At 37.0% G+C, this 57,671-nt stretch carries 37 protein-coding genes (2 of these 37 running past the window's edge); 15 read left to right on the top strand and 22 right to left on the bottom strand.

Annotation, left to right across the window (positions count from 1 at the left end):
- The 5 genes from EV142_RS24575 to EV142_RS04005 form a co-directional block, all read left to right on the top strand.
- Positions 1-41, top strand: the final stretch of a protein-coding gene (locus EV142_RS24575) for a hypothetical protein (RefSeq protein WP_306462583.1). Its footprint begins 88 nt before the window's first position; 41 of the gene's 129 nt are visible here — the last part of the coding sequence; its start codon lies beyond the left edge, outside the window; its stop codon occupies positions 39-41.
- Between the two features lie 170 nt (positions 42-211).
- Positions 212-877 (top strand): SCO family protein, encoded by a 666-nt coding sequence (locus EV142_RS04020; RefSeq protein WP_132032925.1) that lies wholly within the window; start codon positions 212-214, stop codon positions 875-877.
- Positions 878-980: 103 nt separating this feature from the next.
- Positions 981-1,220: a FeoA family protein gene (locus EV142_RS04015; RefSeq protein WP_132032923.1), complete on the top strand. Its 240-nt coding sequence runs from the start codon at positions 981-983 to the stop codon at positions 1,218-1,220.
- A complete protein-coding gene (feoB, locus tag EV142_RS04010) occupies positions 1,220-3,319 on the top strand; it encodes a ferrous iron transport protein B (protein ID WP_132032921.1) in 2,100 nt (699 codons plus the stop codon). The genes EV142_RS04015 and feoB overlap by 1 nt, the downstream gene beginning before the upstream one ends.
- Before the next feature lie 5 nt (positions 3,320-3,324).
- Positions 3,325-3,450 (top strand): FeoB-associated Cys-rich membrane protein, encoded by a 126-nt coding sequence (locus EV142_RS04005; RefSeq protein ID WP_370528474.1) that lies wholly within the window; start codon positions 3,325-3,327, stop codon positions 3,448-3,450.
- 152 nt (positions 3,451-3,602) lie between these two features.
- On the opposite strand, the gene EV142_RS04000 is transcribed toward EV142_RS04005, so the two are convergent.
- The 3 genes from EV142_RS04000 to EV142_RS03990 form a co-directional block, all read right to left on the bottom strand.
- Positions 3,603-4,256, bottom strand: a complete 654-nt coding sequence (locus tag EV142_RS04000) for an HD domain-containing protein (RefSeq protein ID WP_132032919.1) — start codon at positions 4,254-4,256, stop codon at positions 3,603-3,605.
- A gap of 201 nt (positions 4,257-4,457) precedes the next feature.
- A complete protein-coding gene (locus EV142_RS03995; RefSeq protein WP_132032917.1) occupies positions 4,458-5,450 on the bottom strand; it encodes an acyl-ACP desaturase in 993 nt (330 codons plus the stop codon).
- 50 nt (positions 5,451-5,500) lie between these two features.
- Complete coding sequence (locus EV142_RS03990; protein ID WP_132032915.1) at positions 5,501-6,241, bottom strand: lysophospholipid acyltransferase family protein; 741 nt, start codon at positions 6,239-6,241, stop codon at positions 5,501-5,503.
- Between the two features lie 127 nt (positions 6,242-6,368).
- On the opposite strand from EV142_RS03990, the gene rnpA reads away from it, so the two are divergent.
- The 4 genes from rnpA (at position 6,369) to EV142_RS03970 (ending at position 10,110) form a co-directional block, all read left to right on the top strand.
- Positions 6,369-6,773 carry a ribonuclease P protein component gene (rnpA, locus tag EV142_RS03985; protein WP_132032913.1) on the top strand — a complete coding sequence of 135 codons (405 nt, stop codon included), beginning with the start codon at positions 6,369-6,371 and terminating at the stop codon, positions 6,771-6,773.
- A gap of 80 nt (positions 6,774-6,853) precedes the next feature.
- Positions 6,854-7,663, top strand: a complete 810-nt coding sequence (locus tag EV142_RS03980; protein ID WP_132032911.1) for a DUF4349 domain-containing protein — start codon at positions 6,854-6,856, stop codon at positions 7,661-7,663.
- Between the two features lie 3 nt (positions 7,664-7,666).
- Positions 7,667-9,304: a S41 family peptidase gene (locus tag EV142_RS03975; RefSeq protein WP_132032909.1), complete on the top strand. Its 1,638-nt coding sequence runs from the start codon at positions 7,667-7,669 to the stop codon at positions 9,302-9,304.
- 2 nt (positions 9,305-9,306) lie between these two features.
- Positions 9,307-10,110, top strand: coding sequence for an OmpA family protein (locus EV142_RS03970; RefSeq protein WP_132032907.1), 804 nt, complete (start codon positions 9,307-9,309; stop codon positions 10,108-10,110).
- Position 10,111: 1 nt separating this feature from the next.
- Here EV142_RS03970 and EV142_RS03965 read toward each other — a convergent pair whose 3' ends face one another.
- The 13 genes from EV142_RS03965 to EV142_RS03905 form a co-directional block, all read right to left on the bottom strand.
- Positions 10,112-10,558, bottom strand: coding sequence for a GNAT family N-acetyltransferase (locus EV142_RS03965; RefSeq protein WP_132032905.1), 447 nt, complete (start codon positions 10,556-10,558; stop codon positions 10,112-10,114).
- Positions 10,559-10,694: 136 nt separating this feature from the next.
- Positions 10,695-11,300: a DUF6915 family protein gene (locus EV142_RS03960; RefSeq protein ID WP_132032903.1), complete on the bottom strand. Its 606-nt coding sequence runs from the start codon at positions 11,298-11,300 to the stop codon at positions 10,695-10,697.
- Between the two features lie 2 nt (positions 11,301-11,302).
- On the bottom strand, positions 11,303-11,731 hold the full coding sequence (locus EV142_RS03955; protein ID WP_132032902.1) for a hypothetical protein: 429 nt from the start codon (positions 11,729-11,731) through the stop codon (positions 11,303-11,305).
- Positions 11,732-11,956: 225 nt separating this feature from the next.
- Positions 11,957-12,928: a DUF4837 family protein gene (locus tag EV142_RS03950; protein ID WP_132032900.1), complete on the bottom strand. Its 972-nt coding sequence runs from the start codon at positions 12,926-12,928 to the stop codon at positions 11,957-11,959.
- 48 nt (positions 12,929-12,976) lie between these two features.
- Positions 12,977-14,803, bottom strand: a complete 1,827-nt coding sequence (locus tag EV142_RS03945) for a LysM peptidoglycan-binding domain-containing protein (protein ID WP_132032898.1) — start codon at positions 14,801-14,803, stop codon at positions 12,977-12,979.
- Between the two features lie 109 nt (positions 14,804-14,912).
- Positions 14,913-16,100, bottom strand: coding sequence for a phosphoglycerate kinase (locus tag EV142_RS03940; RefSeq protein ID WP_132032896.1), 1,188 nt, complete (start codon positions 16,098-16,100; stop codon positions 14,913-14,915).
- 221 nt (positions 16,101-16,321) lie between these two features.
- On the bottom strand, positions 16,322-17,299 hold the full coding sequence (locus EV142_RS03935) for a PorP/SprF family type IX secretion system membrane protein (protein WP_238698777.1): 978 nt from the start codon (positions 17,297-17,299) through the stop codon (positions 16,322-16,324).
- Positions 17,300-17,342: 43 nt separating this feature from the next.
- Positions 17,343-35,687 (bottom strand): T9SS type B sorting domain-containing protein, encoded by an 18,345-nt coding sequence (locus EV142_RS03930; protein ID WP_158286290.1) that lies wholly within the window; start codon positions 35,685-35,687, stop codon positions 17,343-17,345.
- Between the two features lie 133 nt (positions 35,688-35,820).
- A complete protein-coding gene (locus EV142_RS03925; RefSeq protein WP_132032892.1) occupies positions 35,821-40,386 on the bottom strand; it encodes a PorP/SprF family type IX secretion system membrane protein in 4,566 nt (1,521 codons plus the stop codon).
- Between the two features lies 1 nt (position 40,387).
- Entirely contained in the window at positions 40,388-41,848 is a 1,461-nt protein-coding gene (gene sprC, locus EV142_RS03920) for a gliding motility protein SprC (protein WP_132032890.1), read from the bottom strand.
- Positions 41,845-42,258 (bottom strand): hypothetical protein, encoded by a 414-nt coding sequence (locus EV142_RS03915; protein ID WP_132032888.1) that lies wholly within the window; start codon positions 42,256-42,258, stop codon positions 41,845-41,847. Before EV142_RS03915 ends, sprC begins: the two co-directional genes overlap by 4 nt.
- 102 nt (positions 42,259-42,360) lie before the next feature.
- A complete protein-coding gene (locus tag EV142_RS03910) occupies positions 42,361-43,653 on the bottom strand; it encodes a hypothetical protein (RefSeq protein WP_132032886.1) in 1,293 nt (430 codons plus the stop codon).
- A gap of 181 nt (positions 43,654-43,834) precedes the next feature.
- Positions 43,835-44,287 (bottom strand): hypothetical protein, encoded by a 453-nt coding sequence (locus tag EV142_RS03905; RefSeq protein WP_127338039.1) that lies wholly within the window; start codon positions 44,285-44,287, stop codon positions 43,835-43,837.
- Between the two features lie 435 nt (positions 44,288-44,722).
- Here EV142_RS03905 and EV142_RS03900 point away from each other — a divergent pair, with 435 nt between their 5' ends.
- The 4 genes from EV142_RS03900 (at position 44,723) to recA (ending at position 48,058) form a co-directional block, all read left to right on the top strand.
- Entirely contained in the window at positions 44,723-45,871 is a 1,149-nt protein-coding gene (locus tag EV142_RS03900; RefSeq protein WP_132032885.1) for a DNA polymerase III subunit, read from the top strand.
- A 6-nt stretch (positions 45,872-45,877) separates the two neighbouring features.
- On the top strand, positions 45,878-46,261 hold the full coding sequence (locus tag EV142_RS03895) for a DoxX family protein (RefSeq protein ID WP_127338041.1): 384 nt from the start codon (positions 45,878-45,880) through the stop codon (positions 46,259-46,261).
- Between the two features lie 101 nt (positions 46,262-46,362).
- Positions 46,363-46,872 carry an acyl-CoA thioesterase gene (locus EV142_RS03890; RefSeq protein WP_127338285.1) on the top strand — a complete coding sequence of 170 codons (510 nt, stop codon included), beginning with the start codon at positions 46,363-46,365 and terminating at the stop codon, positions 46,870-46,872.
- A gap of 178 nt (positions 46,873-47,050) precedes the next feature.
- Entirely contained in the window at positions 47,051-48,058 is a 1,008-nt protein-coding gene (gene recA / locus EV142_RS03885) for a recombinase RecA (protein WP_132033195.1), read from the top strand.
- Between the two features lie 392 nt (positions 48,059-48,450).
- Here the strand turns inward: recA and EV142_RS03880 are convergent, their stop codons facing one another.
- Complete coding sequence (locus EV142_RS03880; protein ID WP_132032883.1) at positions 48,451-49,203, bottom strand: lysophospholipid acyltransferase family protein; 753 nt, start codon at positions 49,201-49,203, stop codon at positions 48,451-48,453.
- A gap of 203 nt (positions 49,204-49,406) precedes the next feature.
- Between EV142_RS03880 and trpS the strand changes: the two genes are divergently transcribed.
- Positions 49,407-50,381, top strand: coding sequence for a tryptophan--tRNA ligase (trpS, locus tag EV142_RS03875; protein ID WP_132032881.1), 975 nt, complete (start codon positions 49,407-49,409; stop codon positions 50,379-50,381).
- A gap of 50 nt (positions 50,382-50,431) precedes the next feature.
- Here the strand turns inward: trpS and dprA are convergent, their stop codons facing one another.
- Positions 50,432-51,532: a DNA-processing protein DprA gene (gene dprA, locus EV142_RS03870; RefSeq protein WP_132032879.1), complete on the bottom strand. Its 1,101-nt coding sequence runs from the start codon at positions 51,530-51,532 to the stop codon at positions 50,432-50,434.
- A 238-nt stretch (positions 51,533-51,770) separates the two neighbouring features.
- Between dprA and EV142_RS03865 the strand changes: the two genes are divergently transcribed.
- Positions 51,771-52,739: an HU domain-containing protein gene (locus EV142_RS03865; protein ID WP_132032877.1), complete on the top strand. Its 969-nt coding sequence runs from the start codon at positions 51,771-51,773 to the stop codon at positions 52,737-52,739.
- A gap of 297 nt (positions 52,740-53,036) precedes the next feature.
- Here the strand turns inward: EV142_RS03865 and EV142_RS03860 are convergent, their stop codons facing one another.
- From EV142_RS03860 to EV142_RS03845, 4 genes are all read right to left on the bottom strand, one after another.
- Positions 53,037-53,798, bottom strand: coding sequence for a hypothetical protein (locus tag EV142_RS03860; RefSeq protein ID WP_132032875.1), 762 nt, complete (start codon positions 53,796-53,798; stop codon positions 53,037-53,039).
- A gap of 57 nt (positions 53,799-53,855) precedes the next feature.
- Positions 53,856-56,135 (bottom strand): helix-turn-helix domain-containing protein, encoded by a 2,280-nt coding sequence (locus EV142_RS03855; RefSeq protein WP_132032873.1) that lies wholly within the window; start codon positions 56,133-56,135, stop codon positions 53,856-53,858.
- Positions 56,136-56,236: 101 nt separating this feature from the next.
- Positions 56,237-56,818, bottom strand: a complete 582-nt coding sequence (locus tag EV142_RS03850; protein ID WP_132032871.1) for an OmpH family outer membrane protein — start codon at positions 56,816-56,818, stop codon at positions 56,237-56,239.
- A 245-nt stretch (positions 56,819-57,063) separates the two neighbouring features.
- Positions 57,064-57,671, bottom strand: the 3' portion of a protein-coding gene (locus EV142_RS03845; RefSeq protein ID WP_132032869.1) for a class I SAM-dependent methyltransferase. 241 nt of this gene lie beyond the right edge of the window; 608 of the gene's 849 nt are visible here — the last part of the coding sequence; the start codon falls outside the window, past its right edge; the stop codon is at positions 57,064-57,066.

The raw sequence follows: 57,671 nt of genomic DNA, 5'->3' as shown, positions 1-57,671 counted from the left end.
ATCTGGTCAACAAATCCATTCGGAAAGCTAAAATTAAATAGTATCCCTAAAAGCGACTTCTTTCAATTTTGGAATTAAAATCTGACAAGCACTGAAAAACCAAATTTAAGGCATTCCTTTCACCGAAAATTACACAAACTTTCGAAGTTAAAAAAGTTACGAACTACAGATTTAAAAAGTGCTTTTTGTATTTTTGCGCCAAATTACCTTTATGAAATCACTGCTATACAGATACCGCAAATTCTTTATTGTTTTAATTATATTTTCGGTTGTTACAATATCCTTATTTTATTCGGCTTTAAAGCCACAAAAAACATTACCCATTTACAATCCTGCCGATGTAAATCCTGAATTGGTTGACAGTACCATTCAGTACAAAAGCAAGTATCATACCATTGCCGATTTTTCTTTTGTCAATCAGAACGGAGATACCATTACGCAAAAAAACTACGAAGGCAAAATTTATGTGGCCGATTTTTTCTTTACCACCTGTGGTTCCATCTGTCCTAAAATGACCACCAATTTAGCGGATGTCCAGAAAGCCGTTTTAAATAATCCGAAAGTATTGCTGCTGTCCCATACGGTTTTCCCTGAAGTCGACAGTATTCCGGTATTAAAGGCATATGCCATAAAACATGGCGTGGTTGACAGTAAATGGAATCTGGTTACGGGCGACAAAAAAGAAATCTATACCATGGCCAGAAAATCATACCTGGCCGTAAAACTTGGAAGACCGGATCAGTTGTACGATATGGTTCATACTGAAAATTTTGTACTGGTAGACCAAAAACGCCGTGTCCGTGGTTTCTATGACGGAACGAATAAAGAAGACATCAAACGTCTTCTGGCAGACATCGATTTTTTGTGTCAGGAATAAAACACTTTATTTTAGAAAGATTTAGCATTTGAATGAGCATTAAATACTTAGATATATAGAATAAATGCCTATTTTTGCAATCTAAATTCAATCTAAATAAGCTTTGCGAAATACGATCCATTCCCTAAAAAAAGGCGAGAAAGCCATTATCAAAGATTTTGATATCGAACTTATTCCTCTTAAATTATTAGAAATGGGTTGCCTTCCGGGCAGTATGGTTGAATTACTTCAAATTGCTCCTTTTGGAGACCCTTTGTATTTGGACATTAATGGTTCTCATGTTGCCATTCGTATAGAAACTGCTCGTGAAATTGAAGTTGAACTTATCAAAACCAATTTGTAATGAGTGTTGAAAATATTAATGTTGCGCTTATCGGGAATCCAAATACAGGAAAAACTTCCGTATTCAATCAGCTTACCGGACTTAACCAGCAAGTAGGGAATTATCCCGGAATAACCGTTGAGAAGAAAATAGGTTTCTGTAAACTGCCTCATGGTATAAAAGCCAATATTTTAGATTTACCGGGAACGTACAGCCTGAACGCCAGTTCCATGGATGAAAGCGTGGTAATTGAACTGCTGCTGAACAAAAATGACAAATTATATCCCGACGTCGCAGTCGTTGTGACGGATGTAGAAAATCTGAAAAGAAACTTACTCATTTACACACAAATAAAAGACCTTGAAATTCCGACGATTTTAGTCATTAATATGGCGGATCGCATGGAAACAAAAGGAATTACTTTAGATATTCCGCTTTTGGAAGAAAAACTAAAAACCAAAATTGCCCTGATCAGTTCAAGAAAAGGGACCGGAATTGAAGACCTGAAAAACCTGATCGTTTCGTATAAAACCCTTCAGCATGAATCCTGCCTGAATGCTTTAGAAATTGATCCTGAATATTTTAGCGGTTTACAAAAATTGTTTCCAAACCAATTGCTGTACAAATTATGGCTGGTTATCACGCAGGATGTCAATTTTTCTAATTTAGACCGAAATGAAATTCGAAATGCCTTTACCAAGTCACATCCGGAATTAAAACGTTTACAGCAAAAAGAAACCATAAAACGGTACCAGTTCATCAACAATGTTTTAAAAGACGGATTGAAAATAGATGCCACAATGGCAAAAGATTTCAGGGCAAAACTGGACCGCGTTTTAACACACAAAGTCTGGGGATATGTCATTTTCACAGGAATTCTGTTTCTTATTTTCCAGTCAATTTTTAGCTGGTCTACCATCCCGATGGATTTTATTGACAGCACTTTTGCCTCTTTAAGCAGCTGGGTTGCTCAGGAATTGCCCAGTGGTATTTTAACCGATTTACTTTCTCAGGGAATTATTCCGGGGATTGGCGGGGTTATAATTTTCATTCCGCAAATTGCCTTTTTATTTCTGTTTATTTCTATTCTCGAAGAAAGCGGTTATATGAGCCGTGTGGTTTTCCTTATGGATAAAATCATGCGCAAATTCGGGCTTTCCGGAAAAAGTGTCGTGCCTTTGATTTCAGGAACAGCCTGTGCGATTCCGGCGATTATGGCCACCCGAAATATCGAAAACTGGAAAGAACGCCTCATCACCATTTTGGTAACTCCGTTTACCACCTGCTCTGCACGATTACCTGTTTATGCGATTATTATTTCACTGGTGATTCCGAGCAGACGTGTTCTGGGAATTTTAAATCTTCAGGGACTCACGCTAATGTTCTTGTATATTTTAGGATTCGGAACAGCTATTTTATCTGCTTATATTTTAAATAAAGTTCTAAAATTAGACAGCAAAACCTATTTCGTAGTTGAAATGCCAAGTTATAAATTACCTCTTTTCAAGAATGTTGGAATCAATGTTATCGAAAAAACCAAAGCCTTTATCGTTGGTGCGGGTAAAATCATTTTAGCCATATCTGTTATTTTGTGGTTTTTGGCTTCGTACGGTCCCGGAAAGGATTTTAATGAAGCGGAAGCCATTGTGAAAGAAAGAACAGCAGAAAAACACTTAAATAAGCTTCAGTTTGAAAATGAAGTCGCTTCTCAGAAATTGGAGAATTCCTACATCGGAATTATGGGCAGGGCAATCGAACCTGCAATTGCCCCTTTGGGTTACGACTGGAAAATCGGAATTGCACTGATAAGCTCTTTTGCTGCCCGCGAGGTTTTTGTGGGAACGCTGGCAACCATTTACAGTGTAGGAGACAGTGATAATGAAGCCACCATAAAAAGCAAAATGCAACAGGAAGTAGATCCGGCAACGGGTTCAAAGATTTTTAATTTTGCTACGGGGATTTCATTACTCCTGTTTTACGCTTTCGCCATGCAATGTGCCAGTACGCTTGCCATTACCAAAAAAGAAACAAACTCCTGGAAGTGGCCAGCCATGCAATTGGTTTTCATGAGTGGCCTTGCTTATTTTGTAGCTTTAATAGCGTATCAAATTCTAAAATAAAAATCATGATACAGGAAATCATCGCCTTTGCCATATTAGCTTTCGCCGTTGCCTTTTTGATTAAGAAATTCTTTTGGAAATCTAAAAAGAAAAAGGACTGTGGTGATGGGGGAAGTTGCGGATGTAGCTAATTTTTGAGGTTCAAAGAGGCAAAGGTTCAGAGGGGCAAAGGTTTTTTTTGGAAGTGCTAAGATGCTGAGGTGCTAAGGTTCTGAGAATTTTAGGGCTGTCGCTCCTGGAAAACTATAACTCAATACTGTAACTGAACACTGAGACTAAAAAACTACTTCACTCCCTCCCATTCCGCGTAGAACTGTGAAAGAAAAAGCTCCATAAAACGATGTCTTTCGGCTGCGATTTCTTTTCCGGTTTCGGTATTCATTTTATCTTTTAAGAGTAGGAGCTTTTCGTAAAAATGATTTATGGTTGGTGCATTATTCTTTTTGTACTCTTCCTTCGTCATATTTGTGACAGGCTCAATTTCCGGATTGTACAATGCTCTGTTTTTAAAGCCTCCGTAGTTGAAAGCTCTCGCCACTCCAATAGCTCCGATCGCATCTAAACGATCTGCATCCTGAACAATATCCAATTCAATTGAGGAAAATTTCTTTTCAAAATTACCGCCTTTATAAGAGATGTTTTCTATGATGTATACCACGTGAGCAATCACATCTTCTGAAACATTTTCACCTTCGAGAAATAAACGTGCGGTTTTTGGACCGATCGTTTCATCTCCGTTATGAAATTTGCTGTCGGCAATATCATGAAGCAAAGCACCTAATTCAACCACTGTTAAATCACAGTCCGTATTTTTGGCGATCAACAGCGCATTTTTATGCACACGTTCAATGTGAAACCAATCGTGTCCGCCCTCTGCATCTTCTAATTTTTCTTTTACAAATTGAATTGTTCTCTTTATTAAGTCTGTAGTATTCATAAATTTTTAGATGCTTTTAAAGTCATTCCTTTTACGGATTTTTAAATGAACATTGTTGCATTAATCAACATTCCCAAATCCATTTTATTAAAAAATGTTGATTATCAAAGTTTTATAAACTCCGATAATCAACATCAATTTTATTATTTATCTAATGCAATAAAGTTGCTTTAAATTGAATTTTCAATTAAAAAGCTGAAATCACAATCTCGCCGGTTCAACCCATTTGAAAATATGAGATTCCTGTGGGATCACTAATCGTTCAGAAATTCTGGCCATACGTCCCGGTAATTTCATTAAGTAGTCACGAGCTTTTTCTGCTTCATCCGTTAAATTGGTGATTTTATCAACCTCCCATTTATCGATTAACTTCTGCATGATATCAACATAATCGTTTGCTGTATAAACACCAATACGTTGTGCTGAATCTGAAAACTGCTCAAAAGCAGAACTGATCTTCTGACCTGATTCTCTTAAGAAATGTGCGGGCATAACGATTTTTTGTTTCATCATGTATTGAAAGGCCAACATCATTTCGCTAGGATCAACCGCGAAAATACACGTTACAAATTCACTGTACGCATGATGATGACGCATTTCGTCTCCTGCAATCATTTTACACATTTTAGACAATTTATTATCACCAAATTTCTTCGCCATCTGGGCTACTCTGTTATGTGATACATATGTTGCTAATTCCTGAAAACTGGTATATACAAAGTTTTTGTACGGATCAGATCCGGTTCCGATGTCAAAACCGTCGTTGATTAAATGCTGTGTAGTCATTTCGATTTCACGCATGTTAACGCGACCTGACAAATACAAATACTTGTTTAATAAATCACCGTGACGGTTTTCTTCACCGGTCCATTGACGGATCCATTTCGACCAGCCATTTCCGCCATTTTCGATCTGATTTATTCCTTCTACATCCATTAACCAGGATTCATAGGTAGGCAAAGCTTCTTCGGTGATCGTGTCACCTACAAGCGTTACCCAGAAATCATACGGCAATTCTTTAGCAATTTCACGTAATTCTCTAACCTCTTCAAAGAAATTATCTCCTTCAGAATTAGGCAGAAAATCAGACGGCTGCCAAATTTTTTCCACTGGAATTAAATACTGTTCAACGAAGCTATCTACGTTTTTTTCCAAAAACTGCATTACTTCTAATCTAATGTTTTTTATAGACATTACTTATTTTAGATTTGGGATTTAAGTTTTTGCTTTCACAAAACGAAAATCTATTTATATTCATTTACTCCTTCTACAACTGCCTTTTCTGTAATTGCCATTAACTCGGCAAAATCATAATCTTTTACGGCTAAAGCTTTATGAACGGTAAAGGTAAGGCGATTTCCTAAACCAACAGGGAACATTCCGTATCGTACCATTTTCCATGAATTGTTGATGCTTACCGGAACAACATAGGCTGATGGTGCATATTTACACAAGATTTTCAAACCGCTCTGCGCAAATTCTTTTGGCTTTCCGGTTTTGCTGCGGGTACCTTCCGGAAAAATAACAGCCGATCTTGTATTTTTTTCGATATACTCAGACAGGCCTTTGATTACGGGAATGGCTTGTTTTGGATCTTTTCGGTTAATCAGCACTGAACCTCCATGTCGTAAATTGAATGACACACTCGGAATTCCGCTTCCTAACTCTTTCTTACTTACAAATTTACAATGAAAACGTCTAAAGTACCAAATCATTGCTACGATATCGTACATACTTTGATGATTGGATACGAAAATCAAGGGAACTCCGACAGGAATAGTCTCTCTGTTTTCAATTTTATATGTCGTCCCTACTAAATTGGTACATCTCAAAAGAAAAAAATTCAAATAGTCAACGCTCTTTTTATGCGCCTGATAACCAAAAACTTTTATGCAGATCCATTGTATTGGATGAAAAACCAATAAACATAAACTAAAACATAAATAGTAAATTACGGATATGGGATACGAAATTATCTTTTGCATGCTTAAAAAAATTAAAGGCCAAAAGTAATAAATATATTTTTTAGCGGTATTAAAATTAAAAACAATAACCGTTTTTATGGTTTAATTGTACCTTTGTCCTTTAAAATTGCAACTTTTTTCTGAATTAATGAACTTTACCTACCCAAAAAACGAACGCCTTAAAAGCAAAACAACAATTGGTCTACTCTTTTCCGAGGGGAAATCAGTTTCTAAGTATCCGCTGCGTTTGGTTTACCATGCCGGAGAAGCGGGATCTGAGGAAAAAATTAAGGTCGGGGTTTCGGTTTCAAAAAAATACTTCAAAAAAGCAGTTGATCGCAATTACTTCAAACGGGTCTTAAGAGAAACGTATCGTCTCAATAAACATTTGCTTTGGGATACTCTTGAAGGTCCTTATTCTTTTATGCTTTTTTATCAAAGTAAAGACCGGTTGTCTTACGATGAAATCAACAGCAAAACCATTCAGTTGTTTGAGAAATTTCTCCTACAGGTAAACAAAACGACCGATTCTGAGCATAAAACTGAATTATAAGCTATAAAATACAACTTTATTTATCAGATTAGATAAAAAATTATAAAAAAATTGTAGTTTTAGCTCTAAATTGAAATTTTATGCGACATATTTTATATTTATTCCTTTTTGCATTGCTTTTTTCAGGCTGCAATAAACAGGCAGAAAGTGAGAGCGCTGTTTATAAAAGTGAAGTTGCAGCGATAACAATGTCGGCGCCACCTCCACCTGGAGCAGCGGATGATGAAAAAGCAATTCCACAAAAAATAATTAAATATGCCAGCCTGAGATTTGAAACGAATGATATTGAAGAGACCTTCCACAAAATTCAAACTGCTGTTAAAGAAAGCCATGCGACTATACAGTCTGACTCTGAAGGAAAAAATGACAATTCGCTTTTTAGAAATATAACCGTTCGCGTTCCAAGTCAGAATTTTGATGTTTTTTTACAATCGATTTCAAAAGGCGTTTCTTATTTCGACCAGAAAGACATTTCAACTGAAGATGTTACGGAACAATATATTGATCTGGATTCGAGATTAAAAACAAAACAGAAGCTCGAAGAACGTTACATTGAAATTTTAAAAAAAGCAACCAAAATAAGTGAAATACTAGAAATCGAAAAGCAGATTTCTGCGATTCGTGAAGAAATTGAATCCAAACAAGGTCAATTGAAATACCTGGAAAGCCGCGTTTCTGAAAGCAGGATTTCCATCGAATTTTACAAACCTATTGCGGAAAAGCAAAGCATTAAAATTTCCTACGGTTCCAAAATACTGACCGCCATACAATCCGGATTTTTTGAATTGTCCGGTTTATTCATCTGGATTATTAGTGTCTGGCCGTTCCTTATACTATTCGGCGTAATTGCCTTTTACATTAGAAGAAGATTTAAAAGAAAAAAAATATAACCCATGTATCCTTATTTCAAAAAGAAATTCATCATTCCTGCTGTTGCGGCCGGATTTTTATTTATCGGAACCAGTTTCAAAGACGACTTTTTTGAAATAGCCAAGCAGATTGAAATTTTCACCACTTTATTCAAAGCCGTAAATACCAATTATGTAGACGAAACGAATCCCGGGGATTTGATGGATAAGGCCATAAAAAGTATGTTGGGAAGTTTAGATCCGTACACGGTTTACTTTAACGAACAGGATGTCGTAAACTTCAAAATCAATAATACGGGAGAATATACCGGAATCGGTGCCATGATTGCCCGAAAAAAAGACCGTTTGATTGTTCGTGAACCGTATAAAAATTATCCTGCTGATAAAGCCGGACTGAAAGCGGGTGACGAAATTATCCAGATTGGAGATGTTTTGATTGCCGATTTTAAAGATGATGCCTCGCAATTATTAAAGGGAACAAAAAATACTAAAATCACGATCAAATACCTGCGTCAGGGAAAACCTTACACTACTGAACTTGTTTTGGACGAGGTGGATATTAAGTCTGTTCCTTTCTTTGGAAAAATAGATGACAAAACCGGTTATATCGTTTTGGCGCATTTTAGCAGAAAAGCTTCCGCGGAAGTAAAAAGCGCCCTGGAGAAACTAAAAGCAGACGGTGCCAAACAGATTGTTCTTGATTTACGAGGAAATCCGGGAGGTTTGCTAAACGAAGCCATTGATATTTGTAATTTGTTTGTTCCCAAAAACGAAGTTATCGTGACAACAAAATCAAGGATTGAAAAACACAACAACACCTACAAAACCCAAAACGAACCTATTGATACTGAGATTCCTTTAGCGATATTGGTCAACGGAAGAAGTGCTTCTGCATCCGAAATTGTTTCAGGAGCTTTACAGGATTTAGATCGTGCTGTCATTCTCGGAAGCCGCAGTTTTGGAAAAGGTCTGGTACAACGTTCTGTCGATCTTACTTACGGAACGCAGTTAAAAGTGACCATTTCCCGTTATTATACACCATCAGGGCGTTGTATTCAGGCTTTGGATTATGCGCACAAAGATAAAAATGGTGTAGCTCAAAAAACAGATGCTAAAAACTTCAATGCTTTTAAAACCAGAAAAGGAAGAACCGTTTATGATGGCGGCGGTGTTTTACCGGACATTGAACTGGAAGAAACCAAAATGAGTCCGATCACGAATGCATTGTTAAAAAACGACGGGATTTTTGATTATGCCTCCTCTTACTATTACAAAAACCCGAATTTGGGAGATAAAATCCCTGTACTTACCGAGGCAGATTATACCGCTTTTAAACAATATCTGAAAACCAACAAAATCAGTTTTGATACTGAAACTGAAGTAGCACTGAAAAATACGCTTGCTGCTGCCAAAAGTGAAAAAATAGACGAAACGATCGCACCGGAATACCAGCAATTACTAAACGCCCTTGAAAAAAGTGAAACTACATTACTGGATAAAAACCAAAAGGAAATTAAAAACCTGATTCAGGAGGAACTTATCAAAAGGTACCAATATCAGGAAGGTTTGTATCAATTTTATATTAAAAACAATTCAGAAATTAAAAAAGCGGTAACCGTTTTGAATAATCAGGCTGAGTATAAAACGATTTTAAAAATGTAAAAATGAAAATTTATAAAGTTCTGTTTCTTTTCTTTATTATCAACTTGTCAGCACAACAGAAACCCGTTGAAACGATTTATTTTGATTTCGACAAGTTCAGTCTTAGGGACGAGCAAGCAAATATTATAAGCAACTTTATAAAAAAAATTGATACCTCAAAAGTAGAATCCATACAAATTTACGGCTATTGTGATGATCGCGGCACTGACGAATACAATTTCAGGCTGTCGAAAAACCGCGTGAATACTATTCAGGAATTATTGCTGTTGCATGGTTTTAACCAGAGCAAAATAGTCATTCTGGAAGGAAAAGGCCGTGTAATTATAAAACCCGATACCATAGAAAACCTGCACGAAACCCGCTCCCAAAACCGGCGGGTAGACTTAATCGTAGTCAAGCGGAACAGTTTTGGGAAAGGAATCCACAACTCCTTTAAAAACAAACTAAAAGTCGGCGATAAAATTTATCTGGACAATATTTTATTTGACATTGGAAGTTCCAAACTCACTCATAATTCCAAAAAAGAATTAGACAAAATTGCCAAAATCCTTCAGGATAAAAATACGCTGGAGTTTGAAATCCGCGGCCATGTGTGCTGCACCCCTGAAATTTACAGTGATGCAATTGACAAAGCGACCAACGAAAGAAGACTTTCGTGGAATCGCGCCAAAGCCGTTTTTATGTATTTAATGGATAGAAAAATATCCAAAAGCAGAATGACTTTTCAGGGTTGCGGCAATAAATACCCACTGGGACAAGGCGATAAGTTAGACAGACGTGTCGAGTTTTTTATCACCCAAATTTAAATTAACCGCGCTGCATCTCAATATGCGGAATATCATCTTCCAGGTACATTTCACTGGTCTGGACAAAACCGTGGCTTTCGTAGAATTTCTTCAAATATAACTGGGCACCAATCGTGATTTTGTCTTTACCAAAATTAGATTTTATCCCGGCGATAGCTTCCCGCATCAGATCGTGTCCCCACTTTTTATCGCGATAATTAGCATCTACTACCACTCTCCCGATGGAAGCATGATCGAAACTGATTCCAGCATCAAACAAACGCGAATACGCAACAATCTTCCCGTCGTATTCACCGATCAGGTGCAAAGCAAGTTTGTCTTTGCCATCAAGATCCAGATAAACGCAATTTTGCTCTACTACAAAGATCTCACTTCTTAGTTTGAGCAAATCATATAACTCATGTACGGTTAAGGCCTCAAAAGGCTTTATTTTCCATTTTAATTCCATTTAAGTTTTGTTTGTTGTTTTGGGTTTATTGTTTGTTGTCTTAATTTACTTAAAGCAAAATTACACTAAATATTATCAAATAGAAATCCCGATTACGAGTTGTAATCGGGATTTATTATGAAGCTTAAAAAAAATTTTATCCTACCACTCTTCCTAAAGTAAATTTACAACTTTCAGGATATACACTTCCATTATCCATCCAGAGCTTAAATTGCATATTGTTGAATAAATCAGCTGGCGTAATTGTAAAATCTTTGATTTCAATTTCTCGATTTAAAACTTTCGGAACGATCTCATTAATAAACCAAGAGTTATGAGTTATCAAAAGCGATTTTTCTAAACCAGTGACAGCCAGTGGTGACAAAAGTAATTCCATAAGCTCTTTATCATTTTGATAGTTTTCAGCAAATTCCTTAAAATTATATTGAGATGCTCCCGAATTGTCGATACAACTTACAAAGTCTGACAATGTTGGAATAAACCTATTGAGATAATCAGGTAAAATATGATCTTGCTCGCAAAGGTCTTTTACATTTACCACCTTATTATCACTGTTGATTATTGGATGGCCAAAAATGGGGATAATTACTCTTTTAATTCCCCACATAGTGTGCAGAATTCTATGTCTGTTATCACTGCACAGTTCTTTAGTGTTATCCATTAAGTCATGGATTTTAAGATAATCTTCGATCACACCACCGCGTTTCCGAACTGATATTTGAGAATGTATAACTGAATTCATCTTTAAAATTCTCCTAAATCTGATTCTTCCAAATTAAAATCATCCGGATTCAATATGACATCATTTTCATATTCTACGATATCATGAAATGTTATATTTAAAATTTCGTGAATCTTTTTGGCTTGTTCGGCTGAAATAACATCAGGAAAATCAAAATAATACTTGTCTTCGATCTTTATATCGAATTCTGAACTAAAAAAATCTTCAAACTGTTGATACACTTCATCATAATTGTCCTTATAAAAAAAGAAATCTACCACGTTCATTCCTCCAAAATTTTGAATTGAAAGAAGATCCTGTTTTACTTTTTCATTTTTTGCTTCTTCCAAATTATTAAAAGAACCTACTATACTTCCTATTTTCCCTTCTGCTGATTCAAAAGCTTCATCAGTGTAAAAAAACCCTTTTTTATGAATTACAAATTTTGCCATCTCGATTGAACATTTAATATATTATTTTATGTATTTTCTTTATCTGCATTACACCATAAGGTTTTCTTTTTGAAATACAAAAATAGTAAAAAAGCTACAAATATTAAAAAAAGTAAGAAATTTAGAAAAAATATCGATCTCAAGTTGCAACCGGGATTTTTATCAGATCTTAAAAATTATCTTATTTTTTCTTCATGACAATTTCCATGCTTTTATATGGTAATCCTATCTTTTCTCCACTTTAACCGATTTGATTATGGCTTCAAGCTCTAACATCAAATCCCTCTCCTGATAAGATGGCGAATAACAGAATCCTTCAATAACCAAAATTCGGTTGTATGCTTCATCAATAATGGCATAATTAATAAACGGGCCTGTCATAAAATCATTTCTTAATTCCCACGTTCCTTTGGTCTCGAAGGTTTTTTTTCCGTCCAGTTCTGTGATTGAAAAATAAGGAGCATAGGCTTCGCCGGTAATCATTTGTGTATTGGGTTCGCGGCCTTTTATATAGCGACCCACGGAATCCCTCATGCGAACGATGCTTTCAACTACATTTGGTCCTTGTTTCAGTTTTTGCAGTGGCATCTGATAAATCAGTAAGCTTGTATTGCCACTTATAATTTCCTTTTTGAGCCAGATAAAGTTCTTTTTATGAAGCATATATTCATAACCCGACGGAATCTGTAAATTGATATGGAATTTGTTTTTAATAACTGCAGGGTTCAGCAGTGATTTACTGTTGTCCTGCTGGATTTTCTGAATTTCAGTATCGCGAATCACCTTAATGATCTGAGCGGAATTAAATTCGATACTGCAGATAATATCATCAACCGATTTGGCATAAATCCGAAAAGTGTTGTGAGGCAGTGATTTAGAATTGTGTTTGATTTCAAATTTGTCCACTGTTGCCTTCTTGACCACAATGATGCTGCGACTATCGGTCACAAAACCTTCCAGAAGTTTGGCCGGATACTGGTTTATGGTAAACAACGGTTCTTCCTGCGTAAGTCCGAGAACCGGAGAGGCAAATTTATTTCGAATACTGTCACCTACTTCTCCATACCACAACTGATCGTCTATGATAACCGAAATGGTGTTTGTTTTACCGGATACGGGCTGAGCCTGCTTTTCGTTTTTAAAACAAGAAACAAATAAGCAGGAAAGTAGAAGGCATAAAAAATGGGTTTTATTCATTTTTTTAATTTATGAAATAAAACCCAAATTTAGTTAAGATTTTTTTTATTATCCGTTTATTTTAAGTTTCATTCCCGGTTTTAAATCATCATCTTTAATTCCATTCCATTTTTTGATATCTGAAATCGTAACTCCAGGATATTTTTTAGAAATGCTGTATAATGAATCTCCTTTTTTAACGTAATAATCTTCGCCCAGGTTTTTAGCTGACACTCCTTTTTTCTTAAATGCTTCTATTGAAGTCGAAGCAATGGCAGTAGTTTCAGTGGTTGTTTCTTCAACAGCAGAACTGGTTTTAGCCACTAATAAAGTTTTTCCTGAACCAATAGTATTTGAGGTAAGATTATTTAACTCTTTTAATTCAGCAATAGTCATACCGAACTTTTTAGCAATGCTGCCCAGATTATCTCCGGCTGCAACACTGTATTCCTGAGATGGTGCAGCAGTTTTTTCTTTATTGTCTGCAGCTGCAATCGCTTCTTCAGGAGCTTTTTTATCAATTAATGGTGCTTTTAGCTCTTTTGGATTTTTAATAATCAAATCAGACTTAATTTTTATTGTTTTACCAAGAGCAAGTGAATTGGTTTTCAGATTGTTCCATCTCTTCAGATCAAGGATGGAGACATCATATTTATCTGCGATAGTACCTAAGTTATCTCCTTTACGAACTTTATAAAACTGAATATCTTCGGCACTTTTTTCAAGTTTCGCTTTTGCCTTAGGTGAAACCTTCAAAGCAAGCTGCCTAGGAAGCCCTTTATATTCAGACTGATGTTTTACGTAAGCGTAAATTTTATCTTCATTGGAAACAAAAGCAGCGATCTTATCTTTTGGTAAACGCAAGTAGTGCGCTTCGCTTTGATAAAAAGGAACAACGTTTAATTTATAAGAAGGATTTAAAAGTTGTATTTGTGATTGTGGCATGTCTAACAAATCAGCAATTTGTTTGAATGACATTTGGGATTTAACCTGAACGGTGTCTGTTTCGAAATTCTTAACGACTGCTCTTTCCGGATTGATTCCGTGTTCTTTATGGTATTCAAAAAGATACATTGTTGCTAAAAAAGCAGGAACGTAACCCTGAGTTTCTTTTGGAAGATGGTTTCGAATGTCCCAGTATTTTGTTTTTCCACCTGAGCGGCGAATGGCTTTGGTTACATTTCCCGGACCTGAATTATAGGACGCTAAAACAAGTTCCCAGTCTCCAAAAATGCTAAACATTTTGGTCATGTATTGTGAACAGGCTGCTGTAGCTTTCAGAGGATCACTTCGTTCGTCTATGTACGAATCGATTTTAAGAGCGTATTGTTTTCCGGTTCCGTACATAAATTGCCAGAGACCGGTGGCGCCCATTTTAGAAACTGCTTTAGGATTTAAAGCAGATTCTACAACGGCTAAATATTTAATTTCAAGAGGAACGTTTTGTTTTGCAAAGGCGTCCTCAAAAATTGGAAAATAATATTCTGATAAAGACATTAATCGGGAGAACGATTTTTTTCGATTCTTAAGAAACGACTTTATAATGTTCTCAAGGCCTTGATTGTATTCAATTTCAAAGGGTGATTTCTCATTCATCGCCTGGAGACGCTGTTTCAGCAACTCGGTTGGCAGTTCTTCATCTACAGAAACATCTGAATTGATGGTTTGAATGTCTTTCGTTAAATCATCGTAGATGTCTAAGCTTACTAATTCATTCATCCAGAGACTGTCTACACGCGTAGCCATATTGTCCTTTTTAAAAGAATTCTTTACTGAATCCAGGTACGAAATTTTTACTTCGGGTTTAATCTGAACATCTGAATTTGCAACGTCTTGTGCAAAAGCAGCGATCGAGAAAAAAGCCGAAACCACTAAGGAAATTTTTCTTACAATCATATAACATTTTATTAAAATCCTATAATTCAAACAATTAGAAGGATTGTATTTTTACAAACTTAAGGCCTTTGTAGAAGAAAAATATCAAAAAAAATGTTAATTGTGATATTTAGTCTAAAATCGCAGCGATTCCAGGCAGTACTTTTCCTTCTAACATTTCAAGCATAGCACCTCCACCAGTGGAGACATAACTCATTTTATCTTCGAAGCCAAATTGCTTCACTGCAGCAACAGAATCACCTCCTCCAACTAATGAAAAAGCGCCGTTTTCTGTGGCTTCAGCAATATAATCACCAAGAGCAATTGTTCCTTTAGCGAATGATTCCATTTCGAAAACTCCTAATGGACCATTCCATAAAATGGTTTTAGAATCGAGGATTACTTTCTTGAAATTTTCCAAAGATTTTGGACCTGCATCAAGACCTTGCCATCCGTCAGGAATTTCTCTCACATCCAAAATTTTGGTATTGGCTGTGTTCGAAAAAGCATCAGCTGCAACAACATCAACAGGAATATGAACCTGTACTCCTTTTTCTTTGGCTAATCTTAAAATCTCAAGTGCCAGTTCCTGCTTATCATCTTCACAAATCGATTCTCCAATTTTACCACCCTGAGCTTTAATGAATGTAAAAGTCATACCGCCTCCGATGATCATGTGATCTACTTTGTCAAGAATATTTTCGATAACTGTAATTTTAGAAGATACTTTAGATCCTCCTAAAATTGCCGTTACCGGTTTTTCACTATTTTTAAGTACTTTATTTAAACTTTCTATTTCTTTTGCCAATAATGTTCCGAAACATTTTTCAGTTGAGAAAAATTGTGCAATAATAGTGGTAGAAGCATGTGCTCTGTGCGCCGTTCCGAAAGCGTCGTTTACGTAGATGTCTCCAAGTGAAGCCAATTCTTTTGCAAAAGCAACATCTCCTGCTTCTTCTTCAGCATGAAAACGTAAATTTTCCAATAATAAAACTTCTCCGGGTTTAAGATCTTTCGCTGCAGTCTGAGCTGGTTCTCCAACAGAATCTGTAGCAAATTTAACTTCTACTCCTAATATTTCCGAAGCTGTTTTTAAAATATGTTTTAATGAATATTTCTCTTCAACTCCTTTTGGTCTTCCTAAATGCGACATTAAAATAACACTTCCTCCTTGTGCCAGAATAGCATCAATTGTTGGTTTAGCGGCTTCGATACGAGTAGCATCTGTTACCTTAAAATTTTCATCCAGTGGCACATTAAAGTCAACACGGATAATTGCTTTTTTATTTTTAAAATCGAAATCGTTTAAAGTTTTCATTTGATAAGTTTTTAATTTTTTTGAAAGAATAACAAATATAGAACTTTTAGAGTAGTATTAAATTTGAAAAAAGCAAAAATAACCGACCAATAACAACGAAAACGTTGTAAATTATGAAAAAAAACAAATTAATGGCAAAAACATGAAAAGGTTTTATTCTCTTTTAAGAACAAAAGCTTACCGTATCAATCAACGGTAAGCTTTTATTATAAAGATATGTATTAATCGTGAACCGGGCTTTGTGTACAAGGACAGTTACTGATTGACCCTAAGAAATCGAATCCGATTGTTATAGAGTGCGTACCTGTATTATAGCTGCCAAGATCGTTGAACATTATCTGATAGGAATAGGCGAAGTAAAATTTAGACTTCATAAATCCCGCCATTGGTCCTACAGATAATGGTTTTGGAAACTGGTCATTTAGGAAACGGTAGGAAACACCCACCCAGTAGTAATCTTCGTAACGGTTAAAACGTCTGTATTTAAAGTTAAAATCTGTTGTTGAACGCTGATCACTTGCAAAGTACTGGTAGAAAACAGATGGCTCATATTCGATACGGCTGTTTTCACCGTCTTTAAAAACATATCCGGTATATACCTGATAATTAGAAAGCAATTCCGGTTCTATCCCTTTGAATTTATCCACGTTTTTCTTCAAAACGTTATTCGCATTAAAACTGATATAAAAGCTTCTGTTGCGATACAAGGCACTAATATCAAAGTTATTGTTTGAATTGTTACGATCCCCCAACAAAGCCGGGTTCAATGTCACAGGTTCATTGGAATTGTTCGTGAAATTCTCGGTTAAAATTCGAAACGTATTAAAGTTGTACGAAATACCTAATGAAAGATATTGTTTTGTAGTGTAATCTAAAATAAGGTGGTGTGCAAATGAAACTTTGGCACCCGTCTGTCTTGTATTACCATTACTGTCATTGTATAGAGATATACCGACTCCGGAACGATCCAGCACACGGAAATCAGCGTATACGGACTGGTTATCTGGTGCATCTTTAATTCCGACCCACTGCGTTAAACCATTGGCTCTAATTCGGAGATTATCGCCAATACCGGCATAAGCAGGTGAAAGAATAAAAGGATTATCAGCTAAATATTGTGTAAACACCGGTAGGTTTAGCTCTTGGCTGTAACTTGTTGTTACAGCCATGAGTACTAAGGATAAAATAAATTTTTTCATTGTAATAAATTTTTTAGATAACATCATCGGGGCTATAATTTTGTTATCTGTATAAAGTGAAATGTCCAACAAACTCTCTTGCATCTTTCTCGTCATTTAGTTTAAGAACATACCAGTAATCACCTGTTGGTAATTCGGCACCGTTGTATCTACCATCCCATTTCTGACCTACACGATACTTAGCTACTACTCTGCCATATCTGTCGAAAATATCGAAAGTCAGGTTTTTGTATGCCAATGCACCACAATCAGGACCTATTAGATCATTACGTCCGTCACCGTCCGGTGTAAAGTAGTTCGGCAGACAGAAGTCGTAGAATGTACCCGGAACTAAAAGTGGGAATTCACAACCATTCTGATCTCTCACGACTACGCTATAGATATCTGTTTTATAGATTCTATACGTATTTGATGATGTAAATCCTTCATTGTTGAAATTGTATTCGTAAGCCGGTACACCACCAGAAGCTTTCACTTCGATAATATTCAGGTCTTTATTAACTGTTGCCGTAACGTCTATTAAATTCAGTGGTGCAACAGCATCAATACGAACTGTATTGGTCATTCTTGAACAACCTTCCAGTACAACCTGAACACTATAATTACCAGTAGGAAGGTTTCTAAATATTGGGTTACCGGTTTGGGTAATTCCTTTAGATACTCCATCTTCGAATAAGGTATAAACGATAGTTGCTTTTCTCGTATCATCGATACTTGAATCAACTTCTACGGTAATGTTATTTACCGGAAGGTCATTCTCACAACTGTAATTTTCCTTCGCGATCGGGTTTAATTTAACCGGATCCGGTAATTTAAGGAATACCTCATTAGTACATTCGTTAAGATCTTTCACTATTACGTGATATTCAACTCCACCTGAAAGACCCTGGAAACTAAATGTATTGGCGTCAACATCCGGTGCTCTGAAATCGATTGTAACACCATCTCCAGTTATACTGGCCATATAAGGTCCTACACCACCTGTAACTTCAACAAATGCAACTCCGTCTTTATCGCCGAAACAGTATTCCGGAATTTGTGAACTTACAATTTCAGCAACTTCTAATGGGTCCGGTTGTTTAACTTCATCTTTGTAATCGTTAAAACAACCATTTGCATCCTGAACTCTTATGGTATAAAAACCAGGTTTTAAGTTATCGAAAATATTTGAGTCAAAGAACTGTGTCAAGTTTGGATGCAGTGCATATACATATCTGCCTGTTCCTCCTGTTGCGTTAACCGTAATTTTACCGTTACTGAATCCGTTACACTTAACGTCTTCTACAGCTAATGTTGCGGACAATTCAGTATCCGGTTGTGTAATTTCGATTATCTCGAAAGGCTGCTCACAATCCAGACTCTGTACTTTCACACGGTATTTACCTACAGCAAGTTCTGTAAATTCACCCGGAGTCAGTTGTGTCGGAGCCGGAGTAATTGCGTTACCATTAACGTCTGTTAAAATGTAAACATAATTACCTAAACCTCCTTTTGCAATAGCTGTAATAGATCCGGATACAGATCCTCTACACTGAACATCCTGATGTTCGTACACTTCCAGCACAATTGCAGGAACTGGTGAGAATTCAACAGTAGCTTCAGCTGCAGCTTTACAATCATTTGAATCTTTTACAAAATACTTGTACGTTACATTTGCCGTCGTTTTTGGTAAATCAATCGTCACTTGTGATACAAATGATGTTGGGTTATAAGTAGTTCCATCCGTACTATAGAAATAAGGACCTGTTCCACCCGTAGCTTTAAGAATAATTCTTGGCGTAATGGCACAAGTTTCTGTTCTGTCTATAGCTATAGTTGCTTCAACTTCATTCGGTTGGTCAACTTTAACCGAGTTAGATGTACCTACACACGTCCAGTCATCAGAAACAGTAACAAAATAAGTTCCTGCACCTAATCCAGCAAATACTTTATCCGGCTGCGCATCTCTCGTGATTGCTGTACCGTTTGCCAAAGTTCCGTGTAAGGTATACGTATAGTTCCCTGATCCACCTTTAATCGTGTTTACAGTTAAGGTAGCATCTGTGTCGTCATAACAAAGAAGCATCGTTTTATCTAAACCAACTACTACATCAATTGGTTTCGGAGCATCTAACTGAATTGGTGCTGACACCTCACAACCGTTAATGTCCTTCACATATACGGTATACGATCCAACTGCTAAATTTTCGAAAACATTTACAGTAGAATATGGTAAGGTCTTCGCTCCTTCTAATTTATATTGGTAATCACCTGGCCATCCACCGGCTGCTGATACAGAAATAATACCATCATTGCTGCCGTTTGCACAAGTAATTTGTTTTACACTTGGTTCAATTACCAATTGCGTTGTCGGACCTTCAATACTAAATTCAGTCGTAACGGTACAGAATGGTGACTTAATGAGCGTAGCTACTACCGTGTACTTACCTCTAATCAGATTAGAAAGTTTTAATTCCGGTGATAGTGTAGTTCCACTTTGTTGTGCACCTGATTCATGCGTGATAACATAACTGAAGATATCTGCTTCATCTGCTGGTACAATTTCATCTACCAATGTTAAAGTAGCGCTTCCGTCTGTATCACTGTAGCAAACAAGATTTTTAACATCTGAAGCTATAATTCTGAATGTATTAGGCTCATTAACGATATGGAATCTTTCGATACTACATCCTGTTAAAGGATTTGTTACAATAATTTTGTACTGACCTACTTTTAATCCTGCAAATAATCCTGTTGGACTAGATGTAACCGGATATATAGATCCGTCAGCTAATACACCTTCAATAGTATAGCTTAAAGTTGGTAATGTACCTGTTGTACCAATTGCAGTAATCTGAATCGACTCATCGTCTTTACAAGTTATTTTAGTAACATCGATTTTTAAATCATCAATATCTGCATATGGATCAATAGTTACACTGTTAGACTGCGCCTGACAATTATTACTGTCAAATACTGTTACCGTGTAAGTTCCGCCTAAGTAATCAAATTCAGTATACGTATTTCTATCGTCTTTCTGTACTGATTTTCCATCTCTGAAGAATTCGTAGATCAGGTAGTTATTTGAACCACCTGTAACAGAACCCGGAGTTACAGTGATCGTAGCATTATTAGCTGAGTTGCTTCCTGTGTTACAAACATATTGTGTAACCGCCGGTAAACCTACTGCCATTACAGCTGGCTCGGCAACAGTAATTGTTGCTGTACCTGAACAACCTCTTCCTGATAATACGGTTACGGTATAAAGCCCGTAAGGCAAGTCATTGAAAACAGGTGATTCCTGAGCCGGTCTTGGTGTAAATCCTGCCGGACCTGTTAAACTATATTTATAAACAGGATTATTATTTGAGGTCGCGATTGCTACACTAATTCTACCATCTAAACCATCTTTACAAGAAACAGCTGTCGGAGTTAAAACAATTCCGGTTACATCTGTTGGTTTTTCGATTTCGATGTCAAACTCTTTTTCACATAATGTAACAACATCTCTTACTTTAAATTTGTATACAGCCGGAGCAAGGTTTTTAAAGACAGGAGTAACCTGGCTTGTAACCCAATTGTCTTTCGTATATACATAGCTATTAGCTGGTAAAACCGTACCGCCTGCAGCATGTAAAGTAATTTCTCCTGTTGCTGTGTTACAATTTGACATTACCGTTATTTCTCCACTTAATGTAAGCGGTTCTAAAACAGTAACTGGTGCAAGAGCTGTTGTCGTACATTGATTTGCATCTTGTACGGTAACGGTATATTGTCCCGGAGAATAAACGATAAAGAAATTATCTGTTGTAAATGGTCCGTTGTCCAAACTGTATTGTAAAGTTCCAACTCCGGTTGCCGTAACATCTATTCTGTATCCTAAAGTGCTGGCACATTGGCTCGCTACTTTTACATCTGTAATGGTTGGTTTTGGATCTAATGAAACATTTACTGTTACATGATCATAACAACCCTTCGCATCTTTTACATACACATCCCATGCATCGAATAATGGGAACACTTTCGTCGTTACAATTGTTTTTGTCGGAGACGGTGTGTACACTAAAAGTGTCGTACTTGTTCCTGCAGGAGCAAATGCATAGGTAAATCCAGGAGTACCACCAACAATTGTTAAAGGATCTACCGTCAGTACTGCACCGTCATTGTTACAGTTTTGGTTTACATTGTCAACTTTTAAACCAGTCAGGCTTAATACCGGAGGCTGCGTAATATCTACAGGGTTTGAAGAAACTATACATTCAGGGTAAGCTGTTTGTGTAATTCTAACGGTATAATTACCTCCAAAAGGAAGTCCTGCAATTGTAAACGGATTACCCGTTGTAGCATTTCCTGATCCTGAAGCACCCACTACTGCATTATTTGCGGCATCGTAAACCTGGTACGTAAATGCACCTGTGTAATTGGTAATGCTCACCGTGATTTCTGCATCGCTGAAACCATTACAGCTTACCATTTGAGAGGCAGTTGCGATCACTTTCATTGTATTGAATAACGGAACGTTATATACATTAGAAAGAATGAAACAAGTTGTCGTTTTATCAGTTACTTTAAACTGATAGAAATGACCTGCATCCGGTGCTGTATAATTAAAGGTATTACCTGTTACCGGAATAGCTGAAGCGAATAGTATACCATCTTTATAAACATCATATTCAAAATTAGCCGGAACAGATCCGCCTGCGATAACGACATTTATAATTTCTCCTGCATTTTTACAATCTGCTTTAGTATCTAATGTAGCTATAGCAGAAATCAATTTAGGGAATGGGTTTACCGGAATCTGAATAGAAGCGATACATCCATTACCATCTTTAACATAATAGATTGGATTTTGAACTGATCCGTTATCTATAACATTAAATGTATTTGTTGTTTTCCAGTTTGTTCCGTTGTCACTGTAGGTATAATCTGTAACCAGATTAGTTCCTTTTCCACCTGTACCTGTAACCGTAACAACAGTTGCATTTAGGGTGTTTGTTCCTGAACAAGTATATGGCGAAGCTAAAGCTGAAGCCACAACCGGAGTTGGAGGGTTAATAATAACTGTATCCGTAGTAGAACAATCTCTCGCTGATTTTACAGTAACCGTATAAGTACCTGCAATTAAACCTTTGAATAAAGGATTGTTAACCTGACTAACAAGTACTCCGCCAGCTGGAATTGTACGTTGAATTGTATAAGTATAATCCGGATTGTTGTTAGAAGGTGGCAAATTAAATAAAATTGAACCATCTCCTACAGTTCCCTGAGTTCCTGAACAACTTGGTGAAGTTGGTGTCGCAGTAAACACAACCAAAGTTGGGTCTACCATTACTACAGCAGGAATCGGATACGCACAACCTCTTGAATCGTACACTGTAAATACATAACTACCGGCAGCTGTCACGTTGTAATCAGAGAAAGCGGGGTTTGTAAACGCCACTGGTGCAGAAGCTCCGCCGCCATTAATATTTACTGTATACGTGTAAGCAGGATATCCGCCAACAGCACTTACTCTAATTGTTCCGTCAGCAGCAAGACCTGCACAATAAAGATCTTTTGTGTTTTCTGCAGAAGCGAAAAGCTGACCGTTGATTTTAGTTGTTACAGCATCTGTACAACCAAATTTATCTCTAACCGTAATGGTATAATCACCAGGTTTCAGACCAGTGAATGAACCTGAAAGTTGCCAGTTTGTACCATCAATACTAAACTCGTATGGTGTTACAACATGCGGCGCACCTACAGAAGTAGCACTTACGTTTATAGTTGTTGTATTATCATTTACATAACAATAATTAGAAGGGTCGATTGCAATTGTTGGCTTAACCGGAGCGGTTAAAGTAAACGAATCCTTTACTTCACAACCATTACTGTCTTTTACAGAAATGTTGTAGGTACCTGCTACAGTAAGACCACCAAATATTCCATCTGTATTTGTTTTAACAACCGCACCCTGAGTTAAAGTGTATGTATAGTCACCCCAACCGTCAACAGCTGTAATAGTTACTGCTCCAAAAGTAGTACAACCTAATGGTGTAACCACTTTAGTTGCTGATAGCGGAGCAGGCGGTGCAGCAATGTCAAATCCTAATGGCAATGCCATAGAACAACCTGTTACATCATCGAATACCGTAAGGGTGTGATTTCCGCTTGACAATCCTGTTAAATTGATTGTTGCAGCTGTTAAACCGGTTACATCCGCGCCACCATCTAATTTATAGCGGTATGTTCCCGGAGCAGCTGAACCAAAGCCTGACACGAAGAAAGTAGCTTTCCCGTCTGTAGCCGTAGCACACGTTATTCCTGTTGTGGATTGCTCCACTATGTTGATTTTGATTACATCTTTTACAGTATACGATGCCTGATCTTTACAATTTCTCGAGTCTGTTACTTCAAAAATATAGTCACCAGCAGGTAGACCTGTGAAAAGACCAGAGTTTAAACCTGATATATTTCCTGCCTGTGCAACTGGCGAAATGATTTTATAAGTAGGGGTACCAATACCTTTGGTACTCACCACCTGAACATCACTTGTAGTGGCCAGACATGTAATAGTAGTTTGCGTAAAGGCCGGTTCATTAAATACCGGTGGATCTAATTTTAAGATATCCACAGTACCTGATTTAGAACAGTTATTTGCATCTCTCACACTAAATGGAATAGCCAATCGATCGTTTCCTGTGTCAATAACATTGTACGTCGTTTTAGTACTGAAATCACTTCCGTCAAAACTATATTCAATAGTACCTGTACCTCCACTTGCAGATAAAACAACCTGCGCGTCTATTCCAACATTACCAGGACCACACGTTAATTGTGTAATAACCGGAGGATTAATAGTTACCTCACTTGGTTCACCTAAAATTACAGTACCTGATGCTTCGCAACCTAGATCGTCTTTTACAATAAATGAATAAGGTATACCATTATTTGAAATAGCTGTATACGTATCAATTGTAGAGAATCCTGCATTGTTGAAGTTATACCTATATGGTCCTTTTCCTCCAATTGCCGATAATACAATAGTACCTGTACCACCAAAACATGATGGCTGTATAGCTTTAGCATCCGGTACAATTGGTACAATAGGATCAATTGTTACAGGGTTTGTACTAATAGGACAACCGTTTACATCTGTAATTCTAAAAATATAAGTATCAGCAGCTCCCGAAGGCACTGTATAATCGAATGCTGTTACTCCGGCAACAACAGTTGTCGCAGGCGTAAATGTAACGAAACCAGCAATTCCTTTCTTAACTTCATAGGTATAAGCCGGTGTACCGTCTTTAATTTCAACATGAATGACAGCGTCTTCCACTACAGTACCCGTAACCGAACAAGCCAGAACTTTTCCGAGAGTTGCTATTGCGGATGGTGTTGGATTTATGTTTAGATCAGTCGGAAGTGCCTGAGAACAGTTGTTTTTATCTATCACTACAAAAGTATGTGGTCCTGAAGTAAGACCTAAAGCAGTATAGGTTACTCCTGTAACCGGAACCGGAGTACCGTTATCAACACTTACTTTATATGGACCCATCGTAGGTACCGGATCTGTTATATTCACCGTAACTTCAAATGCGCCTTCTCCTGCACAAAAAGTAGTAAAGTCAACGTTAAATACCGGAAGAGGATCCTGAATAACTTTTACGGTTGCACTTGTAATACAGTTGTTTGCATCTTTAACCCAAACCAAATAATCTCCTGAATTAACAAAGAATGTATTGCTACTATTCGCTGTTGTGAATGATGCCGCTGTTGGTTTTGGATCATCAGCATCACCAATTGCTCCTGTATCCGTAATTATTTGGTATAGATAAGAACCTGCCCCACCTTTACCCTGCGCGGTAACAATACCGGCGTTTGGATTACAATTGGCATTTTTAAGTGATGATGCCAACAGCGTTAATGGTGTTGTTGATTCTTTTATTTCGAACATTGTTGAAGCAGACTGACAACCGTCAATAGTTCCGCCTCTTTCTGTGAATACAATATAATATCTTCCCGGCGCTAAAGTTCCAGGATAAGTTACAGTAAATGGCGCAGCAACTACCGGTGCATTTAATAAAGGACTCATCACAGCATTATCCTGATCTCTGAAAATCTGATAATCTACAGACGTTGTAGTGGCGTGTTGTCCTGTAATAGTAAAGGTCACTTTACCATCACCTAGTCCAATACAAGTAACATTCTGAGGCGCTGGAGTACCCACTAACGTAGAAGCTGAACCAATAGGAGCATCTGCAGATTTCAGGAAGTAACAGTTTGTAACTATATCATGTACTACAAATGTGTATGTTACACCTGGAATCAGCGGGTTAAATGTTTTAACATTTCCACCAACCACATCTGGTCCAGTGTAGTTATTAGTGTAAGGTGCGGTATTAAATTCTAAGATACCAAATTCATAGTTTCCACTCGTTACCGCTGCTGAAACCGTAACAATAGCAGTTCCGCCTGTTGTACAAGTAGAAGGGATAGTAGTCACATCAATATCTAAATCATCTGGTGGAGAAGCCATAATTACCTTCTTTGGTAAAGGACAACTATTAGCATCTATAACTACTACATCATAGACACCAAAGTCAATAATATCAAACTTATGATCTTCTCTGGCAATTGTTGTATAAGAATCTTTGTAGCCAAAATTATTACTAATATGGTAGGTATATTGTCCTGTTCCACCAGTAGCATTTATTACAGTGATTGACCCTAAAGTTGAACCCGGTGGTGTCGACGACGGATCACATTCTATGTTTTGAATAGCCGTACCAAAAGTAATAGGATCCGGGGCGATAACAAATGCCTGAGTAGCTCCTGTTCCAATACAACCTTTAGCATCACGAACCTGATAGGTATATCCTAAACCTGTTCCTGTTGCACCTGGTAAATTTGGAAAATAACCGGTATCATTACTGGTTACCCAATTATCAATAGTATACGTAAATGGACCAACTCCGCCGGAAGTTACCGTAACTTGTATTGTTCCCTGTTCAGATAACGTACACAATGTTCCGGTTGCTACAGCATTTACAACTGGCAGTACCGGTGCAGTAACTTTTACAGGAACCGTACTTTCTGCAGAACATCCGTCAGAGGTAACCCGGAAATAATAATCTCCAGCTCCTGCTGCTGACATATTGAAGACATTACCTGGTAAAGCAACATATGTTCCTCCTAAACCTAATTTATACCAGTAAGTATATGCAGCACCACCACCTAAAGCTGACAAAGTAACTTGTGCATCTGTAGTTGTAAATGGCGGAACAGCTGTACAGGTAACATCTTTTTCAGGTTTAACCGTAAGTTTTAATTGATTATTAATAATTAATTTGAAAACCGGAGATATACAACCGTTATCATCTTTAATCGTTAAATCATAAGTACCTGGTCCGGAAATAGTTTTAGTAGGGTCTGAAGAGTACGTACCATTAACACCATACCATGTAGTTCCTGCAAAAACAGTACCTGACATCACGATGTTAAGTGAACCTCCTTTGTAACAGGTTACTGGTATTGGGTTTATTGTTGGCGGTGCATCTCTCACTACTGTGAATGATGTCGTGGCAGGACAGCCTTTTGCGTCTCTTACAAATACATTGAAAGTTTCTCCGTCTACAACCGTGTTTCTTGAGAAGACTCCTGTTGTATTGTAATCTGCCGGGTAAACCGGTGCCGGAGTTCCAACTTTTGCAGAAACAACAGCATAATATAAAGTACCTGTACCTCCCGTAGCGGTTACTGTAATCGCTGTATTCGGTTTGTCACAATATACTTTTGTACCAGATGCCGCTGTAATCGTGATTGCAGTTGGATTGGCAAGGTTTACAAAAGCAGTGTTAGTACATTTTGTTGTTGGGTTGGTAACCGTAATGGTATACGTTGTTCCTCCAAGTAAATTACTGAAAGTAACAACATTACCCACCTGATTTCCACCTGTAATAGTGGTACCAGCAGTATTTGTCAGAACAAAACCAAATCCTGTTGAGTTTCCTCCAACTGTAAATTTAACAGATCCGTCTAAACCATTATTACAAGATACCGCAGTAACTAAACTACCACTTACGGTAATTGGAACTACATTATCAATGGTGTAATTTCCGTCTTTTGTACAACCATTAGCATCTGTAATGGTAAAGAAATAATTTCCAGGTGATAAATTGGTAAAGGTATAATCCTGAGTAGTAATACCTGTTACAACTGGAGTTGCCGTAGCAATTGCAGCCGTTGTACTTGTTATTTCAAATTTAAACGGTGCTACACCATTAGTAACGGTAACTTTTAAATCAGTATCTGATTGAGTGGCGTCACAGTTAATAACATTTGCCTGTGCAAAAGCTAAAGCCGTTGGCGGGTTTAATGTATTAATTGTAGCAGATGCTGGTGCCGTACAGCCATTTTTATCTATTACTGTAATACTTACAAGTCCCGGAGTACTTGTGGTAAATGTATTTGAATCTACATAACCGTTTCCATCTCCGTAATCGTATTTATATTTTCCTCCTGTAAATGGAGTTCCATTAATCGCTGTTACCGTAATAGTAGCGGCTTGAGGAGCGTTTCCTGTTCCACATTTTACTTTTGTTGCTAAAGCTGAAGCTGTCAATGCAATAGCAGGCTCTGTAATGGTAACCGGGAAAGGTGCAGAAGTACAACTTTTAGCATCTGTAACTGTAACAGAATAAGTTCCGGCTTTGATACCTGTAAATACATTATTTGTTTGTGTAATTACAGCTCCCGTCGTTGGTGCAGTTGGTGTTAATACATAGGTATACGTTCCCGCTGCCGGGTTTGTTGTTACCGTAATAGTACCTGTAGCGTCTCCTTTACATTTTACATGAGCCGGAGTGGCAGCAGTAACTACTGGTTTTACAATTGTATTTATCTTTTGACTTACAACGGTAGTACAATTTTTACTGTCTGTAATTTCAAAATAATAAGTAGCAGCAGCACTAGCCGGATACGTAAACGAAGTCTGTCCAGCAGCAAGTGTGGTATAACCACCTGTAAATGGTGCACCTGTAGTATTTACTCTGTATTTATAGTCCGGGTAACCCGCTGTAATATTATAAACTCTGATAGTTGCACCCGGCGTAGCAAGTGAACAATCTAAATCTTTGTCTAAAGTAATGCTTGCTGCTATTGGCGAAGCAATAGTTGTTGCAGGTAAATTAATAAAACAACCTGTAGAAGTATCTGTAACTTTAATAATATAACTTCCCGGGATTAATCCTGTGAATGTTCCGGTGGTTTTAGTTACACCATTAAGTGTATACGTGTAATTAGGTGCTGTATTAGGTGTAACTTTAATAGTTGCTCCTAAAGCACTCGAGCAAAAATCTGATGTAACAGTATCTATACTGGCCACCGGATCAACCTTAGGGTTAATCGTGAAGTTTTGCGTTTTAGTACATCCGTTTAAGTCTGTTACTACCACTTTATAGTCTCCCGCTGCTAATCCTGTAAAAGTATTAGTCGTTTGATTCACAACAGCCCCTGCCGGATTTGTTGGAGTTAACTCATAATTTTTATAGGGTGTCCAGCCACCTACTGCATTGATTATTGCCTGACCTAAACCGTTACAAGTAACAGGAGTTAATCCAGGAGGGTTTAAGACTAAAGCCGCAGCCGGAGCCAAAATCGTTACAGTCTGTTGTGCAGAACAAGTAGTTGATGTATTGGTTACTGTAATGGTATGTAAACCAGGGCTTAATCCTGATACCGGAATATCAAAAGATGTACCTGCTGCAGGAGAAGTTCCTGTTACAGCCGGTTTAGTATCTACAACATACGAGTAATTTGTACCATTACCCAATCCTGTTACCGTAAATATGGCACTACCATTGGTATCGCCAAAACATACGATATCAATTTGAGATTTAAATGTTACTGCAATAGTGGGTAATGCAGGTATAAATATAGTTTCTTCGAATTTACAATTGTTCGCGTCTTTTACTTCAAATTTATATGAAACTCCCGCAGCTAAACCTGTAAATGTAGTAGTAGTCTGGTAAGTACCAACCGTTGGTAAAAGCATTCTGTATTGTAAGCCTGCAGTTGGTAAAAGTACACCAGCCGCATTTTTCACATCTGAAATGGTTACGCTGGCCGTATTACTCGGACAAGTTACTTTCGAAGGCGTGAGCGTCATCGCTGCCGGTGGGTTCAATTTGGTAATCGTTCCCGCTGGTATTGTAACAGAACAACTTTTCGAATCTGTAATTGTAACGGTATAAACACCTTCTGTACTTAAATTATTAAATACAAGTGTTCCTTGTGGTCCGGCATATTTTACACCATCTTTCAATAAAGTATACTGGTAAGAACCATTTCCTCCACTAACTCCTGAAATTGTTATTGTTGCAGGATTGTCACAATTGTACAAAGGCGCCATTGTAGCAGTACCTTTAATTACATCCGGTTGGAAAACTTTAAAGGAATAGGATTGTTCACATTGTTGTCCGTCTTTTACAATGTAGGTATAAGTCGTTCCTGCAATAGAACCGGCTAATGGTCCGTAAGTAGTCGTAGACGTAAAAGGACCTGTACCATTAAACTGGTACGTAAACGGAGTTACTCCTGTTAGTGGTGTAATGGTAACGCTTCCGTCAGCTGCACCATTACAGCTTACATGATCTACTTTCTCTTTTGCAGTAACGGCAACTTTAGAATTAACGATTGCGTCAACCTTAAATGGACAACCTTTTACATCTGTAATTTCAAAAGTATAGGTTCCTGAAGTACTTGTTGAATAGGTAAATTTAGGACCTGCAATACTACCGCTGGTAAATAATGTCGTAGCACCTTTTTTAACCACATATTTATAAGGTGTATAACCTCCTGAAATAGAAACTTCTATAACTGCGTTTGGTGCAGTAAGATCACAGCTTAATGGCGTAGTCGTTAGCGCATTTGCTGTTAATTTACCTTCAATTTTTTGACTTACAGCTGTAGCCTCACATTTGTTGCTGGTATCTGTAATCAAAAAGTCATAAGTTCCTGTTGCAGTTCCCGTATAGGTAAATGTTTTGCCTGGAAAAGTAGTACTTGGATTACCATATCCTGCTCCATTTACATTTACCTGATAATAGAATGGACCGGTACCTTTAGTAATATTAACTGTAATCAGAGCACTACTACCATCAAAACATAAACCTGTATTGGAAACAATATTTGCTTCCGGTTTAACAGGGTCAGCAATAACTAAATCAGTACCGATAGAACCTCCACATCCTTTAGCATCTGTTCCTAAAACGGTATAAGTTCCAGGCTTGATGTCTGGTAATATTCCACTAGGTGGGAAAGTTACTTCTGTAAATGGTGTATTTTTATCTTTAAGTATTAATGTGTAGGGCCCAATACCTCCCTGTGCGCTTGCTGTAACTGTTGCGACAGCGCCTGCTCCTGACTTACATAATGCCACACTCGCATTTGCTTTTACAACAAAAGCAGTAGGTTCTGTAATTGTTGCAGGAATAGGAATAATACATGGCGTTCCAGGTGCAGGTGCAGCCGGGTTATCATATCGAACATTAACATTATAATTGCCCGCAATATTGGAAATTTTAACCGGTGAAACTTTTGAGTTTGCCCAGGTAGTACCTCCATCAATAGAATAATAGAATCCATTATTGGTATCAAAGTTTTTAACGAAAATATCAAAAGAACCTTTACCACCATTACAATCTGCCTGAATAGAATTCCCGACAGTTGCAGAAAAAGCGTTACCTAGAGGTACCGTAAAATCAATGAATATGTCTTTAGCACATGTTTTTGGTAATTGATAAACGGTAATATCATCAATGGCCACATCGTTTCCACTTGTTTCTTTTACGTTTGAACGGACAATAAATTTTAAATTAGTATTGGCTCCAGGATCAAGAGTCATAACTGTTTTAGGGTAAACTTCCCATTTTTCAGATTTCGGTATTGAACCTGTATTAAATCCTGAAATCTCAACACCTGCTGCATTAACCAATGCAACCCTAAGATTTGGGTCAGCCTGAGTATTGTTCTTATTTAGCAGGTTCATTGCAAAAAACTCGAAATTAATCGGCTGGTTCGGAATAATATCTTTAATGTCTTTTTGGTATAAAATAGCGGTCACCGGAATTTGATCTCCGATATTAACCACTAAACATCTTCCCTTAGCAGTCGCCGGCACAGTTGGAGGTGTATGATCACCCGGTTGTAACCATGGTCCGAAAGGCTGTACAATCTTTGCCGTAACAGAATAATCACCATCATTGATTTCTATAGCTCCTCTACATTGAGTTGCTGCTACTTGTCTTTCAAAACAATAATAGGTACTATTAATTCCAGGAGACTGAACATCATCACCATAACCGAAATCTTCTTTTAATAAAATACTGTATGTAGGAACATTTGTAAGTTTATACTCTACTCTAACTCTATGAGGTCCCGCAGACACATTAGGAAAAACATTTGTAGGATTATTGGTATTTGCTACGGTACTTGGCAATAAATAATAGTTAAAACTATAATTGGCTGCGCCCGGATTTTTAACCGTTACCGTACTTGTTGCTGACCCGTCACAATTAAATGTTACAGGATTATCAACCTCAATAACCGGTGCTACTGGCTGAGGATCCAAAACAATACCTGTCATTGGATAAATACAATCAACAGCATCTTTGATATAAAAAGTATAAGGTGTTACTCTCGGATTTACATAAGCAAAATTATCTTTAATCCAGGTGGTGCCTCCATCAAAACTGTATCTGTATAAATCTGGAGCGGCAAAAGGAGTTCCTCCCTGAGGGTTTGTAATTCTAACCAATCCCTGGTTTTCAAAACCAGTAGGTCCACAACCGGACAAAGCTGCAACTCCCGCTGAAGCACTCAATCGCGATTCCGGTCCGGTAATTTCTACTACTTTAACGGCATCGAAACAATCTTCAGTACCATATGTATATTTTACGATTACATTATATTTAGCCGGAGCTAAATTGGTAGTTGGTAACGTTGTATACGCCCCACCATTAACATTATAAGAAACGCTGTAACCTGAATCTGCTGGCGTAACTGTCATCGAAATTTCACCTTTTTCACCATAACATTTACCATTTTTTGGGGTTATTGTTACAGTTGGTCTCGGTGTGTCAACGACTATTATTGTTGGTATTGTAAATTTACAACCTGCATAATCTGTTACTATAATATCATATTTACCACCATTGGTTAGTGGTCTCACTACAGTAATTACAGGATTAGTTCCTGTATCAACTCCATTTACATTATAATTATATTTGGCAGGACTGGAGTTAGGAATTGGAGTTCCACCCGAAGCAGTAATCGTAATTTCACCATTTCCACAAGCTAATGACTTCGTAATTTGTGCACTGGCCTTTAATGTTTTATCGAATACCTCGACTGTTTTCATTGCGAAACATCCGTTATTCGCTGGAAGTACTAAACTGTTATTAGCATACACTTCAACATCATACTTTCCGGGAGCTACTGTAAAATCTTTATAATTTGGAGAGGTAACTTTTCCTGAATTTGCTACAATTGTATTCGTTCCGGCATTTTTAACTATAAACTGATAATCACCAGGAACACCCGCTGCACTGGCTCTTATAGATCCGCCAACTGATCCGCAAATAGCATCTGTAGCGACTACTTCGGGATTGAATGTAGCTTGCAAAATTGTTACTTTAATAGTAAACGGACATGAAGCAGTTTCTGTGGTTGGCGCGGTTTGTTTTACAGTAATTACGTAATCACCAGGATTCAGGTTATCAAATACATTTGAATTTTGAAAATTAGTTCCGTCTTTACTATACGTATAACCCGTGTTTGGTAACGGGTTTGTAATCGTTATTTTTCCGGGTGTTGAACAGATTGCATCATCTTTTTTAGCTTTTACATCTAAAGGGTTCTGGAAAACACTAAAATAAAACGTGTTCACACAGTTATTACCGTAACTTACAATTACCCTAAATGCCCCGGATTTATTTGCCGTAAAATTAGGTCCGTCAGGCGCTGCCTGTGTCCAGTTTACAGCATCTTCATACGCACAACTTGCAGGGAATCCTGTAGGTGGTACATCTGTAGAAACCTGCCATTTAATACTGGTGGCTCCTGCAATATTGGTCTTGATTTCCCTGGTGTCCGTTAAACCACATAAGAAAATCTTTGGAAATTCCTTATTATCGTTGGCACAAAGGTAAGGTCTCTTTGTAGCCGGGTCTATATTACTGGCATATGGACTAACCGGATTATCATTGGCACCTTTTGCATAATCTTCAACTGTAAAAGTCTGAAGAATACCTTTACAATCCGGATTACCTCCTGTTTGTACGGTATAAATTCCTGCTTTAGTAACTGTAATTTGTTGTGTAGTTCCAACTACTTTTCCAGACTCATCTTTCCATTCATAAGTAGTATACCCATTAGCAGCTTTTAGTATGGCACTACCACAAAGTGATACTTTTCTTTGAAACAAACAATCATCTATACCAACCAAAAAGTTCGTTGAAGTTGGATCACCAACAATACAACCTGTATTAAAGGAATAACTTCCATCACCATATGGTTTTCCATTGTTTGTTGGGTTTTGATCTCCGTAATATTCTGATGTCGCCGTATTTTTTATTAAATTAGAACAAGCATCAACCAACTCATTACAATCAGCAACAACCCTAACTCTAAATTTTAATGTGTATGTTGATCCTGATTTCTTAACTAAATCATCATCAACTTTAAATATAATTGTTCTTGTTGCCGGTGTATAAGAAACAAATGTAATACCAGCATCTTTATAAAGTATATCTGTTGCCGAATTAAAAATTACATTTTGAGGTAATACATCTGTAATAGTAAAATTCTTAGCATTGTCATTTCCCTGATTTCTGAAACCAATTTCATAACGCAATTCCTGACCTAAACTTACTGGTGCAGCTGAAGCATCATATTCTGTTACACCATCAGCGCGCAGCGCTTTTACAACTTTTGTTAATACAATTTTCGGTTCAATAATATCAACCGCAAAAGTCGTCACAAATGCACCATAACCATCGTCGGAAGTTGTTAGTTGGAGAGTAGCACCGGTCTCATTATTTGGAATAACTGCATTCTTGTTGTTTTTAACAATAACATTATCAATATCAAATCCCATTGTGTTCTTACTTTTAGGATTTCGATCCAGAACATGGGCATCATTATTTGAAATTGTGGCGTTAAAGAAATTCCCAACAGGGTTAATATCGTCCCATATTGTTGTAAATCCTGCTACACTATTCGATTTAATTTGAAAGTTATCACCTGTCAACTGATTGTCCCCTTCTAAGGCACCAACCCCAATTTTAGCATTTACCTGAAAACCTACAGGCAATGTTTTAAACCCATTTACAGTATATGAAACTGATTTTAAACCACCTGGATCAACTCCTGCATAACCATCAAAAACAGAAATAAATTTACTTGGTAAACTTGGACTTTCATAAATTACAACAAGTGTCCAGCCACCAGCTCCACCTCCGTTACGCTTACCTCTGGCTGCTCTTACATTTGCAACAGTATATTCACCATCGGCATCTAATTGACCAGCGGTATTTTTTACGCCTTGTAATAATGTAGTTACGTCTTTAAAACAAACGTAAGGAGAGTCTTTAAAAGAATCGGAAACGTTTGGTCCATTCTTTTTATAACCATCAAAAATTACTTCTTTTACATCCGTTTTACTTGCGGTTAGCTTCTGATACGTTCCATTAGGAACTTTAAATTGTACTGTATTCCAGTCTTCATATCGAAGAGAACCATCATACTTTGTACCTGTATTAGTACTTCTCTCATACGGATAAATCGCTGACCAATACAATCCCGCAAAAACAATGCTTTTACATGAATTATTGATAAGCAATTTGGCTGAGGTAGAATTATAAGTATCCGGATCAGAATCTATATCAGTATATTCGACATAATAACTATTATTATTTCCGGGATCATCAAAATCTTTATTGGCTTCAGTTGTTAACGCTGGTAAATTAGTTACTGACCCAGTATACAAAACACCATTAACTGGTTTTGCAGGACTAAAATCTGCAGGATCTGCATCTTTTCCAGGTGGATAAGGTTTTAAACGATCATTTACTTTGTTAATAACAGTATTACCAATTAAAATAATATCACCCTTAACTTTTACGCTTCCATTAGCCAGTCTGGATGAAAATGGAGTTCCAATCTGTGCATTAACAGAAACAAAACAGAACAACAGTAAGAAAACAAACATGTTCTTATTGTGAATTGCTTTTACAAATAAAGGCTGCAATTGTGCATCAACAAGTGAAGCATTACGCTTTTCAAACTGATTTTGAATATCACAAACGATGTTTTTGATAAAAGTAAAAACAGTTTTTACTGATTTAAAAGTAGTAGGTTTTTCCATAGTCATCTTTTTGTTTACTTACACTTCATTCCCTAAGGGGCATTAGAAAATAAAATTATTAGTATTCTAAAATATTTATTATTATGTCCTTCTTAAAAATTAAGAAGGACGAAACTCTTTAATCTTAATTGTATTAATTCTCCACTTTTACGATAGCCATTTTCCCGTTATATGGCTTTTTACCTTTAGCTCCTAATGCTTCCTGAGCCTCAGATAATCCATCGAATTTATCGTAATAGATGTAATATTTACTTGTCGTTACATTATAGAAGAAATTAATATTCGTAACACCCGCAGCAACTGCCTTAGTTAAGAACTCATCTCTCTTTTCAACACTGCTGTGTACCGCAACAATCAAATAGTAACCACTTTCAGAATTTTTAATATTCTTGATAATCTGCATATTTGACTGGTCTTCACCAAAATCAAAATCACTTGCCGTTAAAGGTGTACTACTTGGTTTAGTCGTTTCCTTAATACGTTTAAGAGCAGCTATATCCTGTGCATATCTTCCCTGATCATTTTCGTATGCTGCCTGCTTGATTCTACGTCTTTTCTCTATTTCAGTTTCTGCTTTAATACGCTCTAAATTGGCAAGTAAAGCTGCACCATCTTCTTCCATTTTAAGCTGAGCCGCTTTCAACTGATTTATTTTCTCCAGATAAGCTTTGTTTAAAGCATCATTTTTATTTGGTACTTTTTTAAGTCTTTCGTTATATAAATTAGTCAGTTTCGCAATCTCATCTTTTTGAATTTTATTGGCTTCGGCCATCTGTAATTTTAAAGCTTCAATCTGACTGTTTTCAGCAGCTACACTTTTGAACGGTTTTGGTTCTTTATAAATACCTTTATCACTTAAGTCGTTCTCTTCTTTTAAATCATCCAGGTCTTTTTGTTTGTTTGCTACTGTTGCTTTAAACTGCGCCAATAAATCATTTTGCGCTTTTCCTGATGCATCTAGTGATTGTGCCAGATTATCGATTGCTTTTGCTGTATCATCTTTAGCTAATGAAGCAGTTCTTGCAAGAGCATCTGCATCGGCTTTTGCTTTGGCATCGGCTAATAATTTTGCTTCACGTGCTTCCTCTGCTAATCGTAATTGTTCTGTTTCTTGTTCCGCTTTTAATTTTTCATTTGCTTCTGCATCTGCTTTCGCTCTTGCATCTGCTAATAACTTAGCCTGCTCAGCTTCCATATTCGCTTTGGCTTTAGAATCAGCTGCTAGTTTTGCTTGTAAAGCTTCTGCGTCTGCTTTCGCTTTGGCATCTGCTGCTAACTTAGCTTGTAAGGCTTCTGCATCAGCTTTGGCTTTAGCATCAGCAGCTAGTTTTGCTTGTAAAGCTTCTCCATCAGCTTTTGCTTTGGCATCGGCTGCTAGTTTCGCTTGTAAGGCTTCTGCATCCGCTTTCGCTTTGGCATCGGCTGCTAACTTAGCTTGTAACGCTTCTCCATCAGCTTTCGCTTTGGCATCTGCTGCTAGTTTTGCTTGTAAGGCTTCTGCATCCGCTTTCGCTTTGGCATCGGCTGCTAACTTAGCTTGTAGCGCTTCTCCATCAGCTTTCGCTTTGGCATCGGCTGCTAGTTTTGCTTGTAATGCTTCTGCATCTGCTTTCGCTTTGGCATCGGCTGCTAGTTTTGCTTGTAATGCTTCTGCATCTGCTTTCGCTTTGGGTAAGGCTTCTGCGTCTGCTTTCGCTTTGGCATCGGCTGCTAGTTTTGCTTGTATAGCTTCTGCATCTGCTTTCGCTTTGGCATCAGCTGCTAGTTTTGCTTGTAAGGCTTCTGCGTCGGCTTTTGCTTTGGCATCGGCTGCTAGTTTTGCTTGTAAGGCTTCTGCATCCGCTTTCGCTTTGGCATCGGCTGCTAATTTCGCTTGTATAGCTTCTGCATCCGCTTTCGCTTTGGCATCCGCTGCTAGTTTTGCCTGGCGCTCTTCCTCTGCTACTTGTAATTTTTGAGCTTCAGCTTCTGCTTGTCTTTTTGCAGTTGCTTCCGCATCCGCTTTTACTCTTGCGTCAGCAATTAATTTTGCTTGTAAGGCTTCCATATCAGCTTTTGCTTTGGCATCGGCTGCTAATTTTGCTTGTATCGCTTCTGCATCGGCTTTCGCTTTGGCATCGGCTGCTAATTTCGCTTGTAAGGCTTCTGCATCGGCTTTCGCTTTAGCATCGGCTGCTAATTTCGCTTGTAGTGCTTCTGCGTCGGCTTTCGCTTTGGCGTCTGCTGCTAATTTCGCTTGTAAGGCTTCTGCATCCGCTGCTAATTTCGCTTGTAGTGCTTCTGCGTCGGCTTTCGCTTTGGCATCGGCTGCTAATTTCGCTTGTAAGGCTTCTGCATCGGCTTTCGCTTTGGCATCCGCTGCTAATTTCGCTTGTAGTGCTTCTGCGTCGGCTTTTGTTTTGGCTTCCGCTGCTAATCTCGCTTTTAAAGCTTCTGCATCGGCTTTTGCTTTGGCATCGGCAACTAATTTTGCCTGTAGCGCTTCTGCATCCGCTTTCGCTTTGGCATCTGCTGCTAATTTCGCTTGTAGTGCTTCTGCGTCGGCTTTTGTTTTGGCTTCTGCAGCTAATCTTGCCTGTAAAGCTTCTGCATCGGCTTTCGCTTTGGCATCGGCAACTAATTTTGCCTGTAGTGCTTCTGCATCCGCTTTCGCTTTGGCATCCGCTGCTAATTTGGCTTGTATTGCTTCTGCGTCGGCTTTTGTTTTGGCTTCCGCAGCTAATCTTGCTTGTAAAGCTTCTGCATCGGCTTTTGCCTTAGCATCGGCCGCTAATTTTATTTTCAGTGCTTCTGCATCCGCTTTTGCTTTTGCATCGGCTGCAAGTCTTGCTTGTCTTGCTTCTGCGTCTGCTTTCGTTTTGGCATCAGCAGCAAGTTTCTCTTTCAGGGCTGCATCCTCTGCTGCTTTAGCTTTCGCATCCGCTGCAAGTTTTGCCTTATTTGCTGCATCAATACTTGTTTTTGTTTTTGTGGTAGCAGCAGCTTTTGCTTTCGTTTCTGCAGCAATTCGGGCCTGAAGTGCATCAGAATCAGCTTTCGCTTTCGCATCTGCGGCTAAGATCGACTGTAAATCGGCAGCTTCAGCTTTCGCTTTCGCATCGGCTTTGCGTTTCGCCTCTGCAGCATCAGCTTTCGTTTTAGCATCTGCGGCGAGTTTTATTTTCAACGCTTCTGCATCGGCTTTCGCTTTTGTATCCGCAGCAAGTCTTGCTTTTGCAGCAGCTTCCGCATCGGCTTTCGCTTTATCAGCAGCCAATTGTGCTGGTGTTTTTTGCGGCTCAGCAGGTGTTGCTGTTTTTGGTTTTGCTGTACCTTCAGCATCGGCTTTTGCTCTCGCAGCTGCTAATCTCGCTTTCGCAGCAGCTTCTGCATCGGCTTTCGCTTTATCTGCAGCTAATTGTGCTTGTGTTTTTGGAGTTGTAGCAGGTTTGGCTGTAGTTTTACTTTCAGCTAATTTTATTCTCGCAGCAGCCTGAGCATCAGCTTTCGCTTTTGCATCTGCAGCCAGTCTTATTTTTAAGGCTTCGGCATCTGCTTTAGCTTTTGCATCTGCTTCTAATCTTGCTCTTGCCGCGGCTTCGGCGTCAGCCTTCACTTTTTCGGCGGCTGCAAGTCTTGCTTGTTGTGCTTCTGCATCGGCTTTTGCCTTGGCATCAGCAGCCAGCTTTGCTTTTTCAGCTCCGCTAACTCTCGTAACGGGAGCAGCAGCAGTCGTCTTTTTAGCTATTACCGGTTTTGCTTTAGCAGGATCCATTAGGGAACCTTCTTCGTCATCACCATAATAGTAATTTTTATTCTTGAATTTGTAAGCAATAGCGAATTCATGAGAACCTCCTAAATTAGAGAAATTACCCATTCCTCTTTCATAGTTGTATTCAATAGCAATGCTTGGTGAGATATTAACACCAAGTCCGGCTGAAACTCCATATAAGGTATTGTATCCGGCCTGTGCCCAAACGCCTTTTGGAATTGCAACCATAGCCAATCCCGAAATAACGGTTTTGTCTTGTTTGATTTCTGTTTTAACGATTCCGGAGAATTTACTCCTGTCGAAAAAACCGTAAGAATCTATATAACCCGTGTACATAGCATGCAATTCGATAGCTCTTTCGGGATCTTCTTTTACTACTCCTGAACCAAAATTGTAAAGGATTAAATTATTTACAGACAATCCGAAATCAAGGAAAGCAGTACCGTAATTAATACCCGGATTTACTGTAAGCAAAGTGTTTCCCGGATAGTCAACATTCAAACTTGCATCATCCGATATGATTTTACCCTTATCCAGACTGCTTTTGTAAGCGCCCACATTCAGACCAAAAGTCAAATTACTGTCCTCCTGTAAAACGATATTATGAGCAAAGTTAGCGACTCCGCCAAACACCGTCATTAAGCCGTAATTCTGTTGAAATAGTCCGAAAGCAAAAGCTTCATTCTCTCTGAAACGCCCTGAATAACCGAACAAATAGCTATTGGGTGCATTTTCAAACTGAGTCCATTGTCTTTTATTATAAAAACTTATATATGCATTTTGTTCGCGTACGAAACTAAATGTTGGATTGATTAGATATCTATTAAACTTTAATGAATTTCTGATAGGTAACGAAAACGAAACAACTCCATCCTCAGGAACTTCCTGTGAATAGAGTACATTTGAAAAACCGTAAAATAAAGTTATGAATAGTAAAATTTTCTTCATATTATTTTATCACAGTGATTGATCCTTTTTTTTCACCTGTGTCGGATTGAATGACATAGTAATATACTGGATTAACATTTTTAAAATCTTTTATAAACGTATTAAGTTCGGGATCGTAATTACTTCCAACATCGTCAAACATCACTTCTCCGTTTGAACTTAATATGATAACTTTTGTACTTGCCGTTTTGTAAATATCCGGGATATTCCAATACGGATTTTTAAGACTTACTATGTTTGGAATTACTGATGTAACAGCATCCAGTTCAGAAGTAATTCTAAACGAAAATTCTTTGGTAGAGGTACAACCCGAAGAAACCGAAACTTTTGCTCTGTAGCTTCCTCTTACCGCTACTAAATAAGTTGCTGAAGTCGCACCCTGAATAATATTGTTATTTAAATACCATTCGTATGTAGGGTTTGTGGCATCTGTTGTAATCGAAACGCTCAAGGTCTCCCCGTCTTTAAGTTCATATTGATCTGCAACGTCAATACTTGCCGTAAAGCTGGTGCTTTCCAAATCTATACTTCCTGTAGCTATACATCCGCCAAAATCTACGGCAACACTGTAAACTCCGGATTCATTTGCATTTATACTACGGGTTGTTGCTCCTGGAATAAGGACATTATCCTTTTTCCAAACATAGCTGTTTCCAGCTGTAGCGGTCAATACAGTTCCAACTCCGTCAGCACAAAAAGGATTGCCTAAACTTGAAGTGATCGTTACTGAAGAACCTGCACCGGAAGAAGTTAGCACAACACGGTTTGAATAAGAAAGAGAAGTACAGCTTCCGTAATTCGTTTCGACATAATATGTACCTGCCGCAGTAGCTGTATAATTAGGCCCTGAATTACCCGCCATAAGCGTTGGTGGTGTTGTAGCACCATTATCCTTGTACCAGTTATACGATAAAGAAGGATATTTTAAGGGTGAATCATTTTCCGGATTTGTAGAATCAGGATCTATAGACAATACATAACTACCCCCTGAACAGAAAGTAGCGGAGCCATTAAAATTATTAATGGTGTATTGTTTATCGTGTATTTTATAATAAATAGGGAATAACTTTTTGGCTGTTGAAGAGAAAAATGTAGGGCTTACATATCCTCCTGAACTTTTCACTCTTAAGGCATAAGTATCCGATCCCACAATGTTTGGTGGAATCGAAAAAGTGATGGTCTGTTTATCCGGTGCATCATCTACAGGCGTTCCTGTAACAGGCGTAGGTGTAGTAAAACTTCCTGTTTTATCTGAAAGTTCAACCACAAATGTAGTACCCGCCGGGAAGCTGCTGTAGGTAAATGTAGCCTTGTACGTCTGACTGGTAATACCGGCACAAATTCTGTCGAAAGCAAGAATTTCAGGTGTTACTTTTTGGGCGTATAAACTAGATCCAGCAAATAAAAAAATGCCAAATAAAAGAAAAAATTTGGTAAAAGTTAGAGTAGTTTTTTGAATCATATAGTACGTTTTCGGGCTAAGTCTATATTTTCAAAAAACAAAATATCAATAAATGTCTCTGAAAAATCGTATTTATAGTTCTCAATTATGTCTTTTGCAAGAACTGAATAAGAACCTGTAATGGCTGATTCATCGCATTTAGAAGTGGTCTGACAATCTGAATCAGTTGCCATAGTAAGGCTATCCTTGGGGATGGATAGCCCTGCTATAAACTGATTAGAATTATCTAATTCGCCGATACGTACATCAGCTATATCATTCTTTTGGTTCAGGGTACACGAAGTCGATTTACAAGGAGTTGTAACAGAAAAAACAGGCTTTTCTATTGTACTTTGTGCATATAGACTTAATGTTACCGGCGAAACCAAAAATATTATACTAATAAAATATTTTTTTATCGTTGGTGTCATTCTGTTTTGATCTTTATTTGTCCGGTTTAAGACGAATACATAAATTGTGTCTGGGGACTTTATTAATAAAATTTACGCTCTGAAATAAAAATCTAAGTCTATCTATCTGTTTCCGCTAGAAGCTGTAATTTTTCCTAATTGTAATCTGAAATCTGGTTTCTTAGGATTGAAAATATCAATGAATGTTTCCTTGTTATCACTTTGAGAATAAACGTTAAAGAAAACGCTGTTTCCATACCAGCTCTCTAAATCTTCATTGTTTGAATTGTATTCTGTAAAGATATTTCCGTTACATAGGTTGAAATACATTTCTTCAAATTTGATTTTTTTAAGACTGGCATCGTTGATTTCTGTTTTGCTGTCTAATAATACAGCAGGATTGAAACCTGAGATAACGCTGCGTTTCATTTCAAGTGAAGCAGTTTCTGCAATGTAAATAGCTTCTTTTACCAAACCTGACTGAATATCAGCTTTAATGTTTTCGCTATCGTTAAGCATTGTAATATTAGAAGCAACAACTAAAGTAGTTTTTTTAGTAAAGTCTGTTTCGTTTTTCTTTTCGTATGTTTTTACTTCCAGACAACGAGATCCGTCTTTGTTACTTGATAAGTAAGAAGATCTTACAGCCAATGAGTTATACAAACGACATTGAACTCCCTGAGTGAATTTAAAATCATCGTTGATAGATTTATAAGACACTAATTTCGTAGCATTTAAATCTCCGCCAAAGAAAGCAAATGAGTCACCTCCGGAATAACTAACCATTACGTTTTCAAGTATTGTTTTGTTTCCAACACCTGCAACAGTTAATCCGTTGAATGATTCCATTCCTTTTACTTTTTTACCTGCAAATTCAATTCTTACGAATCTAAGGATTCCTGAATTACCTGCAACATTATCACCACCATAAGTAGTTAATGTAGGATCAAGATCAAGGTTATAAGAACCAACATTTCCAAATTTATTAATTGGAGCATCACCAAGAATCACAACTCCTCCCCAGTCTCCTGCTTTTTTCAGGCTACGGTTTGAAGTGAATACGATTGGGTCAGTCTCTAAACCGTCTGCAATAATTTGTGCACCTTTTGTAACTACCAATGTTCCTTTAGTTTCGAAATCACCAATAATTAGTGTTCCAGGCTCAATAGTTAAAACTGCATTGTTAGTAACATAAACGTTTCCTTGCAAAACATAAATATTCCTTTTCATCAATTTAGTATTAACAGAAATATTTCCTGCTAAAATTTGATTTGCTTCTCCATAGTCTACTTTGTTAGGCTTAAATTCCGTCCAGTTATTTAGCCAATTGTTGTAGCCCATGATTCCTTTCTCTTGTTGAGCACTCATACTGGCTACTGTCAAAAAGATGCAGATGATTTGAGTAATTTTTTTCATGACAAGGTGTATTAGGTTAATAATAAATTTGGGATGCATATGCGTAATATGATAAAAACTCATCCCGAATTTTCTGATTGTATACAGAAGCTCCGGGAACGAGTTGCTATTTTTAATCTTTTCTAAAATCAAATACACTTACGTAAAGAGTTCAGAAAAGGTTTTAAAATATTTTTTTAAATTACATTTCGTTCAATTCGTTGAACTCGTGTAATGATTTCAATGTGCTTTCGTAAAATAAAATAGCTGCGATAAGGTTTCCTTTATCAGAGTATGGCATCATCTTTCTTTGGAATTCTACTGTAGTATCCAAAAATGTAGATGTTCCAACTGCCTGAGCATCTAACACTTTCTTGTGCTCACTGTCGTCCGGAATACCTAAGTCTGCCATAGTAACGCCTGGTTTGGTAACCAAAGCGATGTAAGGGAGAGTTTTAACTAATACTTTAATGCGCTCAATGTACAGTTCCAAAAGTTCACCTTTCTGCATACCGCTCAATTCTTTTTGATCGTGGTATTTACGAATAAGTGCTGTTGTACTAATAATACTTCTTGGAGCGTTTTTAGCCTGTGCAGACGCTGCTGCAGTTGTCAAGATAAAAAATAAACTAAAAAAAATAATTTTCCCTTTCATAAATTCTATTTAAAATTGGTTGTTGATGAAAACAAAAATATATAAATTATGTTAAATCGCAACTTTAATGTTTTTTTTTTTGAAAAAATGAGTTTCAGATTACCGTAAAAAAAGGTCATATAACGAGAAAATATGCCTTTTGCCGAGTTTTTTGTTAATTTTGTTAAAATTTTTTCTTGTAAGAAACGGACTAATTTAACAGGGCCTTTACGCATTATTGTAGATAAAAAAAAGACATGTTTTCAATAATTTTGTAAAAACTATTAACAAAAAAGTCTTAATATCTCATCAAAGGCGACTCAGTATTACCAAAACATGACGGAAAAAAAATAAACATTTTGCCAAAAAATTAGTTTTTTGAAATAAAAAACGGGTTCATAATTAATCTTTATTCCGAAAATTTTTGACTACATCATTTTCTTCTATCTTTGCTTCATGCAATTTTCTCAAATTTTAGGTCAGGATTACATCAAAAGTCACTTGATAAAAAGTGCATCTTCCGGAAGGATTCCGCACGCACAATTATTTGTCGGACCAGAAGGAAGTGGCACATTATCAACTGCTATTGCCTACGCTCAATATATTTTGTGCAGCAATACAGGCGATGAAAACTCAAACGGAAATGATTCCTGCAATCTCAAGTTCCAAAACATTTCGCATCCCGATCTTCATTTCATTTATCCTACGGTAACCACCGAAGATGTAAAGACAAAACCAAAAAGTCTGGATTTCATTCAGGACTGGAGAACATTTATTCAGGAAATGCCTTACGGAGGTTTATTCGACTGGTATAAAGTACTGGGGGTTCAGAATAAACAAGGTGAAATCAGGGTCGAAGATGCCCAGGAAGTTTTAAAATCACTTTCGTTAAAATCCTATGAAGGCGGTTACAAAATTATGATTATCTGGATGGCGGATAAAATGAACATCGCCGCATCCAATAAATTGTTAAAACTGCTGGAAGAACCATCAGACAAAACAATTTTTATTCTGATCTCTGAAAATGAAGAAGATATAATTCAAACCATACGTTCCCGTTGCCAGGTGATTCATTTTAATGGCTTACCTGAGAAAGTAATTGCAGAAGCTTTGGTATCCCAGGAGAATATCGATCGGAATATAGCTTTAAAGATTGCACATCAGGCACAGGGAAACTTTAACAAAGCTCTTTCCCTTTTAAAAGAAGATGATTCCGAATATCCTTTTGAACAATGGTTTGTCAATTGGGTTCGTGCGGCATTTCGGGCAAAAGGAAATGCAGCAGCCATTCAGGATTTAATTTCCTGGAGCGAAGAAATTGCTTCACTTGGCCGAGAAAGCCAGAAAAAATTCATTCAGTATTGTATTGAAATGTTCCGACAGGCATTGCTATTAAATTATGAGGCACCGAGTCTTGTTTATATTGAACCGAAAGTAGATAAATTTAAACTCGAAAATTTTGCACCTTTTGTAAACGGAAATAATATACACGACATTTTTAAGGAACTTTCAGAGGCAATGTATCATATTGAAAGAAACGGAAATGCAAAAATAATTTTGACAGATTTATCCATAAAACTCACACGTTTAATTCATAAAAAATAATTAGTAATGAATAATGTTGCTTCAATTTTACTGTTGCTTTTTTTGGCCCTGACTTTTTTACAGTCAGGCTATGAGAAAATATTTTACTGGAAGGATAATGTCTCCTGGCTTAAAGAACACTTTGCCAAAACAGCTTTAAAAAATCAGGTTCCGCTTGCTCTTTTACACCTTTTAATTTTAGAATTAATTTCGGGAATTTTATGTGTTGTTGGTGCAATACAATTGCTTACCGACAGCGGTCGTGAATTTGGCTTTTACGGCGCCATTTTTTCCTGTATTTGTTTGTTAATGATGCTTTTCGGTCAACGATTGGCCAAAGATTATGATGGTGCAAGAACCATTGTTATCTATTTTATTCCGGCCGTCATGGCAGTTTATTGGTTGAATTAAAATAATAGGCCACAGATTTCGCAGAATAAATGATTAAAAATCTGTGGCAACAAAAAATGTTCGCTTTAGCGAATAGCAAAAATAAATTTTATATTAAAAAAATGAATCCAAAACATCCTGCAGAGTCCCTTACTATTTTAACAGATTTAGTTTTACCGAGCGAAACAAATCCATTGAATAATCTTTTTGGTGGTGAATTATTAGCGAGAATGGATCGCGCAGCAAGTATCGCAGCCAGAAGACATTCCCGCCGAATAGTGGTTACGGCTTCTGTGAATCACGTCGCTTTCAACAGAGCCATTTCTTTAGGAAGTGTGGTTACTGTTGAAGCCAAAGTATCACGATCTTTCAAAAGTTCTATGGAAGTTTTTATAGATGTCTGGGTAGAAGACCGCGAATCCGGAAACAGAACCAAAGCCAACGAAGCTATTTATACATTCGTTGCTGTTGATGATACCGGAAGACCTGTTGAAGTTCCTGCAATTGAGCCGGAAACTGAACTGGAAAAACAACGTTTTGATGCCGCTTTGCGTCGTAAACAATTGAGTTTGCTACTGGCCGGGAAAATAAAACCTTCTGAAGCTACAGAATTAAAGGCTTTGTTTTTATAGTGAAAATTGTGACAATTTGGAACAATTTGAGATAGCGAAACTTCAAAAAAAAGAAGTATTTTTACAAAATTACAAGCCCATACAAATCTAAATCAGGAAGTTATTATTTTCTGATTTGTTTTTGAAGAGAGAAAAAGAAAAATTTTAGATGAAAGAAAAAGAAAAAGAAAAAGAAAAGATGAGTTCAGAGAAAGAGGCCAAATTAAAAGCGTTACAACTTACGCTTGACAAACTAGATAAAACGTACGGAAAAGGAACTGTAATGAAAATGGGCGATAAAGCCATCGTTGAAGTTGAAACGATTTCTTCAGGTTCTCTCGGTGTTGATTTAGCGCTTGGAGTAAATGGTTACCCAAGAGGAAGAATCATTGAAATATACGGACCGGAATCCTCTGGTAAAACCACCCTTACACTACATGCAATTGCCGAAGCTCAAAAAGCGGGCGGAATTGCTGCCTTTATAGATGCTGAACATGCCTTTGACAGAAACTATGCTGAAAAATTAGGCGTAGACATTGAAAACCTGATCATTTCGCAACCGGATAATGGTGAGCAGGCTTTAGAAATTGCAGAAAACCTGATCCGTTCAGGAGCAATTGACATTGTTGTAATTGACTCGGTAGCAGCTTTAACTCCAAAAAGTGAAATTGAAGGTGAAATGGGAGATTCTAAAATGGGTCTTCATGCACGTTTAATGTCTCAGGCTTTAAGAAAACTAACGGGAACAATCAGTAAAACAAATTGTACTGTTTTCTTTATCAATCAGTTGAGAGAGAAAATCGGTGTTATGTTCGGAAATCCTGAAACCACAACCGGTGGTAACGCTTTGAAATTCTACGCTTCTGTACGTTTAGATATTCGTCGTTCTTCTCAAATTAAAGACGGGGAAAACGTAATCGGAAACAGAACGAAAGTAAAAGTCGTTAAAAACAAAGTAGCTCCGCCTTTTAAAACGGCCGAATTCGACATTATGTACGGAGAAGGAGTTTCTAAAACAGGTGAAATTTTAGATTTAGCGGTTGAATTTGAAATCGTTAAGAAAGCAGGATCATGGTTCAGCTACGGAGATACCAAATTAGGACAAGGTCGTGATGCCGTAAAATCTTTAATTAAAGATAATCCGGAATTAGCGGATGAATTAGAAGTTAAAATTAAAGCGCATATCAAAGAATTAGCTAACGCTTAAAATATTGAAAATCTGAATATTACAGATTTATAAATTACCAACCCGACAGGTTTTAAAACTTGTCGGGTTTTTTTATTCCAAAAATTATAAAAAAACTTTAATTATTCACGCAACCTTTTCCGGTTTGCACACTCTATATAAATGTGATGCCAGCATTACAACGGTCAAAAATCTAAAATATCAATCGTAAATATTTTTATTATGAAAGAAAAAATAGAATTGTTGTGGCATAAAAATAGCAAAATAACCAGAAAAAAGTTTAAAAAAGTATTACGCTTTATAGCAGTTAAAATAATTCACCGTTAGATTTTGAATATAAAAGGGGTTTTAAATTCAAAAGAAAACCCGGCACGATTCATACTCAGTGCCGGGTTTAATATTTATGTGCTTTTTTAAATCTTGTCTTTCTTTTTAAATTCAAGTAATCCTTTATAAATCAATTGCCTAACCTGATCTCTCAGCTCTTTCCTGTTTTCGCTCGTAAGTCCCTCAGTTTCTACAAATGGCAATATTCTTCCCCTCATTTTTCCGGGACTGCCACTTAAAAAAGTATACGAAAACCGTTCTTTATTATCAGTAAAAACAATGGGAACAATTGGAATCTGATGGTCAATGGCCAGCCTGAAAGCACCGTCTTTAAATTCATCCAACAAAATTGTTTCGTCATCCGGAACTCCGCCTTCCGGAAAAATACAAATACTTAATCCCTGATTCAGACGGTCTTGTGCCCGTTTGAAAACCTCGTTTTTACTTCTGGACGAATTTCTGTCCACCAGAATACAAGTCCTTTTATAGAAAAAACCAAACAAGGGAATCTTCGAAAGCTCTTTTTTCCCAACAAAAACAAACGGATTTTTAATTACCGCCAGCATTAACATAATATCAGTCATTGAAGTATGATTGGCAACAATCATGTAACTTTTGTGCTTTTCAAGCTTTTGCTCCCGCTTGATTTTATAATAAAATCCCATTCCAAAAAGAATGAATTTTGCCCATATCCGCGCCATTTTAAAAAAGTACGGATAACCACTTTCGGTTATAATAGATGCCAGTAAAAACGGCAGCATAATCAATATCGGAATGGCCATTAAAATGTAAAACCAAATGCGCCAGATGATCCAAAAAACAATTTTTATTCCTTTCATGGTTTCAAAAGTAAGAAAACAGAAATGAATTTAGAATTTTAGGTCGTTAGATTTTCAGAATATTCGATTTTATTATAAACAAGCCTTTGATTTCTAAGAAGTTTTCAAAAACTTGATAATATTTACAAAGAAAAAAATAAACCTTGCGAACTTTGCGAAAAACTTTGCGAACTTTGCGGTTCAAGAATACGAAAAAAACTAGAATGGCAAAAATACTTACTGGTGTTCAGAGTACTGGAACGCCACACTTAGGCAACTTATTGGGAGCAATTATTCCTGCAATCGAATTATCAAATAATCCGGCAAATGAATCGTTTTTGTTTATTGCTGATTTACATTCCATTACACAAATAAAAGATGGCCAAACATTAAGAGAAAATACCAATAGTACTGCTGCTGCTTGGCTTGCCTGTGGTTTAAATCCGGAGAAAGTAACTTTTTACAGACAGTCTGACGTAACTCAGACAGCAGAATTAACCTGGTATCTAAGCTGTTTTTTTCCGTTTCAACGTTTGACTTTAGCGCATTCTTTCAAAGACAAAGCAGATCGTTTAGACGATGTAAATGCAGGGCTTTTCACCTATCCGATGTTAATGGCGGCAGACATTCTGTTGTATGATGCCGAATTTGTTCCGGTTGGAAAAGACCAGTTGCAGCATTTAGAAATAACACGTGATGTGGCTTCCCGTTTCAATCATCAGATGGGAGAAACTTTTGTAATTCCGGAAGCTAAAATTCAGGAAGACAGTATGTTGATTCCCGGAACAAACGGTGGAAAAATGAGCAAATCTGCCAATAATATCATCAATATTTTCCTGGATGACAAAACGCTTCGCAAGCAGGTAATGAGTATCGAAACAGACAGCACACCACTGGAAGAACCAAAAAATCCGGATACTTGTAACGCTTTTGCAATCTATTCGCTTTTGGCAACTGAAGCCCAAATTGCCGAAATGAGAGCCAATTACTTAGGTGGAAATTACGGTTACGGTCACGCTAAACAAGCTTTGTTTGAACTGATTACGGAAAAATTCAAAACCGAAAGAGAAAAATACAATTACTACATCAACAACCTGGATGAAATAGATGCCTTACTGAAAAAAGGAGCTGAAAAAGCAGCCAGTGTAGCCAATCCTGTTTTACAGAAAGTTCGTGAAAAACTTGGATTTGGAAAATAGATTTTTTAAACCCGACAGGTTCTTGTAACCTGTCGGGTTTAAAATTTATATCAGATCGCTTCAAACAGCTTCCCGGGCAATGGCCGAATTACTCCCTTAAGCTCCATCTGTATTAGGATTCCTGAAATTTTATATATTGGAAAATCACATTGAAGAGCAATAGTATCCAGTAATTCTTTACCGTTTTTTAATAGAAAATCATAAATTTTTTGTTCCTCAGCTTCCAGTTCCACGAACAACTGTTTCTGAACTGTTTTTACTTTACTTTCAATATCCCAGTTGAGCATATAAACCAAATCGGCAGCACAGGTAAGCATGTTTGCTTTTTGGCTTTTAATCAGATTATTACAACCCATACTGTACACATCCGTATTTCGTCCCGGAACTGCAAAAACATCCCGGTTGTAGTCGTTTGCTATGTTTGCTGTGATTAGTGAGCCACCTCTGTCGGCAGATTCAATAACGATTGTAGCCTCCGAAATTCCGGCAACAATGCGGTTTCTGCGAACAAAATTTTCCCTGTCCGGATTAGAAGAACTCCAAAACTCGGTAATAAAACCGCCATTTTCTTCCATTTTGGCAATATATTTTTTGTGCGTTTTGGGATAGATCTGGTTTAAACCGTGCGCCAAAACTCCAATAGTCTGCAGGTTATTTTCCAAAGCCAGCTGATGCGCCACAATATCAACACCATACGCAAATCCACTTACAATTATGGGATCCAACGGTGCCAAATCTTCTATAAATGATCTGCAGAATTCTGTCCCGTATGAAGTAATCTGGCGAGTCCCGACAATACTGATTATTTTTCTGTTCTTTAAATTAATATTTCCGGCAGAAAAAATTAAAACAGGTGAATCAAAACAATGTTTTAGGCGCTCCGGATAATCCGCATCCTGAAAAAAAGAAACATTTACAGGATTCGCTTTTATGAATTCCAGTTCTTTATTCGCTTTTTCAAAGACCGTTTTATCTTTCATGTTTTTCAATAAAGCAGAACCTACTCCATCAATAGCGGCAATCTGATTGAATTTGGTTTTGAAAATCGTTTCCGCATTCCCAAAATGAGCCAATAATTTTTTAGCGATTATATCTCCAACTCCATCCACTTTAAGTAAGGCTAATAGGTAAAATAATTCCTGATCTGACATTGATTAAAAATATTATGTAAAATAGACTAAGATAAAAATCCGATTCGAAGCAGCAAATATCATTAAAATAAAGTAATTTCTTAATAAAAAATAGTGTTAATGCTCTAAATATTTCCTTACACGGGCAATACACACAATTAACTGTTTGAAAATTAATTATCTATAAAATAAAGCGAATTGTTAATAAAAATTGTGAATAAAATTTTGATAACTATATTCATTACATAACTTTGTTACCATGAAAATCGAAACTTACATCTCGCAATTATTATATCGTTATCAATGTGTAACGGTTCCCGGCTTTGGAGCATTTTTAACCGAAATTCACTCGGCCAAGCTTAATGAAAGCACCAATTCGTTTTTTCCCCCAAAGAAAACTATCGCATTCAACAGTCTGTTAAAAAACAATGACGGATTATTGGCCAATCATATTGCCCAGTCTGAAAACACTTCTTACGGTTTTGCCGTTAGTGCAATTGCGCATGAGGTTATGAATTGGAAAAAAGTATTAGAAGAATACGGCGTTTTAAGTTTTAAAAACATTGGTGATATTCGTTTAAACTCGGATATGAACATGGTTTTTACTCCAAACGATCAGACCAACTATCTTTCAACTTCTTTCGGATTAGGTCCGTTTGTTTCTCCTTTGGTTAAAAGAGAAATATTCGAGAAAAAACTGGAGGAAATTCAGGAAAGAGAAACTATAACTTTACCCGAAGCTGAAGAACAAGTACGATCTTCAAGGCCTTATTTACGATATGCTGCCATTTTTGTTTTAGGTTTGGGAATAACCGGAAGTATCGGATATCCGTTGTACCAAAATCAAATCGCAAACCAAACACTGGTTGTGGAAGGTGCTGTTCAGAAAAAAGTACAGAACAAGATTCAGGAAGCTACATTTTTTATACAAAATCCGTTACCTGCAGTAACGCTTTCTGTAGACTCTGTTAAAACGGAAGCTACTGAAATAAAAACGATGCCTTACCACATTATGGCCGGTGCATTCAGAAGTGAACAAAATGCCCGAAAAGCGTATAATCAACTGATCAAAGATGGTTACAATGCAAGAATGCTGGGTGAAAACAAACATGGTTTATTTCCTGTTTTATACGGAAGTTATCCAACAATGGCTGAAGCAGAAAAAGCTCAAAAAGAAATTCAAAAAGGAGAAAATCCGGATGCCTGGATTTTAGTCGAAGCATTATAAAATTCCTTTTACTACTTACTTATTAAATCCTCTTTTCAAAAAATGAAAAGAGGATTTTTTTATCTACTTATAATACAGTCTTATAAGATTAATGCAACCTTTATACCATTTCACGTGGAAACCTGTTTATAGTAAAAACGCTGTTAAAATTTTATGATAAATTCCTTTAAGCTAAAAATGAAATTGAAAACTCAAAAAGAGCCATTATAGCGTGTTATTTTAAAGTATACAACGTAGAAGCCATGTTTTCTTTAAAAACAGCTTTACACGACGAAAAACAGCCTTAAATCACTTTTTTTATTTCAAAACCAATTTAGCATTTTGCGTCAGGATTTCTTTTCCATCCTGATAGATGGTCAGAGTGGCCGGAGGTGAATCTGATGTTCCTATCAGGATAATGGCACATTCATAAGTGAAATTTCCTTTTTTGAATTCATAATGATGATTTCCACCACTTCCGTCAGAAATATCTTTTCCGTTAGTAATCACTAAATCAGGGGTATCACTCATCAATTTTTTTATTGACCATGAAGCATACCTGAAATTATCATTTCCAAGATCGTCAATTCTAATTCTGAATTTGCTCGTTTCCAAAATACAAACCGAGGCTTTAAAAGTTGCAATGGCTGGATTTAATTTTCCTTTTTCGCTGGCAATCAGCTTATTTTTTTGATTCTTTTCAGCTTGTGACTGATAATTTATGGTGATCACTTTGCCATCCGTATCCATCCAGATATCGCCTTGCAAAAGCATAATACCACGCCAGCCCATTTCAGTCCAGTCTTTTGCGGGATTCGATTTTATAATTTTGTTTTTTAATGTCGCATCAAAAATCTGATCGTATCTTTTTATAAAATCGGCTTTGTTTTTAACAGACGGGATTGGATAATCTCTTCCAAGCGGAAAGGAAATAAAAGCCGCAACACCAGCTTTGTTATTGCTTTTCACATTAGTCATAAAACTTTTGACAAACTTTTGATATTCCGGTTTTAAATCCTGACTAAAAATCGTGTGATTGCAAAAAATCAAAAATATTAGATAAATACTATTTTTTCTCATAGCTGAATATTTTTTTACTTATTTATAAATCTGATAGTTAACGAAATATAAAAGTACTTAATTTATACTTGCCTTAAACATTTTAAGCTCATCCCAGGTAAACTCATCCCCATGTTTTTCTTTCAGACCGTTCAGTGATTCTTCCTGATAAAATTCAAAAGCTTCCCTTAAAGCCAGTATTTTATCATACGGCAGCACATCAGCAATTTCGACTTTTTTAGCCTGAATCAATTTAATCAAATGCGTTTCAACGGTTTGCACCGTTAGCTTTCTCATTCTCGCAATATCCTGAACAGAATTTTTTTCAATCCACAAATCGTACGTCTCCTCGACGGTCGTTTTTTTGACTGCTTTTGGTTCGTTTTTGTCCAGTTTTTTGGCCGTATATCGAACAACCGGCTCATCCGGTTTAAAAATATCGGTATTGCTCATTTGAAACTCTTCACGAATCTTTTCGAGCTTATTTGATTTGAAATTTTTAATGGCAGGAGACGTTAATTTTTCTTTACAGATCGTTTCTCCGGCAACCACAATTTCAATTAATAATTTGGCTTTCATCAGACGTAAAACGGCTTTTGTTTGCAGATCATCCAGAAAAGCCAGTTCCTCGTAAAATTCCTTTACTTTTTTAAACTTCTGAATTTCAGCCATTTTCTGCAAAAGATCCGTAACCAGTTTGTCCATTGGTTTAAAGAAATACACATAGGCCGCCTCTACCCTTTCCTGAACAAAATACAAATCAACCGTTTCAGTATTGAATATTTTGTTGAGCTGATTGATGAATTTTTGCGAAGGATCAGAAAGCTGCTCAATGATTTCCAGGCGTTTGTGCGCCCACATGGCATGTTTGGCTTTTTCTGAAGCAGCTGCGTTTTCGTTATAACTAAAACGATGGTTTCTCCATTCCTGCGTTAAATCTGTCCAGTTAAAACTGTTAATCAAATAGTTATGAATAAAATTCTTTGTTTCGAAATGCAGGGATTTTTCTAAAATATCATCTGTAGCTTTATTCAAAGCGTAATCCATCACATCCTGATCATTAGAAATTCCGTTCATCTGCATCGGAGAAAGCAAAATAAGGCCGTTTAAGGACCTTAATCGCGATAAAGCAACATATGCCTGCCCGGGAAGAAAAACCTGCGATACGTCAAGCGCAGCTTTGTCAAAAGTTAGTCCCTGGCTTTTATGTACAGTAATCGCCCAGGCCAGTTTAAGCGGATAATGGGCAAAAGTGCCCAGAACTTCCTCTTCTATCTCTTTTGTTAGTTCATTGACTTTATATCGAATGTTTTTCCACTCATATTTCTCTACTTCGATTGTTTTATTCTCTTCCGGGAAGTAAACAAAAATTTCTTCGGGTGAAAGTGACTTGATGATGCCCATTTTTCCATTAAAATAGCGTTTTTCAAAAGACAAATCGTTTTTAACAAACATCACCTGCGCTCCCACCTTCAGTTTCAGGTTTTCTTCCACAGGAAAAATTTTCTCCGGAAAATCACTTACGATAAAAGGCTGATATGAATATTCCCTTCCGGCCAAATCATTAATGGACTGCTCGTTAATAGAATCTGCTTTGGCATTGTGCGTGGTTAAAGTGATATAACCTTCATAATTTTTTAAATCGAAATCGGGTTTCACATATTGGTTCAGAAACTGGATATCCTGTGCTGAAATCTGATTATTCCTCAGATTATTCAAAACCGAAATAAAATCATCATCGGTTTGGCGATAAATCTTCGATAATTCAATATACAAGGGCGGATTTTGCTGGATTACATGGGAATGAAAAAAGAATTTTCCTTTGTAATAATTTCGCAGTGTTCTCCATTCTTCATCACGGATTACAGGCGGTAATTGCAATAAATCACCAATAAAAAGGACCTGAACACCACCAAAAGCCTGCGAATTTCTGCGAACAGTCTGCATCATAAAGTCAATGGCATCCAGCAAATCCGCGCGAAGCATACTTACTTCATCAATAATGAGCAATTCCATGTTTTTGATGACATTTCGCTTGACATTATTCATTTTAAAATGCCTGCGCAGTGTTTCCTTATTTTCGAATTTTACGGTTTCTGTAAACTGCGAATTTGCTTCATAAGACGGAATAAAAGCGGAAAAAGGCAGCTGAAACATAGAGTGAATGGTCACTCCGCCGGCGTTTAGCGCCGCAATTCCCGTAGGTGCCACAACAACAGTATTTTTGTGGGTAGTCGCAATGATTTCTCGCAAAAGTGTCGTTTTCCCTGTACCCGCTTTACCGGTAAGAAATATAGACTTTTGCGTCTGATTGATAAATTGTAAAGTATAAGCAGCAGCTTCTGTAACGTTTTGCATTTGGGCTTGTATTGAAAAACTAAAAGTATCGTATTTTTATAAAAGAAAAAACCTAAATCTGAGATAGATTTAGGTTTTTAAAATTTAGTTCGTTTGGTCGATTATTTCTTAGCCTCTTCACCTTCTTTAGCGGGAGCTTTTTCTTCTGTTTTTGGAGCCGCTTTGTACTTATCGTTCAAAGCTTTAATGATATCTTTTGTAATATCATATTTCTCTTCAGCATACAATACTGTTGCAGCATCACCAGTTCCGTAGATATAAGAGTAACCGTTTTTCTTACCGTATTCTTTGATAAATTTCTTCACTCCGCTTACAAGAGAATCCATTTCAACTCCGCTTTCCTGTTGCAATTGTTGAGACAAAGCTTGTTGAGCGTAACCCAATTGTTGCTCTCTTTTTTGCAACTCAGCACCTCTTTGTTGAGCCCATGCCTGACCATTTGCTTGTGCCTGACTTTGAAAACTAGCAGCGTCTTGTTTAAAACGAGTAATTTCAGCTTGTAGTTGTCTTCCTTTTTCTTCTGCCTGACCTTTGTATTTTGCTTCCAGATCTTTTGCCTCAGTGTACTCTTTCATTAAAACAGAAGTATCAACGTAAGCCGTTTTTACTTCTTTAACTTCTGCTGTTTTACCACATGAAACAACGAAAATTGAAACTGCGATAATTACTAATGCTTTTTTCATTTTTTTTAATTTCTATTTTTTTAATGTTGAAGACAAAAATATAAAAAAATAAATAGCATCAACATAAAGTTTAAAAAATGCTCCTTTTTTCTTGTATCAATTTTTGTTATCGAACTTAAGATATTTATAATTTACTGTTATTAATAATGGATTTATTAGCTTAATTTTAAGCGATTTTTTAAAAAAAGACATATTCAGAGTCCTCTATAATGCAAAACCTCGCTTAAATGCGCTAAAAATAAGTTTTAACTGTTTTTTAGCACGTAAATGTGCGAAGAATATTCTAATGTTCGTTTGGCTTTCAGATTTGACCTTAAGCCAACAAAAAATGCACTAATGTAATTCATTTTTCCGGTTTTATATTTTTCGGATAATAAGCTCACATAAAAAGAATCAAATTTCATCGGAAGGACTTTTTCCAGGTTCATATCAACTTTTGCAAAAAGAGACTGAATCGCTTTTTTCGAAAAATGCCAAAAGTGAATGGGCACATCATAGGCTGCCCAAAATTCCTTATAATATTTTGCGTCGTACGATTTGAAGTTTGGAACCGCAACAATTAATGTTCCAGTTGGTTTTAATAAACGCTTCAATTCCTGAATCTGCAATTCTAAATTTGGAACGTGTTCCAAAACGTGCCACATGGTAATGACGTCAAAAGAATTATTTTCGAGGACACTAATTTCTTCCACAAATGAAATCCCTTTTTTAATTGCAATTTCTTTTGCTCTTTCGCTCGGCTCTACTCCAACCGTTTCCCAACCATCATTTTTTGCGGTCAGTAAAAAATCTCCAGTTCCGGCTCCAATGTCTAAAATTTTACCTTTTTGAGATTGTTCCGAATTAATTAAAT

Origin of the sequence: Flavobacterium circumlabens (assembly GCF_004345565.1) — a bacterium.
In the GTDB taxonomy this organism is placed as follows: Bacteria; Bacteroidota; Bacteroidia; order Flavobacteriales; family Flavobacteriaceae; genus Flavobacterium; species Flavobacterium circumlabens.
The sequence above is the reverse complement of the archived record's forward strand: the minus strand, read 5'-3'. Positions and strand labels throughout refer to the sequence as shown.

Excerpts from the sequence above, each read along its gene's own strand:
- EV142_RS03850 (WP_132032871.1), bottom strand. The coding sequence starts at position 56,818 with ATGAAAAAAGCATTAGTAATTATCGCAGTTTCAATTTTCGTTGTTTCA.
- EV142_RS03935 (WP_238698777.1), bottom strand. The coding sequence starts at position 17,299 with ATGAAAAAATTTATTTTATCCTTAGTACTCATGGCTGTAACAACAAGT.
- EV142_RS03895 (WP_127338041.1), top strand. The coding sequence starts at position 45,878 with ATGAATAATGTTGCTTCAATTTTACTGTTGCTTTTTTTGGCCCTGACT.
- EV142_RS03940 (WP_132032896.1), bottom strand. The coding sequence starts at position 16,100 with ATGAAAACTTTAAACGATTTCGATTTTAAAAATAAAAAAGCAATTATC.
- sprC (WP_132032890.1), bottom strand. The coding sequence starts at position 41,848 with ATGATTCAAAAAACTACTCTAACTTTTACCAAATTTTTTCTTTTATTT.
- EV142_RS03965 (WP_132032905.1), bottom strand. The coding sequence starts at position 10,558 with ATGGAATTAAAATGGAAAATAAAGCCTTTTGAGGCCTTAACCGTACAT.
- EV142_RS04005 (WP_370528474.1), top strand. The coding sequence starts at position 3,325 with ATGATACAGGAAATCATCGCCTTTGCCATATTAGCTTTCGCCGTTGCC.
- recA (WP_132033195.1), top strand. The coding sequence starts at position 47,051 with ATGAGTTCAGAGAAAGAGGCCAAATTAAAAGCGTTACAACTTACGCTT.
- feoB (WP_132032921.1), top strand. The coding sequence starts at position 1,220 with ATGAGTGTTGAAAATATTAATGTTGCGCTTATCGGGAATCCAAATACA.
- EV142_RS03995 (WP_132032917.1), bottom strand. The coding sequence starts at position 5,450 with ATGTCTATAAAAAACATTAGATTAGAAGTAATGCAGTTTTTGGAAAAA.
- EV142_RS03970 (WP_132032907.1), top strand. The coding sequence starts at position 9,307 with ATGAAAATTTATAAAGTTCTGTTTCTTTTCTTTATTATCAACTTGTCA.
- EV142_RS03960 (WP_132032903.1), bottom strand. The coding sequence starts at position 11,300 with ATGAATTCAGTTATACATTCTCAAATATCAGTTCGGAAACGCGGTGGT.
- EV142_RS03900 (WP_132032885.1), top strand. The coding sequence starts at position 44,723 with ATGCAATTTTCTCAAATTTTAGGTCAGGATTACATCAAAAGTCACTTG.
- EV142_RS03975 (WP_132032909.1), top strand. The coding sequence starts at position 7,667 with ATGTATCCTTATTTCAAAAAGAAATTCATCATTCCTGCTGTTGCGGCC.
- EV142_RS03980 (WP_132032911.1), top strand. The coding sequence starts at position 6,854 with ATGCGACATATTTTATATTTATTCCTTTTTGCATTGCTTTTTTCAGGC.
- EV142_RS03925 (WP_132032892.1), bottom strand. The coding sequence starts at position 40,386 with ATGAAGAAAATTTTACTATTCATAACTTTATTTTACGGTTTTTCAAAT.
- EV142_RS03880 (WP_132032883.1), bottom strand. The coding sequence starts at position 49,203 with ATGAAAGGAATAAAAATTGTTTTTTGGATCATCTGGCGCATTTGGTTT.
- EV142_RS03955 (WP_132032902.1), bottom strand. The coding sequence starts at position 11,731 with ATGGCAAAATTTGTAATTCATAAAAAAGGGTTTTTTTACACTGATGAA.
- EV142_RS03865 (WP_132032877.1), top strand. The coding sequence starts at position 51,771 with ATGAAAATCGAAACTTACATCTCGCAATTATTATATCGTTATCAATGT.
- EV142_RS03860 (WP_132032875.1), bottom strand. The coding sequence starts at position 53,798 with ATGAGAAAAAATAGTATTTATCTAATATTTTTGATTTTTTGCAATCAC.
- EV142_RS03905 (WP_127338039.1), bottom strand. The coding sequence starts at position 44,287 with ATGAAAGGGAAAATTATTTTTTTTAGTTTATTTTTTATCTTGACAACT.
- rnpA (WP_132032913.1), top strand. The coding sequence starts at position 6,369 with ATGAACTTTACCTACCCAAAAAACGAACGCCTTAAAAGCAAAACAACA.
- EV142_RS03930 (WP_158286290.1), bottom strand. The coding sequence starts at position 35,687 with ATGGAAAAACCTACTACTTTTAAATCAGTAAAAACTGTTTTTACTTTT.
- trpS (WP_132032881.1), top strand. The coding sequence starts at position 49,407 with ATGGCAAAAATACTTACTGGTGTTCAGAGTACTGGAACGCCACACTTA.
- EV142_RS03990 (WP_132032915.1), bottom strand. The coding sequence starts at position 6,241 with ATGCAAAAGATAATTTCGTATCCCATATCCGTAATTTACTATTTATGT.
- EV142_RS03910 (WP_132032886.1), bottom strand. The coding sequence starts at position 43,653 with ATGAAAAAAATTACTCAAATCATCTGCATCTTTTTGACAGTAGCCAGT.
- EV142_RS04000 (WP_132032919.1), bottom strand. The coding sequence starts at position 4,256 with ATGAATACTACAGACTTAATAAAGAGAACAATTCAATTTGTAAAAGAA.
- EV142_RS04020 (WP_132032925.1), top strand. The coding sequence starts at position 212 with ATGAAATCACTGCTATACAGATACCGCAAATTCTTTATTGTTTTAATT.
- dprA (WP_132032879.1), bottom strand. The coding sequence starts at position 51,532 with ATGTCAGATCAGGAATTATTTTACCTATTAGCCTTACTTAAAGTGGAT.
- EV142_RS03915 (WP_132032888.1), bottom strand. The coding sequence starts at position 42,258 with ATGACACCAACGATAAAAAAATATTTTATTAGTATAATATTTTTGGTT.
- EV142_RS03945 (WP_132032898.1), bottom strand. The coding sequence starts at position 14,803 with ATGATTGTAAGAAAAATTTCCTTAGTGGTTTCGGCTTTTTTCTCGATC.
- EV142_RS03855 (WP_132032873.1), bottom strand. The coding sequence starts at position 56,135 with ATGCAAAACGTTACAGAAGCTGCTGCTTATACTTTACAATTTATCAAT.
- EV142_RS03890 (WP_127338285.1), top strand. The coding sequence starts at position 46,363 with ATGAATCCAAAACATCCTGCAGAGTCCCTTACTATTTTAACAGATTTA.
- EV142_RS03950 (WP_132032900.1), bottom strand. The coding sequence starts at position 12,928 with ATGAATAAAACCCATTTTTTATGCCTTCTACTTTCCTGCTTATTTGTT.